This window comes from Novosphingobium sp. LASN5T, assembly GCF_003856955.1.
Lineage (GTDB): Bacteria > Pseudomonadota > Alphaproteobacteria > Sphingomonadales > Sphingomonadaceae > Novosphingobium.
Genome location: NZ_RQSI01000023.1, coordinates 1 through 56,295, shown reverse-complemented (window position 1 = coordinate 56,295; position 56,295 = coordinate 1). Strand labels below are relative to the sequence as shown.

The window sequence follows — 56,295 nt, the reverse complement described above, 5'->3', positions numbered from 1 at the left end:
TACCCGGGTATAGTTGTAATATACCCCCCAGAGTATATATGAATGTCGCGCGAAGTGAAGACCGGCAGGGTTGTTCGCGTCGTGGTCCAGTTCGTCGTGAATTGGATCCGGATTGGCACAGCAGAGGATCATATGAACCCGCGATCTAGCAACGACCCCTCGGAGGGAGATAGTAGGCGTCAGTCACCTGCTATCGACGCTCCGCTGGGTTGCATCATCGCTCGGGTCGGTTCTGCCGACGTAACTGCGCCAGCACTTCGACGCTGAGCACCGTCCGTCCAGGCCACCCGGGTTCGAGCAACTGCTTGAACAGACGGAGGTGGCCATGGCCGCTCATCTCAACATCGACACACGTCGGGCGCCACCGGTGGTCGCCCATGATGATATTCAATTCGCCGGGGTGTTTCCCGGCTTGAAATTGGGCGCTCGCAACTTGGCGAGACCAAAGCTTCTTGCCCATTGGCATCAGGAATCCGATGGCCGGCTGATTGGGGGCTGGCAATTGGAGACATCCGCCACTCTGAAGAATCCTGACGATTGATCATAGCGACACACGGCAATGCCGTGCGCAGCGTAGCGCTGCTGTTGGCAGCAAAGTTCAAACGAAGGGATTAACTAATGAATGCAGTGGTGGCTTTGCTGCCTGCGCGCCCCGCAGGCACTAATACGACTTGCGCGAATACTATCTTCGCCAACGATTTAGAGCAGCTCTACAACGCGCTGAATGATGTGACATTGACGGAGCATGCTCGCACGGCAGAGCTGATGAATGCCGGATTGCGGAAGATCTCGCAGAAGGTTGTCGAGGAGGCTGCCGAGGTCGCTCTCGAGGCGGTGAGGAAGCGGACCCAAAAGACGGTCAGCGAAAGTGCCGATCTTCTCTATCACTTGGTCGTTCTGTGGCACGCACTCAATATTGAACCCAGCGAAGTCTGGGCCGAGATGCGGCGCCGCGTGGAAAGCATGGGCATTGCCGAAAAGCTTCCTAAGCCGCGTCGGGGAACGACTGATCCCGCCCCGGTCAACGACAGCTCGGAAGGAAATCGCGTACCTGCGCCCTGCATCACCGCCAACTCGCGCGCACCAGCACCGTGTCCCGAAGAGCAGCCCGAAAGGACACGGCCATGCGCCTCCTAGTCTGTGGAGGACGTCACTTCGAGGACGCCGAGATGGTGCATCACGAACTAACTGCACTGCATTGGCGAAAGCCAATCAGCGTTGTGGTCCACGGCAGCATTGCAGGCGTCGGCATCATCGCTGAGGCGTGGGCGCGTCGCCATGGGATCGCTGTGGTGCGTTACCCGCCAAATTGGGAGTTTTACGGCAAGAAGGCCGAAGGGCTGCGCAGCGATTTCATGCTGACAGACAGCCGACCCGACTTTGTCGTGGCTTTCCCAGGGGGGCGCCACACCGCCGATCTCGTCCAACGGGCAATCAACGTCGGGCTCGCCGTGCTCGCCATTCCGCCCAACACGGCTGGAGCTTGCCCAGTCGCAAAGCATCCGCCGCAGCGGGGCCAGCCAACAACCGCTTCGCTCTGATCCAGTGAATTCACCCAAAAACGAGCAAAACTCAACGGAGTTTGAAATGTCCGATACCTCTGCGACATCGCTTGAACAAATCGAATTGGCCTCAAGCGCGCCCGCTGTCCTGGATAGCGCGCATATTGGCGACATCCACGGCGCGTTCGGCACCATCCGGCAGCACGACACCGGTGTACGAAAGACTTGGCGGGCTAGGCTGGCGACCTTGATGGCAATCGTCGGCCCGGGACTGATTGTCATGGTCGGCGACAATGATGCCGGCGCTTTTGGAACCTATACGCAGGCAGGTCAGAACTACGGCACCTCTCTGCTGTGGACGTTGATGCTCTTGATCCCGGTGATTTACGTGAATCAGGAGATGGTGTCACGGCTAGGTGCTGTGACGGGCGTTGGCCATGCACGACTGATATTCGAACGTTTCGGAAAGTTCTGGGGTGCCTTCAGCCTTATAGACCTAGTTCTTCTCAACGGACTAACCATTGTAACCGAGTTCATCGGCATCGTATTCGCACTCCAATATTTTGGTTTGCCAAGAGTTCCGGGACTGATTGTCGCGGCGGTGCTCATAGTGGCCGCCGTCAGCACCGGAAGTTTCAAGCGGTTTGAACGCTTCGCGATGGTTTTGGTCTTTGGCAGTCTGTTGCTAATACCTGTGCTCCTCGCCATCCATCCACCAATCGGTGAGATCGCCCATGGACTGCTCGTGCCGCAATGGCCCGCTCACTCCGACATGGCGGCAGTCATGCTGCTTGTCATTGGCATCGTTGGCACGACCGTCGCACCTTGGCAGCTCTTTTTCCAACAAAGCTATGTTGTCGATAAGCGGATCACGCCCGCCTTCAACGGCTACGAGAAAGTCGATCTTTGCCTCGGGATCCTCCTGGTAGTAATCGGCGCCGTTGCCATGATGGCGTTCTGTGCCGCATTGTTTGCCGGACGGCCGGAATTCGGCAATTTCACGGATACAGGTGCGGTGCTTACGGCGCTGGACAAATATGTGGGTCCATATTCGGCGACGATTTTTGCAATCGCTCTTTTGGATGCTTGCCTCATCGGCGCAGCAGCCGTCTCGCTCTCGACGTCTTATGCGATCGCCGACGTCCTCAGGGTGAGGCACTCATTGCATCGCAAAGTCACGGATGCCATCGGATTCTACGTTGCTTACGGGATTCTCATATTCATTGCCGCAGGCCTTGTTGCCTTCGCAAGTGATGCGCTGCTGGGCCTCTTTGTCAGTGCCGTGCAGGCTCTCGCTGGCGTGCTGCTACCAAGTGCCACGGTCTTCCTGCTCCTCCTTTGCAACGACAAGGCGGTTGTCGGCCCCTGGTCCAACGGTCCTAAGCTCAATGTATTCACCGGAGCAATAATCTGGTCCCTTGTGTTGCTCTCGATCATCCTCACCGTGGCGACCGTCTTCCCAGATGTGGCTGACAGCACAATTCTGAAAATACTGATTGGCGGCTCTTTGCTGGGGCTTTGCGGGTTCGTCTTTTCGTTCGCAGCACGCAAGCGTAGTTATGACGTGCCCGCTGCCGCATATGGCAACGATCAAGATCACCGCTTCGCCAAGATGACGATGCTCGAGCGCCGGAACTGGCGCATGCCGCCGCTTAATCGGCTGCCTGCCCTGCATATGACGTTGATGACGAAGGTCTGGATGGGCGTGCTACGCGGCTATCTTCTGATTGCTGTCGCGCTGATCGGCTTCAAGGTCTTCGTCGCCGCGACCGGCGTCGAGGTCAGCATCCCCCAGATCGGCGGAACGCCAACCAGCAACGACGCTGCTACAAGCAATACCGGCTCGAAGTAGCACGCAAGAAGGCGGGTGACGACGTTGACGCACGGGCGCGAGCACCGACATGTCCGCAATAGCCTCGCGGACGTTGCTATACCCCGCGTCGTCGCCTGCCAACCAAAACGAAAAGGAAACAATCTGAATAGACAAAACTCTTTTGTTCTAACTAGCTGATGGGGGCGCCTCATGTCTGAACAATTCAAGACTCTTCCCGAACGCATCCAGGCGCTTTCCGATGCAACTTCTTGTAGTTCTTTTTCGCTGACCTCAGTCGAGCAGACCAAGGGCTTTCAGATTATCGCTTTTGTCGACAGCTGTTTCGGCGATTCTCAATGCGAGATCGATGCTTGCGGATTGATCGCCGCTATGCTGATCGCTTTTGCCAAAGCGCGCAGCGATCCGTTCACGTTTCATTATTTTGCAACGCGTGCTCTCCATGACGGACTAGAACGTTGCATCGCTATCCTTGTCCAACGCGGCGAAAGGCTGCCCGTTGTCGCCTATGCGCTCATCGCAAATTATATCCGCTGGACGGCTCGACGCCGAGAGATGGCTTTAGCCGCGGCGTTTGAGCGTCTGCGCCTTTATCCGACACTTCCAAACATGTTGATCTGGCCGCCGAAGCGCACGCCAGGATAGCGTGCCAGCGCCTGAGATTCATCGAACAAAAAAAAGCCGTGGCAGATTTTCTCAAAGGAGACCCAAAACAATGAGTAATCAACTATCGCATTGGCCTCCGCCACTTCGGATCCGCCTTCTGCTTTTTGTGGTGTCTCGCATCGAACACTTTCTCCTCTTAAGGTGTCCGAAAGGTCGCATCAGGCGATTGGGATTGGCTTGGGTCGACCAGATTCATGCGCGCGTGCGCAAAAAGCTCAGCCGTGCAGAGCTACCCGAAACGCGTTGATGTTTCTTCCGCGTTCGATCGCGCGTCAAATAGCCTTGAATCAGCGCTGAATGGTGAGGAAGCCTACAAATCTCTTTCCGCGCCGATCGGTCCGTCACCGTGATCTATAATCGACGAGGGCTTCATTGCGCCGCGCCGGTGTTAAACTGTCAAGGAGGGCGTTGGCCTTCTCAATTACCTTGCTGCCGATCTCGCGCTGTTGCCCTTGATTGGCTTTTCGGGCGCCCTCGGCGAACACCGATTCCGCGGGGAGTACCGCCGCAGCAAATGCGGCGGCGGCCAAAACCGATCTAAGAAACATAGGCTACTCTACTCGGCTGGGGTTCATGGCTGCAAAGATGCTATCGTACGTACCGTCCCGTTCAGCCTAACGCCGTGCATGATCCCGATTAAGAAGGATCTCACCCCCCGGATGATCTCCGCGATCGAGGATGTCCATCACCTCCACAACAAATGCATTGAGCGGTCATTGTGCGAGGATCAGACGCTTGCGCAGAGCCGGTCAAGCTCCGCGAGCGTATTGGCGTATCGTGCGTCCGACACCGCCGTTCTCCTGTATTTGCACGCTACACTACTACGTCGATGAATCTTTGTTGAATCGCCCCGAAATCTGGCCCCTTTAATCATCCCCGTCTGGGGAAGGACTGTATCGGCCCCGATAGAAACGGGGCACTATGACAGCATCACACCACAATTCGGAAGGCCTCGCGCGCGGCGCAAGGATGCTGCGCACTGCGCTCGGTCCTGCAATCGCGCGCTATCTTGATGACGCCAGCATCGTCGAGGTGATGCTCAATCCCGATGGGCGCCTCTGGATCGACCGACTCTCCGAAGGACTTTCCGATACCGGTGAGCGGCTGTCACCAGCGGACGGCGAACGTATCGTTCGCTTGGTTGCGCACCATGTCGGAGCCGAGGTTCATGCTGGTGCTCCTCGGGTATCCGCAGAGTTGCCTGAAACCGGCGAGCGGTTCGAAGGCCTGCTGCCACCCGTCGTCGCTGCCCCCGCATTCGCGATCCGTAAGCCCGCTGTCGCGGTGTTCACGCTCGACGACTACGTCGCGGCCGGCATCATGTCAGCGACGCAGGCCGAGATACTCCGCCGGAGTGTCTCCTCACGCGCCAACATCCTCGTCGCCGGCGGGACATCCACCGGCAAGACGACGCTGACAAACGCGTTGCTCGCCGAAGTTGCGAAGACCGCCGATCGCGTCGTCCTCATCGAAGACACCCGCGAACTGCAATGCGCCGCGCCGAACCTCGTGGCGATGCGAACAAAAGATGGCGTTGCCTCACTTTCCGATCTCGTTCGCTCTTCGCTGCGTCTGCGGCCCGATCGCATACCCGTTGGCGAAGTGCGCGGCGCCGAAGCGCTCGAACTGCTCAAGGCCTGGGGCACCGGCCATCCTGGCGGGGTCGGCACCATCCACGCCGGCAGCGCGATCGGCGCACTGCGCCGCATGGAGCAGCTCATTCAGGAGGCAGTCGTCACGGTCCCGCGCGCATTGATCGCGGAAACGATCGACCTCGTTGCCGTCCTCTCCGGTCGCGGATCCGCGCGGCGACTCTCCGAACTCTCGCGCGTCGAAGGCCTCGGTCTCGACGGCGACTACCGCATCGCGCCGGCCACCACGGATGGCGACGGCAGCTCGAGCTTGTTCGTCCCAGCACCTGAAGGAGAAAGCCTGTGATCCAACGCCTGCGGCGCGCGCGCCATCATCTCGTCTTGACCGTTTCCATCGCCACTCTGTCGGCGGTGATGGCAGCCCCCGCTCACGCTTCCGGTTCGTCGATGCCGTGGGAACAGCCTCTCCAACAGATCCTGCAGTCGATTGAAGGTCCCGTGGCGAAAATCATGGCGGTGATCATCATCATCGTTACCGGCCTGACGCTGGCCTTCGGCGATACCTCCGGCGGCTTCCGCAGGTTGATCCAGATCGTGTTTGGTCTCTCGATTGCCTTCGCCGCGTCGAGCTTCTTCCTGTCGTTCTTCTCGTTCGGCGGCGGGGCGCTGGTCTGATGACGGGCGCTGTCGATCAGGGCGGCGACGTCCCAGGCTATACCGTCCCCGTTCACCGGGCACTGACCGAGCCGATCCTGCTCGGCGGCGCCCCACGGGCTATCGCCATCATGAACGGGACGCTCGCTGGCGCGGTCGGCCTAGGGCTTCGCCTCTGGCTGGTGGGGATCGCGATCTGGGCGATCGGCCACGTCACCGCGGTGTGGGCTGCCAAGCGCGATCCGCTCTTCGTCGACGTTGTGCGCCGCCATCTGCGCGTCCCCGCACACCTTTCGGTCTGAGGGGAGCGCGGCCATGATGAACCTTGCCGAATATCGCAATCGCAACAGCCGCCTGGCCGACTTCCTCCCCTGGGTCGCGCTGGTGGGCTCCGGCATCGTCCTCAACAAGGACGGCAGCTTTCAGCGCACCGCGCGGTTTCGCGGCCCCGATCTCGACAGCGCCGTACAGGCTGAGCTAGTCGCCATCGCCGGCCGCCTCAACAATGCGTTCCGTCGCCTTGGATCAGGCTGGGCAATCTTCGTCGAGGCGCAGCGGCAAGCTTCGAACCTCTATCCCGACAGCCGCTTTCCCGATCCCGCCTCGGCGCTGGTCGACGCCGAGCGCAAAGCGGATTTCGAGGAAGCTGGCGCACATTTCGAGTCGAGCTATTTCCTGACCTTCACCTATCTGCCGCCGGCCGAGGACGCCGCGCGCGCGGAATCCTGGCTCTATGAAGGCCGGGAAAAGTCGGGCCTCGACCCCAACGAGGTGATGACCGGGTTCGCCGATCGCACCGATCGCATCCTGCGCCTGGTCGAAGCCTTCATGCCCGAATGCCGCTGGCTTGATGACGCGGAGACGCTCACCTATCTCCACGGCTGCGTCTCGACCAAACGGCACCGTGTCCGCGTCCCCGAAACGCCGATCTATCTCGACGCGCTGCTCGCCGACCAGCCGCTCACCGGCGGGCTCGAGCCGCGCCTTGGCGCGTCGCATCTGCGCATCCTCACCGTCACAGGCTTTCCAACGGCGACGACACCTGGCCTGCTCGACGAGCTGAACCGTCTCGCATTTCCGTATCGTTGGTCGACGCGGGCGATCCTGCTCGACAAGACCGACGCGACCAAGCTGCTGACCAAGATCCGCCGGCAATGGTTCGCCAAGCGCAAGTCGATCGCCGCGATCCTCAAGGAGGTAATGACCAACGAGGCGTCCGTCCTCGTGGACACCGACGCCGCGAACAAGGCCGCCGATGCCGACATGGCGCTCCAGGAACTCGGCGCCGACTATGCCGGGATGGCCTACGTCACCGCGACGGTGACGGTGTGGGACGAGGATCCGCGCGCTGCCGACGAGAAGCTGCGCCTCGTCGAGAAGGTCATTCAGGGCCGCGACTTCACTGCCATGGCCGAGACGATCAACGCGGTGGACGCCTGGCTCGGATCATTGCCCGGCCACGTCTATGCGAACGTCCGCCAGCCGCCGATCTCCACGCTCAATCTCGCCCACATGATCCCGCTGTCGGCGGTGTGGGCGGGGCCGGAACGGGACGAGCATTTTGCAGCGCCCCCACTGCTCTTCGGCAAGACCGAAGGCTCCACCCCGTTCCGGCTTTCGCTTCACGTCGGCGACGTCGGCCACACGCTGATCGTTGGCCCGACCGGCGCGGGCAAGTCGGTCCTGCTGGCGCTGATGGCGCTGCAGTTCCGACGCTATGCTCGCGCCCAAGTCTTCGCCTTCGACTTCGGCGGCTCGATCCGCGCGGCGGCGCTCGGCATGGGCGGCGATTGGCATGACCTCGGCGGCGATCTCAGTGACGGCGCGACCGATAACGTCAGCCTTCAACCGCTCGCCCGCGTTCACGACGTGCCCGAGCGCGCCTGGGCGGGCGACTGGATCGTATCGATCCTGACCCGCGAGGGCGTGGCGATCACGCCCGAGGTGAAGGAGCATATCTGGACGGCGCTGACCTCGCTGGCATCGGCGCCCGTCGAGGAGCGCACGATCACCGGCCTGGTCGTGCTGCTCCAGTCGAACGATCTCAAACAGGCGCTCAGGCCCTATTGCGTCGGCGGTCCCTACGGCCGGCTGCTCGACGCTGAACGCGAGTATCTTGGCTCGGCGTTCGTTCAAGCGTTCGAGACTGAGGGGCTGATCGGCACCGGCGCGGCGCCGGCGGTTCTCTCCTATCTCTTCCATCGGATCGAAGATCGGCTCGACGGTTCGCCGACTCTTCTCATTATCGACGAAGGCTGGCTGGCGCTGGACGATGACGGTTTCGCCGGCCAGCTCCGCGAATGGCTGAAGACGCTGCGCAAGAAGAACGCCAGCGTCATCTTCGCCACGCAATCGCTCAGCGACATCGACGGCTCGGCCATCGCGCCTGCCATCATCGAAAGCTGCCAGACCCGGCTTCTGCTGCCGAACGAGCGCGCGATCGAGCCGCAGATCACGGCGATCTATCGGCGCTTCGGCCTCAACGACCGCCAGATCGAGATCATCGCGCGGGCAATGCCCAAGCGCGACTATTACTGCCAGTCGCGGCGCGGCAACCGCCTCTTCGAGCTCGGTCTGTCCGATGTCGCGCTCGCTCTGTGCGCCGCGTCATCGAAGACCGACCAGGCGGCCATTGCCCGCATCGTCGCCGAACACGGCCGCGACGGCTTCCTCGCCGCATGGCTCGATCACCGTGAGGTCGGTTGGGCCGCCGATCTCATCCCCACGCTCACCAACAAGGAGACGTCCCAATGAAACTGCGCAATTCCCGCGCAGCGCGTTTTGCTGCCGCGCTGCTGACCGCTCCCGTCGCGCTCGCGCCCATGCTGGCGACGCCCGCTCACGCCATCATCGTATTCGATCCCTCGAACTATGCGCAGAACGTGCTCACGGCGGCGCGATCGCTTCAGCAGATCACCAACCAGATCACCTCGCTTCAGAACGAAGCGCAAATGCTGATCAACCAGGCACGCAACCTTGCGAGCCTGCCGTTCTCGTCGCTGCAACAGCTTCAGCAGTCCGTCCAGCGCACGCAGCAGCTTCTCAACCAGGCGCAGAATATCGCCTACGACGTCCAGCAGATCGACCGGATGTTCCAGCAGAAGTACGGGAACGTCTCGCTGTCCGCTTCGGATCAGCAACTCGTCACCGATGCCCGCTCGCGCTGGCAGAACACGGTCGGCGGCCTGCAGGACGCAATGCGGGTGCAGGCGGGCGTCGTCGGCAACATCGACACCAATCGCACGCAGATGTCGGCGCTGATCGGCCAGAGCCAGGGCGCGACCGGCGCGCTGCAGGCGACGCAGGCCGGCAACCAACTCCTTGCGCTCCAGGCGCAGCAACTCGCGGATCTCACCGCCGTCGTGGCGGCCAACGGCCGGGCGCAGGCCTTGCAGTCGGCCGAGCAGGCCGCCGCCGCCGAACAGGGCCGCGAGCAGCGCCGGCGTTTCCTGACGCCGGGCTCGGGCTACCAGCCCGGCAATGCCCGCATGTTCCCGAACAGCGGCAACTGAGGCTGGCACGATGGACGGCAAGACCCTCGCTCGCGTCGGCGCCATCGTCTTCGTCGCGGTCGCCATCACGGCGACCGCGATCGAGATGAACCGCAAGGACGTTTCGACGGACGTCCTCGCGACGCAGGGCCGTCCGGTCACAACATCGGATCCTCTCGCCGCCGAATTGCTTCGTTGTTCCGAGATCGGCGAGGCCGGCACGCGCGATCCCAATTGCCTGAAGGCATGGGCAGAGAACCGGCGCCGCTTCCTCGGCCAGCCGGCCCCCGTTTCATCACCATCGCCGGTTGCGCCGACCACGCTGTTTCCAAGCGCGCCCGCGTCGGCCGCTCCCATCCACAAAGACAGTGCGCCAGCGGACGTGACCGGGCCTGCGATGCAGGCCGAGCCCGCTCAGCCAGAGGTTCGCTGACATGGGCGGCACCGGTGTCATCGACCATTTCCTCGAGGTCTTCACTCGCTACATCGACGGAGGATTCGGGCTGCTCGGCGGCGAAGTCGGTTTCATCGCCACCACCTTGATCGTCATCGACGTCACGCTCGCCGCGCTTTTCTGGTCATGGGGCGCCGACGACGACATCATGGCGAGGCTGGTCAAGAAGACGCTCTTCGTCGGTGTCTTCGCCTACCTGATCTCCAACTGGAACAATCTCGCCCGCATCGTCTTCGAGAGCTTCGCGGGCCTCGGCCTGAAGGCTTCGGGAACGGGCTTTGCCGTGAGCGATCTCATGCGCCCCGGCAAGGTGGCGCAGACTGGTCTCGATGCCGGCCGGCCGCTGCTCGACTCCATCTCCAGCCTGATGGGCTACTGGTCGTTCTTCGAGAACTTCATCCAGATCGCCTGCATGTTTTTCGCCTGGGCGCTGGTGCTGCTGGCGTTCTTCATCCTGGCGATCCAGCTCTTCGTCACCCTGATCGAGTTCAAGCTGACCACGCTCGCCGGCTTCGTCCTCATTCCCTTCGGCCTGTTCGGCAAATCGGCGTTCATGGCCGAGCGCGTGCTCGGCAACGTCATCTCCTCCGGCATCAAGGTGCTGGTGCTCGCCGTCATCATCGGCATCGGCTCGACGCTGTTCTCCGAGTTCACCTCGGGCTTCAACGGCGCAACGCCATCGATCGACGATGCCATGGCGATCGTGCTTGCCGCGCTGTCGCTGCTTGGTCTCGGCATCTTCGGTCCCGGCATCGCTAACGGCCTCATCTCCGGTGGCCCGCAGCTCGGCGCCGGCGCGGCCATTGGCACTGGTCTTGCCGCCGGCGGCGTTGTCGCAGCAGGCGCGGCCGCTGCCGGCGCCGTCGTGACAGGCGGCGCTGCACTTGCTGGCGGCGCTGCCGCCGCCGCGCGTGGCGGTGCAGCCCTCGCCGGTGGCGCCTCCACCGCCTACAGCCTCGGCGCGGCCGGCCAGGCCGGCGCATCCGGCGTCGCGTCGGGTCTTGGCAGTGTTGCCAGCACCGGCGCGAAGGCGGCCGTCTCACCGCTGAAGCGCGCAGCCGGTCGTGCCGCCGACAGCCTGAAGCAGAGCTATCAGGCCGGTGGCCAGGCCGCGACGGAGATCGCCACCGGCGCATCCGGTGCTGCGACGACCGCCACCGCGGAGGCCGCATCTCCCGGAGCTGCGTCTTCCACCAGCGACGGGCCGCCGGCCTGGGCGAAACGCATGAAGCGCTCGCAGCAGATGTCCCATGGCGTTCAGGCCGCCGCCCACGCCGTGCGTAGCGGCGACAGCCATGGCGGCGGCTCCTCCGTCAACCTCTCCGAAAGCGACTGACCATGTTCAAGCGACCATCCACCCACTACGGCAAAGCCCCTCAGCCCGAGACTCCCTATCAGCGCGCCGCTCAGGTCTGGGACGATCGCATCGGCTCCGCCCGCGTGCAGGCCCGTAACTGGCGCTACATGGCCTTCGGATCATTGGCCCTCGCGGGCGGCCTTTCGGCCGCGCTGGTCTGGCAGTCCGCCAACGGCTCGATCGTGCCTTGGGTAGTGCAGGTCGACCGGCTCGGCCAGGCGCAGGCGATCGCGCCGGCGACCGCCGACTATCAGCCAAACGATCCGCAAATCGCCTTCTACCTCGCGCGCTTCATCGAGCAGGTCCGCTCGATCCCGTCCGACGCCATCATCGTGCGGCAGAACTGGCTGCGCGCCTACGACTTCACGACACAGGGTGGCGCGCTCGCGCTGAACGATTATGCGCGCGCCAACGACCCCTTCACCAAGGTCGGCAAGCAGCAGATCGCGATCGAAGTGTCGTCGGTGATCCGCGCCTCGCCGTCGAGCTTCCGCATCGCCTGGATCGAGCGACGCTATCAGGACGGCTCACTGGCCTCCACCGAACGCTGGTCCGCGATCCTCACCGTCGTCGTGCAGCCCCCACGCGACGCCGACACGCTGCGGAAGAACCCACTCGGAATCTACATCAACGCCATCAACTGGTCGAAGGAGCTTGGACAATGACGCCCGCACTCCGCAAAGCCGCCCCTTGGAGTGCAGGGCTCCCGGCTTTGCTCATCCACGTAGTTCCGGTTTTCCGCAAATCCGCTTTGCCGGGAATCTTGCTCGCCGGTTCGGCGCTGGCAGGGTGCGCCACTCACACCCCGCCGCCGGAGATTTCCTACGACAATGCGGTGCCGGCTGTGCAGACCTCCGATCCGCCAGCGCCCGTCCGGGTGGTGGAGCTTCCCAAACCGCTCCCGCTGCCTGGTCAGTTGAAGCCCATCGGCAAGGACGGCAAGCCCGAGCCGGAACCGTCCGATCCCGCCGCGCGCGTCAACCAGGCCAATGCCGCAGCGCGCGTCCAGCCCGTCCGCAACGGCTTCATCAACTCGATGCAGGTCTATCCCTTCGTCGATGGCGCGCTCTATCAGGTCTACGCCTCGCCGGGGCAGATCACCGACATCGCGCTTCAGCCCGGCGAGCAGCTCGTCGGCTCCGGTCCTGTCGCCGCTGGCGACACAGTGCGCTGGATCATCGGCGATACCGAGAGCGGCGTTGGCGCGGCCAAGCAGGTCCATATCCTCGTGAAGCCAACGCGGGCCGAGCTGATGACCAATCTCGTCATCAACACCGACCGGCGCACCTATCACATGGAGCTGCGCGCGACGCCATCGACCTATATGGCATCGGTGTCTTGGCAATATCCGCAGGACCAGCTCATCGCGCTGCGCCGCCAGAACAGCCAAGCCGAGGCCGCGCAGCCGGTGTCGGGCGGCATCGATCTCGCCCGTGTCAATTTCCGCTACGAGGTGACCGGCGACCGCGCACCGTGGCGGCCGCTGCGCGCCTTCGATGACGGCAAGCAGGTGTTCATCGAATTCCCCCGCGGCATCGGACAGGGCGAGATGCCGCCCTTGTTCGTGGTCGGACCGGAGGGCGACACCTCCGAGCTGGTGAACTATCGCGTGCGCGGCAACTACATGATCGTCGATCGACTGTTCGCCGCCGCCGAACTGCGGTTCGGCGCGGGCAAGAACCAGAAGCGTGTCCGCATCTCCCGCACCGACGGGAGGCCGGCATCGTGAGCGACGAACGCGATCCCGAAAAGGAGGAAGGCCGGACGCCCGGTTCGGCGCCCCAGCCTCAGCCGACCGACGACGACGCTCGGCCGCTGACCGGCGAGCCGGCCGCGACCATGCGGCTGCGCGCCGAGCCGCCGCGTGTGACCCGCCTGTCCCGCAAGGTGCTGGCCGGTCTGGGTCTTGCGGCAAGCCTCGGTGTCGGTGGGGCGCTGATCTATGCGCTCCAGACTCGTCACAGCGGCCAGGGTCAGGAGCTTTACTCTACGGACAACCGCTCGACACCGGACGGTCTGGCTGGATTGCCGAAGGATTATTCCGGCGTCCCGAAGCTCGGCCCGCCGCTGCCCGGCGACCTCGGTCGCCCGATCCTCAACGCGCAGAACGGTGGCACAGTGCCGCCGATCGGCGCACCGGCATCAGGTCCGACGGGACCGAGCCCCGAGGAACAGCGCCGGGCGCAGGAACTGGAGGCGGCTCGGACCGCACGGCTGTTCGCATCCACCGAGACTCGGCCCGCTACGGCTGGAGCTTCGACACAGCCGACTGCGACCGCCACGCCGTCGGCCGATCTCGCCAGCCTCGGCCTTGCGCCGCAGCCAGCGACACCCTCCGCGCAGGATCGTCAGCTCGCATTCCTCAATCAGACGCCCGACAAGCGCACTGTCTCGCCGGATCGCGTTGCCGCGCCAGCGTCGAAGAACGTCCTGCAGGCCGGCGCCGTCATCGCGGCCGCGCTCATCACCGGCATCCGCTCCGACCTGCCGGGTCAGATCACCGCACAGGTGACGGAGAACATCTATGACAGCCCGACCGGCAAGATCCTGCTTGTGCCACAGGGCACGCGCGTTATCGGCCAGTATGACAGTGGCGTCGGCTTCGGTCAGAGGCGCATACTTCTCGTCTGGAACCGGCTGATCTTCCCCAATGGCCGCTCCATCGTTCTGGAGCGTCAGCCTGGTGCGGACGCCGAGGGCTATGCGGGCCTTGAGGATGGCGTCGACTATCACTGGGGCGAACTGTTCAAGGCCGCTGCACTTTCCACGATTCTGAGCATCGGTGCGGAGGCGGGCTCGTCTGGCCAGGACAGCGATATTGTGCGGGCGCTGCGACAGGGTGCCTCCAATAGCGTCAGTCAAACCGGCCAGCAGATCGTCCAGCGCCAGCTCAACATCGCACCGACCCTCACCATCCGGCCAGGCTTGCCCGTCCGCGTCATCGTCACCCGCGATCTCGTTCTCGAACCCTACGGAGGCTGACATGACCAAGCTGAAATTGGGAGCGATCGTCGACGACAAACCGGTGAAGGTCACGGTGGAGTTACCGGCAAGCCTGCATCGCGACCTAACGGCCTACGCAGAAATTCTCGGCCGCGAAGCGAGGCAACCGCCGGCCGATCCCGTTCGCCTCATCGCTCCGATGCTGGAGCGGTTCATAGCCACGGATCGGGGATTTGCGAAAGCGAGGAAGTCAAAAGAACTGCCGAAACCGTCTGAATGATTGTGGCGGCAGCCGAGCGCGACATTGAACGCGCAAGACTGAGGAGGCGGCGCCAGGCCGGGTTATCATTCCGCGGCGACCACACCGCGCAGAACGGCAGAACCTCGCCGGCAAGCTGCCGATAGGCAGTTCCCGGAAACTGAGCCGCCGTCCCGGCCTCGCTCATGACCGTGACGCCTTGGCCGATCGCCACAAGCGACAGGAGATTGTCCCTCCCGACGTATTGGGTATCGATTTCTGGGTGACGCCCAAGATCGGCGAGGCGTTGAACCAAATAGTCGTGAATTTCCGATCCAGGGGCACCGTCACTTACAATGAATCTCTCGTCCACAAGATCACGCCAGCCAAGCTCCGATTTCTCAGAGAGAGGATGATCGCTGGGAAGTACGGCGAATACTCGCTCGGACCAAAGTTGCTCTGTTTCACAGTCCGACCACTGTGTGGTTCCCGTGATAAAAGCCACATCGAGTTGAAGTCGCCGGATCGAGGCAACGTGATCCGCAGGATCGCCGTCAAAAAATTCGACCCGTACACTTGCATGCTCCTTGCCGTAGGCTCCCAGCAGATCGGACAGGAATCCAGACGCGAGCGACGAAAAGATGCCGACCTTGATATGCCCCCGCTCGGAGCGACCTATGGCGGCCACATCCTTCGCGCCGCAGTCGATCTGTTGAAGTGCTTTGCGTGCTCGACGCACAAACTGCTGTCCTGCCAACGTCAGGCAGACGCCGCCGTTGTGCCTCTGAAATAGGGAAGCGCCGAGTTCGTCTTCGAGATCGCGAACGCGACGGCTGATCGCCGATTCCTGTATTCCCAAGGCCAAGGCCGCCTTTCGGAAGCTGCCATATTCGGCCGCCGCAAGAAAATACCGGATCTGGCGGAATTCAAGCATCGGTCAATTGCGACCGAGATCTATTCGAAATGATTCCTGGCCTCGCGACGGTCCATCGTCCGCTCGTTGCGAGCATCGCTCTGTAAGCACCATCTACCACGACCATCGCGCCCCGACCGCAGCTAAGGCAAGACCTCCCGATTCTCACCCTAGAATAGACGGCTACAGACGCTCATTGGCCGATGATCTTATATAGATTCGATATACCAACGTATCTTCGAAATATACCGTGTTCTGAAAGGGGGGGGGTGGCACGCCCGCGCAGATCGCGCACCAGTTCGCGGTGCAGGGGCTCTCCTCTCAGTCGAGATTCAAACGCTCAAACTGTCCGACATTCTAACAAGGTCAATAATCGTCTTGGCCTGCATCTTCTGCATGAGATGGCTACGGCGAACCTTCACCGTGATCTCGCTAACATTCAGGTCGGCGGCGATTTGTTTATTGAGGAGGCCCTTTACAACGAGCTTGAAAACGTCTCGTTCGCCGGGCGTCAATGTCTCCCAACGCGCATTCAAATCCAGCGAACGCGCTTCGCTCTCGCGCCTTCGCCGGTCTTTTTCGATCGCTTGTTGGATAGCATCCAGCAGGTCTTGGTCGCGAAACGGCTTGGTCAAGAACTCGAAGGCGCCATTCTTGATGGCGTTCACGCCCATCGTGATGTCCCCATGTCCCGTGATGAATATCGTCGGCAGATGAATGCCGTATTCAGGCATTTGCCGATGAAAATCGATCCCGCTTTGTCCGGGCATTCTCACATCGAGCAGCAGGCAGCCGGGCGCGTCCGGCATGGAGCTTTCCAGAAATTCGGCAACCGAGCTATACGAGCGCACCTGTAGCCCAACGGATGCGAGCAAATCTTCGAGCGCGGCGCGAACGGACCGATCGTCATCGATGACATAGACGATGGGCTGCGGCCGCGAATCCGCCGTCGGTTCATTTTTCATCAGGCTGCCTCCATGTGGCGCGGCAGGCGCACCTCAAATACGGTCCCGCCTCCAGGGACTGGAGCCGCGGAAATCTGTCCGCCATTCGCTTCAACGATCGTCTGACTGATGGTAAGGCCAAGACCCATGCCTCCCTCTTTCGTCGTCCAGAAGGCGTCAAAGAGGTGCTCACGAGCTCCCGGCGCCAGACCGGTGCCGGAATCGGCCACCGCGAGAACGATCGCATCCCGTCCATCCTGCGAGGCGGCAATTCGCAGACGACGCTCGGGCAATGCGCGGTCCGACATCGCCTCGGTCGCATTGAGGACGAGATTGCTGATGACCTGCTGGATCTGGACCCGATCGGCAAAAACGCGAGGTAGGCCGTCATGCAGGTCCAGTTGCAAGGCGACGCCGCCACGCTCGATCTCGCCGCGCGACAAGGTCGCGATTTCCATGACAGCTTCCCTGAGGTCGAATGGTTGTCGGCGCGGCGCCTCGCCCTTCGAAAGGGCGCGAATGCGCGCGATGACCTGGCTTGCCCGGTTGGCATCGCTGACGATGCGGTCGAGCGCGAGGCGGGCCTTGTCGAGATTTGGCGGCTCCTGGGCAAGCCATCGGGTGCACGCGCCGCCGCTGGCGACGACGGCAGCCAGGGGCTGGTTGACTTCGTGCGCGATCGACGCCGACAGTTGACCGAGCGTCGTGACCCGCGCAATTCGCAAAAGCCGATCGCGCGCCTCCAGCGCCTCGGCCTTCGCAGCCACCATCCTTAAACTGAGATAGGTTGTAACGCCGATCGCAACGATACTAATCCCGGTATTGACGATGCCGACCTCATACGCACCGGAGTGGGTCAAGAAAAAACTGATCAGGGTCAGCGCGACACAAATGCAAGCGAGGGCCACTACAGCCGTGCCAGACAAGATGCGTGTCGCAACGAGAATGACCGCTGTGTAGAATACGGCCGCTGCGATGGCGTAGTCCGTGACCGTATCGGCGATAAAAATGCCGGCCATCGCAACGCCCATCGCGATCAACGTCAGCGCCGATCCGGGACGTATATCATTGGCGATCTTGAGCATTGTTCACCTTCTCGATCAACTTACCTACTTTCAATATTCTTCCCTGGAGAATCTACTCCGCCGTGTACCTAGATAACTATTGCTTCTCGGTCACTCGCCTGGCTCGAACCGCCACCGAGCAGATGTTACCAGCGGCTCCAGACTGAGACGACCGATAATCTGTTCCAAAAGGCGATCCTGCCGAGTGTCGGCTCGCACTGTCGCGCTCACCTGGACTCGGTTTGTGTCCTCGATATTCGTGCTTTCGAGGTCGCGGATGTGCAGCGCACCGGCGAGATCGCGAAGAAGAAGCGCCCGAACATGCGCCTCAGCCTCTCCATGGCAGATGATGCTGATCGCATATGCGCTGTCCAACGGGCTTGCGGCGAATGACTGGCGCTCAACGAGGCGCACGAGCGGGCGCAGAACTGCGTTGACGGCGATGACGAACGTCGTCGCAATCAATGCATGAAAGAAAAATCCGGCCCCACACAGCGCGCCGATCGCGGCGGAGCACCACAGCGTCGCGGCGGTGTTGAGCCCGCGCACATTCAACCCTTCCTTGAAGATGATGCCGGCGCCCATAAAGCCGATGCCGGAAACAATCTGGGCCGCAACGCGCGTCGGGCTCGCCTCGCCGGGGAACAGCCCGGCAAAGAGGACGAAGATGGCCGCGCCGAGCGCGACGAGGGTATTGGTTCGCAGCCCGGCCAGGCGCTGGCGCCATTGCCGTTCGAAGCCGATCAAGCCGCCAAGAAGGAATGCGCCCCCGAGCGTGAGTGCGGTGTGGCCAAGGCTTTGCCAATCCATCTGAATGTGTTCCCATCTCGTTGCGTCGGTCGCGCCCTCCCGAGGCGCAAGCCCGCGCTATTGCTGGAATTGCCACTCCACTCGCTGTCAGAATTCGGCGTGGGCGCGAAGCGACAGAATCGAGGCTGGTCCGCGGTCGGCGTTGTAGGCGGGGTTTGCAACAAACTGATAGTCGAAGGTGACGGTGCTCCAGCCGTTGACCCGCAAGGCGTAATACGCCTCGACGATCGACTCGTGGCCGTAGCGCAGTCTCCCATCACCGATCAGCAACCCCGTGCCTCCGGCGGCGAGGAAGTTACGATGTGCACTCGAGAGGCCGTTGACCGCAGCACCGACTCCGATCGTGTCCGCAGGCCGTCCCCATGCAGAACCCTTTAGGGAGAAACCACCGGAAATGCTGCGGTCGATGTCCGTGAAGGAGAGGATTTCGGTGCGGCCGTCGTTCCAGCTTGCACGGGCGAAAAGCCCGAGGTCAGCTGTCAAAGCCTGTTCGATATTTCCATAAAAGCCATACTTATTCTGATTGCGGCGCAGGGCCGTCATCGCATCGTTGATATCTGTTTGAGGGCTCGCTTGCGCGAGGTTGATAGCGTCGCGATACGCGCCGGTGTAACCACGGTTGATGAAAGCGCCGATCCGAACCTTACCCGGCTGCCCGAACAGGCTGTGCCGTTCCTCGAACTCGACGGCGCCACCGCCGCCCCCATTGAAGACCAAAACATCACTGTTCGGCTCCCTGGGCACTTGGAAGGCCCCGGCTCGCACAGCCCAATCCTTACGATTCAGCTCGATGACCGCACCGCGCGTCATGCCGGGAAGGTCGGCGGGGAAGTCATAGGCCCCCGACGACCAGATTGCCCAATTCATGAAATCCGCGCGCGGATCCTTGGCATAGGCATTCGCGTCGAAGAAATCGCCAACCGCGAAACGACCAACCGTGACAGTGACGCGATCGATATCGCGTCGCCCCGCCAGTTGCAGGGGGCCGTCTGCGACATCCTCCTGCTCGCCACCAAGACCGAATGTCTGCTGAAGATAGTAGCGCTGTGGCCGAAATTTCGGAAATTCAGCGCCGCCTTTTTGCGCTTCTCCATTTGGAAAGCCTGCGAGTCCGAGCGTCCCGTTCAGCCCGAAGCCTTGGGCTAGCTCGGGATTGAAATAGAACGCACCACCGTCCCAAAGCCTCACGCCAAGAAATGCGTCCGCGGTCCACGTCTCACGAACTTGCCCACCACCGGGCAGGCTGGCGCTGGAAGCGTAGGGGGAACGAATCGCGGGATAGCCTTGGGCGATGAATGTGGTCTGGCCATGAATATTCCAGTCCGGCGACATTTCGACAGTTGCCGGTGGTCTTGGGAGTGTCGAGGCCACATCGCCCAGTCGGTAGTTCAGGCCAAGCGTGAACCTCTGGGTTCGGGGGCGGACGGACACATCGCGCAGTCCGGCACCATCGAGTCGATAGGTCGAGGAAGCCAGATCGAGGTAGTCGTACTGGACGCGTGCCGTCCATGGTCCGCCCAAGGCCATTTCGACACCTGCGCCTGCCGTCCACCCAGCGTGCCAGCGCCCCAGTTTTGACAAAACGCTGCCGTCATCGCCATTGATGTCGACGTTCGTTCGTGTCCAAGCGAGGCCTCCCGTTGCATAGGGGAGGAATGGGCCAAAAGCATAGCCGATCCTGCCACGCACCGTCCCCACGACATCCAGGGATGTGTTGAAGGGAGCCGGTATCCGTCGCGTCTCATCGGGCGGGCTCACAAAAGTGACATCGGCTTCCGCGCCGAGCACCCAACGATCGCTGGCCTGAAAGTTGTAGCCTCCCTGAAAGCCGCCGATCATTCCTGTCACCGTAGGCGGCAGGCCAACGGACTGATTCAAGACGGGGTTCGTTCCCGGGCCAAGGCTGCCAGCCCCGAAACCGGTGTGTCCGCCAAAATAGACGCCCGACCAGTCGGGCCCGCCCGATTCCACCTTATTGTCACGCGAGGCCCCCGGTGCCTTCGTTGGCATCGCCAGGATGGGTTGCGGTCCACTAGTGTTGAGCCGTGCCGCATCCGGATGGCCGGGAGTCGTTTGAAGTTCTTGCGCGTGCGCTTTGGTTACCTGAAGAACCGCTACAAGACCGAGCGCCAGCAAGTAGAAAGCGATCACCATCAGTCGGCAAAAAAGAACCCGACGACGCCTGAAAACCTTCAGTCCGGTGGTGATAGTGAAATTGGGAAGTCCGTGGGTCGTAAAATAAGTCATGGGCTACTCCTGGCGTCGGGTTGCGAGAGCGCCCGGCGCCAATAGCCGCGAGCTGCCCTCCTAGTTTTCTCGTGAATTCAAGCGGCGCGAGTTGTTGGTCGCGCCGCGACTAGATGGGTCGTCCATTTGAAGCTCCTTGCTGATCGAAGTCCGGTTCAGGTCCGGGCCTCGTGCTTTGGTTCCATGCAAGCGATCGTTTTGCGCTTGTGTGGCTCACCAGCGGCAACGCCGCATTCGCGATATCGCCGCTCTGTTCAACCGTGCGCCGCAACGCAGCAGGAATCTGAGCTTGAAACCGTCCAGCAGACGGCGACGAGCAAGGTGAACGGCCGCATGCGTCACGAACATCGCCAAAACCGCCAAAGCCCAACACAAACGTCTGTCCAACCGATTCCGAAGCGACGACCTGGCATCGCCCGGCTCGCGATTGTGGGGCGGACGCGGCGCTTGTCGCCTCGGCGGTGGCGGCCCTTGTCGCGGGCAGTCTCCAGCCTGCGGCGGCGCAAATCTCAGGATCAACGGTGATGTGGACATGATCAGGACCTCTCATGCGCTTGGCCGTCAGAACCATTGTCCGAACCGGCGGATGTAGACGGTCTTCATCAGTTGAGCGACGAGGCAGTAGCAGAGCAGCGTTCCGGCCAGCCACGGGAAGTAGGCGATAGGCAGGGGCTGCAATCCGATGGCTGCTCCCAGCGGAGAGAACGGCAAATAGATCCCCAGTACGCAGATGACGCTCGACATCAGCAAGACCGGCAAAGCCGCTGTGCTGTTGACGAAGGGAATCTTCTGGGTACGCAGCATATGGACCACGAGCGTTTGAGAAAGCAGGCCCTCGATGAACCAGCCCGACTGAAAGAGCGATTGATGCTCCGGGCTATTGGCGGCAAAGACGAACCACATCAGAGCGAACGTCGTGATGTCGAAGATCGAGGACGTCGGCCCGATCCAGATCATGAAACGACCGATATTCTTGGCATCCCACTTCCGCGGTTTGCTGAGAAACTCCTTGTCCATGTGATCCCAAGGCAGCGCCAATTGGGAAATGTCGTACATCAGGTTTTGCACGAGCAAATGGATCGACAGCATCGGCAGGAACGGAATGAATGCGCTCGCCACCAGCACTGAAAACACGTTTCCGAAGTTCGAGCTGGCGGTCATGTTGAGGTATTTCATGATGTTGCCGAAGGTTTCGCGCCCCTTCAGCACACCCTCCTCAAGAACCATCAGGCTCTTCTCGAGCAGGATGATATCGGCCGACTCCTTCGCAATATCGGCGCCGCTATCGACGGAAATGCCGACATCGGCATCGCGCAGCGCCGGGGCGTCATTGATGCCGTCACCGAGAAATCCGACGGTATGACCGTTAGCCTGAAGCGCCTGCAATACACGCGACTTCTGGAGCGGAGTGAGCTTCGCGAAGATCGTCCGCTCCTCGACCAAAACGCGAAGCGCGGTGTCGTCCAATTTTTCTATGTCGCGCCCGAGTACGGCTTGGCCCGGTTCAAGTCCTACTTCACGGCAGATCTTGGCACTCACGACCGCATTGTCGCCCGTAAGAACCTTGACCTTGACGCCATGCTCCGCGAGCGCAGCGATTGCTGGTCCAGCCGTCTCCTTTGGCGGGTCGAGAAAAGTAAGGAACCCCTGAATCGTGAGATCGGCTTCGTCCGCGATGGCATAATGCGTCTTGGCCTCGGACGCCACAAACCCTCGGGTGGCGACGACCAGCACACGGAATCCGTCCTCGTTGTACGCCCGAGCCATCGCAGCCAGATTCTTGCGCTCAACGTCACCAAGGCGGATCAGATCTTTGCCTCTTCTGACGTGCGTAGAGATCGACAGCATCTCCTCAACCGCGCCCTTGCAGATGAGCAAGTGATCTCCGTCCTCGCCCTCGACGACCACTGAGAGTCGGCGGCGCACAAAGTCGAACGGAAGTTCATCGACTTTTCGGTAGCTCGCGGCCGTGTTCGTGATGGCTGGCTCCGCCCCGGCGAATCGCACGACGGCCTGATCCATCAGGTTCTTCACGCCGCTCTGGTGGTAGCTGTTCAACCAGCCCAACCGGAGAACGTCAGCGTTGGGTTGCCCGGTAACGTCGACGTGGTGCTCCAGAATGATCTTGTCCTGAGTCAGCGTGCCGGTCTTGTCCGTGCAGAGAACATCCATCGCGCCGAAGTTCTGAATGGCGTTGAGTCGCTTCACGACGACTTTGCGCCGCGCCATCGCTACGGCGCCCTTCGCGAGGTTCGAGGAAACGATCATCGGCAGCATTTCGGGGGTAAGTCCGACGGCGACGGCAAGGCCGAACAACAGCGCTTCCACCCAGTCGCCTTTGGTCAGGCCGTTGATGACAAAGACGACAGGAACCATGACGAGCATGAAGCGGATGAGCAGCCAGCTCACACTGTTGATGCCGCGATCGAACGCCGTTTGAGCGCGCGATCCGACGATCGCCTTGGCTAACGATCCGAAATAGGTGCGAGCACCCGTGGCAACGACAAGCGCGGTCGCCGTGCCGCTCACGACGTTGGTGCCCATGAAGCAGACGTTGGGCATGTCGAGCGCGTTCATTTCGCTGGACGCTACGCTCGCCGCGGACTTCTCGGCGACAGACCCGAGCGTGTCATACTTCTCAACAGGGATGGCCTCACCGGTGAGCACTGCCTGGCTCACAAACAGATCGCGGGATTCGATCAGCCTCACGTCTGCCGGGATCATATCCCCTGCTGAAAGACGCACGATGTCGCCGGCGACGATCTCTCGCATCGGGATTTCGAATGCTTCGGGATTTGACGTTGCCGATCCTCGACGAAGAACCGTCGCCGTCGTGCGGACCATCGCCTTCAGAGCTTCGGCCGCAGCGCTCGATCGGTACTCCTGAACGAAGCGCATCAAGGCGCTGGCAAGCACCATCACGATGATGATGGTGACTTTTGTCGGATCCGCATCCTCGCCATGTTGAAGCCGAAGCCAGATGTCCGTTACAGCGCTGATCCCAGCCAGGATCAGCAGCACTGCAATGAACGGATTCTTGAAAGCGCCAAAAAACTGAACAACCGCTGGCAGGCGTCGCTCTTGCGCAACCTCATTGGGGCCGTCTTTTGCCAGCCGTTCGATCGCATCTCGGGCAATCAGGCCGTTGCGGTCGCCTTTGACGTTTTCGAAGGTGTCATCCAACCCATTCTGGGCTTCACGGACCGCCTTCATCGACAGCTTGCGTTCGTCTTTTCCGCGCGGCTTGAGAGCCGCCTTGAGGATGGGGGCATTCATTGGATGAATCTCCTGCCGCAAGCGCCGAGACCATGCGCCTCTCGGCACGGTCTTCGGCGCTTGGGGTCTTGGTCGGCTGAGGGGATAATGAAACCGATGCATCTTCACGACGCTCGGCATTCGGACCGCGCTTGAGCAGCGCAGCCGCTCTTCACCAGGGAGGGTCCGCACCTTCGCGCGACCGTGCGATTCTGCGCGAGTACGGATTGCCGCCCCGGCGGGGGTGAAGCCCGTCCAGGCCGGCGGACACCAGAACCATCGCCGTGCTGGCCTTATGCAGCGTGAGGGAATGCATCACACGCCTCACGCCGCAAAGCGACCATGCTGGTAAACTGCAAGAAGGAGTCCGGCGCGCTCGATCAATCGGCGCAACCCGCCGCCCGTGTCTGGTTCGGCGTCAAGCATCCAGATGCATTCGAGCCGACCGGTCTCGCCATTGACACGCCACGCCGCGACCAGTCGAGTCCGGTTCGTGCGGGGAGACTTCGTGAAAGGACGGTCACGCTCGCATCGCGGGTCGGCGAATGCGGGATTGCGTTTCGGCGAGGCGATCCGCGAAACGCGGAGCGAAGCCGGCAGAGTAAAAAATTGGAGAGTCATGTCTCACCTCCGTGACGAGCCGCTCGGCCGTCACAGGCGAGACTGATGATTCAGACTCGCGAGAACGACCTGAGCGGCACGCTTGCTCGACTACTGTCGCTTGGCATTGCTCGTTGATCCTCATGCGTCGGCAGCGGGTTGGAGCCGCTAGATGACATTGGCTGGATATCACCGTCATTCCTTGAGTGACAGTGTCTTGCGGGGTTGATCCGATATACAAAACAATATCCGGGATATACCATCGTATATTGTAAGGTCTTCGGCGATAACTACCTGCGCAATATCAAGCCGCTTAGACTCACCGGACACGGGCGCGTCGACTTCACTAGCGATGTGATCGCTCTGATTTATTTCGATCCGAGGTCTAGTGTGGGTATCGATATGGTTCTTGTCGAGCGCATCGTCGCGCGAAGCCCTCGTCTTCGGCGATTGCTTTATTCGTTGTCCTTAACCTTTCTGAAAGCGGCGTTTCGGTTTCGCCGCACGGGCTTGGATGCCTTTGCCCGACCGACATTGCGTTTATCGCAGTGTCTCTTTCGTACTGCCTCTTCGCGGATACGACGTCGTTATGCAGCCGAGCCGAAAATGACGTCGGACTCGCGCTTTGTGCTCCGTCGCCTTTCTCTCAAACTTTTGATCGTGCTGATCTTTGCCGGTGCTCAAAGCCCGCTGCCCTGGGGATTCGGGAAAGCGCTTACGATGATGCTGTTTATGAGCGCGGCTATCAGCTGTGCCTTGGCCCTCATGAACCACCAACGATTCAGATTGGGAGTCTTGAGCTACTGGGACGAATCTTTGGCCTTTGTCCTGCTCGGCCAAACCGCGCGGATGGTGTTTCTACGTTGAAGTATTGCGAGTGCGCTATGCCGGGGGCTCTCGTCTTCAAAATACTCGCCAATAACCTGCCACGCGATACGGGAATCGCGAAGGTGGCCGTCGAGGCGAGACGCGGGGCAGCGACAACCGCCTGCGGCGTCGTTTGGTATTGGTTATGACGGAGCGTCGCACCACTCGCCGTCGCCGCACGCTGTTGACGGGGAAGATCATTCTCAATCAGCGATCGTCCGTGATAAGTTGCGTCGTCCGAAACTTGTCGGACACAGGCGCCTGCCTCGAAGTTCCTGCTGCCCTGAACATTCCGGATGCCTTCGAGCTGAAAATAGAACCTGGCGGCGCTTGCTCACAGTGTCGAATAGTCTGGCGGAGCGCTACGCGCATCGGCGTGGCGTTCGATTGACACAAAGCTAGAACGCGCCTTCACTTTCAAGGGCGAGTGTAAAGGCGCTGGCCCGAGATACTGGCCGCGCGCACGGCGCTGCAGGCGTGACGGCTGATATGGCCGGACGGCAGGCTACAGAAATAACAAGGACAATGTGTGGGGGAAAGAGCCAATCTCACAAGGAGAATGGCGCGCCGTACTGGATAAAAGTGCGAACGCATATGTGATTGAATCTGCGATTAATTTATTTTGGGGCATCGTGATCCTCTCATCTTTCAGCGTTCGCCGGCTGCCGCCAATAGCCCCACCCAAACGGGTGCGCCGAACCGAACGCGGAGCTGATATCGGACCAAGTACAAGGTATCCGGTATTTTGCTTCTCCCGGGTCTATGAGGAAATGACTAGCTCTTTCCAAATCTGGGCCGCGTACGCAGTGGCTCTCTCCTAGTCCTGAAGTCCGCGGCATGTGTGATTGGGTACCGCTGGAATACATCGCAGAAAATCCCATTCTGCAGCGATGCAAATATCGAGTGCAAAATCGATTAAAAAATAGAGAGCTCCGCGAACTAGACGGCTCGACCGATGAGGGCACCAATGGTCGCAGTTGAGGCCATGGCGACTGCTCCCCAAAACACGACCCGAAGAGTGGGTTTCCATATGCTGGCGCCGCCAGCGCGAGCGCCGATCGCTCCGAGAACGCCAAGTCCGATGAGGCAGGCAATGGAGACGGTCCAGGTGGCGGTCCAGGCCGGCGACAGGAGAGCGACGGCCAGCGGCAAAGTCGCGCCAGATGCGAAGGTGACCGCCGAAGTGAAAGCCGCTTGAACTGGCTTCGCCATCACATGACTGGTCAGTCCGAGTTCATCCCGCGCATGGGCCCCGAAGGCGTCCTTTGCCATCATCTGCTCGGCGACCTGTCGCGCCAGTTCGGGCGTTACACCACGCTGCTCGTAGATCGCGGCGAGTTCGGCCAGCTCCGCTTCAGGTTGCGTGGCAAGTTCGCGGCGCTCACGCGCCATGTCGGCTTCTTCCGTATCGGCCTGGGAACTGACCGACACATATTCGCCTGCAGCCATCGACATTGCTCCGGCGACGAGCCCCGCTACGCCAGCAACCAGAATTTCGTGGGAAGCGGCGGTCGCGGCGGCAACACCGACGATCAGACTCGATGTTGAAATCAGCCCGTCATTGGCGCCTAGCACCGCTGCGCGAAGCCAACCTATTCGTTCGATCAGATGGTTCTCTTTATGAAGGGCTCGCATGGAACATGGTCCTGAATTACATTTCTAAGGCTTTGTAACGCGGCGCTGAGCACATAGGAAAAGGCGCCTTGCCTTCGAGATCGATCTGGAAACTTGGCCGGTCAGGCTGATCAATGATGCTATCTTCCGATGAAACGCCTACCGTTCCATCGCCACATACGCTGTAGTCCAAAGCCGCATTCAACTTCAATCGCCGGAGTGTTGTCCAGGCCTCTCAACGTGACTTCATTTGCCCTGACACTCATCACCAGATGATATCGTCCGTGGTGCGACATGTAGACCTGATGGAGGCATTTTCCGCTGCTACAAAACGTAAGGCGGTCGCCACATCTGAGTTCATGAAGATGAAGAGCGATGAGACGAACGTTCCCAACGTCAATGAAGCGGCTGAAGCCACGCGTTGTTGTCAATTCATCGCCACATACCTTCCTGTATTTTTGAAGGCCTGCCCGCACTTCCGCCGGCAGGTTTTGCACGTAGAAAGGACTGGGTTGATTGTCATGGACAGGAGAACTTGCGAGCGAGAGGGCCGGCGAGACAAAGAAAAGTGACGTCATAGCGGCTAAGATTGCCACGTCACGGAGCCGATTCGATCTTTTCATGCTGAAACCTCCACTTCCAACGGCTGTTTCTCTCGTTCGACGACGGCTGCGGAGCGGCGCTCCATCCATCGGTAGATCGCCGGCAACAGCAGCAGCGTCAGAACGGTGGACGACAGGACGCCGCCGATGACGACAGTGGCGAGCGGTCGTTGCACCTCCGCTCCCGCGCCCTGTGAAATCGCCATCGGTACGAAGCCGATTCCCGCGACCATGGCGGTCGACAATACCGGACGGAGCCGATCCGTGGCGGCTTGCCGGACTGCCTCGATAACAGGCAGCTTCCGCCGCAACGCATTGATATGATCGATCAGAACGAGACCATTCAGCATCGCGATGCCGGAGACCGCGATAAAGCCGATCGCGGCGGTGATCGAGAATGGCATGTCACGTAGCCAGAGTGCCAGCACGCCACCGGTGATCGCAAACGGAATACCGGTATAGACGACGGCGGCATGACGGACGCTCCCCAACGCCGAATAAACGAGCAAGAAGATCATCAGCAGCGCCGCCGGCACGACGATCATCAGACGGGCTCGGGCCGCTTCTAGCTGACGGAACTGGCCTCCGAACTCGATGCGATAGGATTCAGGCAGCGCAAGCTTGCCGTCGAGGCGTGCACGCGCTGCGGTCACATAACCTTCGATGTCGCTGGTGTTGAGATTGACCATCAAGGCGGCGCGGCGCTTACCATTGTCGTGCAGGATCGGTTCGACCGTTCTCATCTCGCGCAGACTTGCAACGCGGTCCAGCGGCACAAGGCCGGACGCGCCGACGCGCAATGGAAGGGAGAGGATCGATTTTGTGTCCGCGCGTAAGGACTCGGGCATACGAACGACGATCGCGTGTCGATGCTCTCCGTCCGCGATGAAGCCGACCTCGTCCCCACCGATCGCTGACGCAATGGCACGGTTGACCTCGGCGGTTCCCAGCCCCAACCGCACCATCGCGTCGTGATTGATCTCGACCACCACACTGTGGGTGCGGCTGGCCGCTTCGAATGCGGCATTGGCGGTGCCGGGCACGCCTTGCAATTCCTCTCGCGCCTGCGCGGCGAGCCGCTCAAGCACGTCGTAGTCGTCTCCGAATATCTTGACCGACAGATCCGCCCGCGTGCCCTCCAACATTTCGTTGAAGCGCATCTCGATAGGCTGCGCGAAAAGGAATGACTGCTCCGGCGCCAGCGCAGTGGCAGCCTTTTCGATCGCCGCAACCAGCTCGCTCTTGTTGCGCGGCATGTCCGGACCTTGCGGCCATTGGTCGAGCGGCTTGTAGAAGATGTAGAGGTCGTTCTCATTCGGCGGCATCGGGTCGGTCGCAACCGCGCTGGTGCCGATGCGGGAGAAGGTTCGGGTCACTTGCGGAAAGCGACGCAAAATTTCACGCTCGGTTTGCTGCTCGATCTCAAGGCTACGGTCGAGCGACATCCCCACGGGCTTGTAGACCATCGCCGTGATGGAGCCCTCATCGAGGCGTGGCGTAAACTGCGAGCCAAGGGTCAGGAATATCCTCAATGCCACGGCCAACAGGACTGCCGATGGAACGAGAAGGGCAGCGGGATGACGGAGGGCGAAGTCCAGGACGGGACGGTAGCCCCGGATCACGAGGCCGGCGAAGCCACCGTTATGCGTGATGTGGTTGTCGGCGGTTATCTCCGGGAGAGAATCTTCCTTTTCACTGACGCTCGGCTGACGCACCTTCTCGCCTCGTAGCAGCCGGGCGCACAGCGCCGGCACTAGCGTAAAGGTAACGATCAGCGCCGCTGCCAGCGCCAGCATCACGGCTTGCGCCATCGGCTGAAACAGCTTCCCCTCGACGCCGCCCAGGCTGAGTACCGGCACATAAACCAGCGCGATGATGGCCATGCCGAAGAACACGGGCCGCGCCACGCCCCCCGCAGCGTTGATGACGATGCGACGGCGTTCATCGGCCGTCAGCTCGCGCCCCTTGAGGCGCTGTGCCTCGCCCATCAGACGCAATGTGTTTTCCACGACGACGATCGCGCCATCTACGACCAGGCCGAAGTCGAGCGCGCCGAGGCTCATCAGATTGCCCGATATACCGAGCGCATGCATGCCCGAGATCATCATGAGAAAGGCCAGCGGGATGACCGACGCGACGATAAATGCCGCGCGCCAGTTGCCGACCACGATCAGCAATACGACGGCGACCAGCAACGCTCCCTCGCCAAGGTTGCGCTCGACCGTCGCGATGGTGCGATCCACCAATTCTGAACGATCGTACTGAACCTGAAGGATCATGCCTTTGGGCAGCGCGGCGCGCAGGTTCGGCAATTGCGCATCGACGCGCCGGGCAACGTCCCGGCTGTTCTGCCCGACCAGCATCATCACTGTGCCGAGCACGGTTTCCTTGCCGTTGGTGGTCGCGGCGCCATCGCGTGGAGCATGGCCGATGGTCACGGTCGCCAGATCCGCTACAGTCAGCGGCCGCACGCCACCTGCGAATTTCACGGGTAATGCGCGGATCATCTCCGCCGTCGTGACACGCGCTTCGGTTCGGACGGTGAAGCGTTGGCCGTTCTTGGTGATGGTCCCGCCGCCGGCATTGGCGACGTTGGCGCCAACAGCCTGGGCAAGCTCGCTCGGCGTGATGCCCGCTGTCGTGAGCTTCTTCAGATCAGGCTCGATGACAAACTGACGTTCGAGGCCGCCGTTGGAATTGACGTCGGCGACCCCCTCGATCGCGCGCAGCATCGGGCGCACGATATATTCCTGAGCCTCGAACAACTCCATCAGTTGTTGCCGCTCGTCCAAATCGGACGGCGGTTGCGCCCATTCGAGTGTGTAGTACCAGATTTCGCCAAGCCCGGTGGTGATCGGAGCGAGGCGCGGCGATGATCCGGCTGGCAGCATGTCGCGCACTGCGGAAAGCCGCTCGTTGACGAATTGGCGTGCGCGAAGCTGGTCCGTGCCGTCCTGATAGATGAGCGTGACCTGTGACAGTCCGGTCTTGGTGAGCGATCGCATTTCCCGCAGGCCCGGCTGACCACCCATGCTGCGCTCGATGGGCAGCGTCACAAGACGCTCGATTTCCTCTGGCGCCAGGGCAGGAACAGTCGTGTTGATCTGCACCTGCACGCCTGTGATGTCGGGAATGACATCGATTTGCAGATTCACGAAAGACCAGATTCCAAGACCAGCGATCAGCAAAGCGATGATCATCACCGTGGCTGGTCGACCGGTTGTCCATTCCAGAATCCGCCGCGTCATCGGGACACGCCGTCGAAGCTGCGGCCGCCATTGAGCGCCCGAAGTTGAAGCATCGCTTCCATAGCCTCACGTCGCGTGTCGAGCAGAGCCGACAGCGCGTCCAGATACTGGCGCTGCATCTCGACGTAAGTTGCGATCGGGATCGCTCCCTGGCGATAACTATCGGCGGCGGCGGTAGCTGCGGCCGCAAATTTCTCGGTGGCCCCGGCTGGCCAGCCCGCAAGGGCTCGACGCTTCGCCTCGTAGTAGGCTGCCTGTTCGTAAACCTGCCTCGCGATCCGTCGGTTGGCGGCGAGCAGGGCCGCATCGCCCTGGGATTGACGGCTCAACTCCTGTGCGAGGCCAGCAGCCTGGCTATTCCAAAGCGGCAACGTCGTCGTCAGCCGTATGCCGAAATTGGTCTCGCGGCTGTCTGACTTCGCGCGATTGAAGTAGGGACCGACTGAGACGTTCGGCACACGCGCTGCTTGTGCGAGGTCAACGCGCAACCCTTGCTGCTGCAATTGCGCGCGCAGCGACTGAATCTCGAAATTGTTGATGCCAGCTTGTTGCGCCATGCGCTCGACCGACGGAAGGCCGGGCAGCGTGATATCGGGCGGAGCAATGCGGAGCCGCGCTTTGAGCGGCGCGCCGCGAAGTTGATTCAGTTCGTAGACGATCGTGCTGGTCTCGGAATCAGCCATCGCGGCATTTCGCTCCGCCGTGATGGCACCCGCATCCAGAATGGCCGTGTCCAGCGTGGTGGCGATGCCCGCCGGATCCCGCTGCTCCACAACGCGTGCAAGCTCGCGCATCCGCGCGGCAACGTCGCGTGCCGCGGCGGCTTTCCGCTCGGCCGCGAACAAGGCATATCCCAAAGAGCGTGCCCGGCTTGCGAGCGTTGCGTCGAATTGCGCAAGACCGAGCCGCGCCAGCGCGATCTGATGCTCGGCGATGGCGCGACGGAGCGCCCCGCGTCCGGCAAAGTCGAGCGGCTGCATAATCGACAAGCCATATGTCGGCCCGGCGCCTTTCGGTGCACCTGTCAGGCCGTCGGCCATCCGGCGTTCGCCTAACTCGAATGCAGCTTCAGGGTCCGGCAGGCGATCAGCCGCGTCGCGCTCAACACCTGCAAGCCCGATCTGCTGGAAATAAAAGCGTCGTTCGGGGTTACTTGCCACGACGGAATTGGCAAGTGCATCAATCGACAGCACGGCGGCCTGCTGAGCGAAGGCTGGGGTCACCAAGATAATTGTTGATATGCGAACGATTATCAGGAGCAATTTTAACATTGGCACGAGTCTCAACACTGACTTCTAGACGCCTGATTGCCACGCTAGTCTGAACACAAGCTGTCAGCGTAAATGCAGGTTGATCCAGTATCGGACTGCAGCAATCAGGAGACATGACCATTCGCATTCTTCTTGTCGAAGACGATCAGGACATTGGCGCCCGCCTGAAGGAAGGGTTGGCCAGCTTTGGCTTTGTCGTTGAGCATGTGGAAGATGGTGAGCACGCCCTTTCCTTCGCGCTGCAAGAAGAATTCGACGCGATCGTTCTCGATCTCGGTTTACCCGGCCTGTCAGGCATCGAGGTCTTACGGAGGTTGCGACGTACCGGGGCCGCCACACCGGTCCTGATCCTGACGGCGCGCAGCAGCTGGACTGAGAAGGTGGAAGGTCTCAATGCAGGGGCTGATGACTATGTGGCGAAGCCGTTTCACGTCGACGAAGTCGCAGCTCGCCTGCGCGCGCTGATGCGGCGCGTCGCGGGCCAAGCCACCTCCGAATTGCGCCACGGAGATATCGTGCTTGACCCCGTTGCCGGCACCGCCAATGTTGCGGGCCAGCCGATCGAATTGACGGCACAGGAATTTCGCCTGCTCCACCTCTTCCTGCATCGCGTCGGCCGCGTCGTGACGCAAGCCGAGTTGCTCGACCATCTCTACGGCCTGAATGAGGAACGCAGCTCGAATACGATCGAGGTCTATGTCGGTCGGCTGCGACGCAAAATCGGCCGCGATACCATCAGGACCCTGCGCGGTCTGGGCTACAGGTTCGGCTGATGGTCAGAAGTCTGCGCGCCCGGCTGCTGGTTGGCGTTATTCTCACGACCGTGACAGGTATCGCTGTCGCTGGCGTTTCGATTTCCGCGCTGTTCCGGGCGCACGTCACGGAGCTTGTCAATGCCGAGCTGATCGGTCATCTCGACGAGCTCGAAGGTCTGTTGGCCCGCACGGCCGACGGACATGTCGCTCTGGCACAAAGGCTCAGTGATCCGCGCTTCGCGCAGCCCGGGACTGGCTATTACTGGCAGGTGAGCGATCGCAACGGCATCGTCCTACAATCAGCCTCCCTCGAACCGCAACGGCGTTTTCCGCCACCCGCGCGGGGGGCGGATCGGCAGCTTACTCGCTCAGTCGAAGCTGGCCCGGCTGGTGAGCCGATGATCGCATATGAGCGACCGTGGCAGACCGCTGAAAACGGTTACGTGCTTCAAATTGGCGCCGACCAGCGGATCGTCGATGATGTACTGAGACATTTTAATCAGGCGCTGGCCCTGTCACTCGGCACACTGGCAATAGCCCTAATTGGGGCCGGCACGTTGCAGGCCTGGTTTGGTCTGCGTCCCATGCGCCGTCTGCGCGACGCGCTGGGCGACATTCGCGCGGGCAAAGCAGAAACCCTGCCTGGTGACTTCCCGTCCGAAGTTCGGCCGCTGGTCGATGATCTCAACGCTCTGATCGACGCCAATACCCAGATGGTTCGCCGCGCCCGCACGCAGGCGGGCAATCTCGCGCATGGCCTGAAGACACCATTGGCCGTGCTGACGGACGAAGCGCGCCGGCTGCTCGCGAGAGGTGATACCGAGGGCGCCGCGGTCCTGACTCAGCAAACAGGGCGGATGCAGCGCCAGATTGATTTCCAGCTTGCCCGAGCCCGTGCCGCAGCCAACGCCGGCCTGCCTGGCGTCATCACGCAGGTCGAACCTGCCTTCGCATCAATAGCCGCGGCGATGCGGCGGCTCTATGCTCATCGTGAGCTGACGATCGTCCATACAGCCGAGACGGAATTGCTTGCCGCCGTCGATCCCAACGACCTTGACGAGATGGTCGCCAACCTGGTCGATAATGCCTGCAAGTGGGCTCGTGGTGTTGTCTCGATCAAGGCTACGCGCGATACCCCGACGGGGCAGCTCCTTATTACGATCGTTGATGACGGGCCAGGCATCCCGGCTGATGCACTAAACCGCGCGTTCGCCCCAGGCGAGCGGCTCGACGAGGCCAAACCGGGAAGCGGGCTCGGACTCGCAATCGTCCGCGATCTCGCCACACTGCACGGCGGCTCTGTCGAACTATCCAATGGCAGAAATGGAGGCCTTCACGCGGAGTTGCGGCTCCCATCAGCCTGACAAGTTCAACGGCGTCTAGGTTGGGCGAGTTTCATCGTGGCCGCGTCGTCCGCGCACCATTCGACCTGAGCGATTCGGCGCGCTCGAAATCAGCATCCGCGCCGCTCTGATCTCCAGCGTTCGCTTTCATCGTTCCGCGTTCGAACAAGAAGGTCGGATTCTTCGGATCAGCCTTGATGACCAGATCATAATCCGCGATGGCACGATCAAAGAGTCCTTTACGCCCGAGTGCCTTCCCGCGATTATAATAGGCACCGAGGTAGTCAGTCCTCAGTTGTACGGCGCGATCGAAATCAGAAATCGCGCGATCAAGCTCTCCCTTGCTCATTAAAGCAACGCCTCGGTTGTTGAGCGCGACATAGTAGTCGGGGGACAAACGAAGTGCTCGATCGTAATCCTCCATGGCACGGTCGATATCTCCACTCGACCGCAGCGCGACACCGCGATTGTTATAAGCCGCCGCCAACTGGGTGATCATCCGCTCGCCTGCCTGGATAACCGCTGTGCATCCCCGGATCGAGCGATCGGGTACGATTTCGGCCGCATGCACGCACGAGTCCCAATCCTCGTCGCTCAAAGCTGATGTGGGCGACGAGTTAATTGCAAAGTACGCAATAAATATCGTTGTGCTCAATAACGTAAGAGCACAACGCTTCCAGCGGGTGGTTCGCGCTAGGATCGATGCAGTTCGTGTTCTCGTATACAGCGGCGTAATGCAAATGAGCAAAGAGTAGCCTCAAGTACGTGCATTATATTATTCCCAGTTTGTTCTCTAACAATCCTGTCTGAATTTTCCCTGACAATCGACGTTTGAGACATCCGATCTGGTCGCTTCCCGAACGAGAGTACACCCGTCGAGTGCTATAGAGATTACCAAGCGAGCGCCGTGCGTGCCATCCGACAGGGACAGATCCAAGACTCCCGGACTAAGCCTCAGTCTGGTAGCATGAAGACATCAGCGGTGTTTGATGTACTAGCAGCGGCAATCGACGGGACGGGATGGATCCGGACTCGGTCACGGGAGGGCAACGAGGAGCCGCTATCCGGAAGAAATCGTCCTGCAAGAATTGAACATCGCGCTCTGCGGCGCTGCCAACTTGAATGACCTCTGAAATATCTGGAGGTCAATACGGCGAATTGCTCTGCAACGGCGCTCCGCAAATATGCAAGATATCAACCTAATATTAAGTTGGCGCGCCCGACACGATTCGAACGTGTGGCCTCCACCTTCGGAGGGTGGCGCTCTATCCAGCTGAGCTACGGGCGCATCGATATTCAGATAGTGTCCGAGATCGACCACGGTCAATCGCGAATTCTAGAATCGACATGGCTCAAACGACGCGGGCTAAAGCCTCGCCGATCATCGCCATTCGTACTCCACAACCTCCTTTCGGTTTGCTTCCGTGGTGCTTCCGCGACCTCGAATGCGATTTTCGTGCTTCCTTCGAGTTTCGCCAATCGCTTGGTTTCACTCGTTTTTTACGACACCCTCGACCATCAGAAAGAGCTTGCATTTGCCTTCGGAGGGCAGCGCTCTATCCAGCTGAGCTACGGGTGCAACGGCGGCGGTGCCTAGCAGCGAGGCGCACGACTGGCCAGCGGTTTTTGCCCTGCGGTTTGCTCTCCGGATTTCCCGTCCCGGGCGGGTTTAGCGATTTGGTAGGGACAGCGGGCGTATCCCGCGCGGCATGGCATGGGATTCCGCCAGCGGCGCAGCGGCGCCCGATGGCGCGCCGGTGATGGGCGCGGCGATCGCGGATTCGCCGCCCGGTGCCGCTTCCCTCACCGACACGTGGCACGCCCTGCACGAAGCCGCCGCGATCGTCGGCGCGCTGGCCGGCCGGTCCGTTGCCGAGGATGCCGGGGCTTCGCCCGCGGCGATCGAAGCCTTTCCCGAGACGATCTTCCACGCCGGCGGCTGGCGGCTGGCGCTGGCCCAGCAGGGTCTGGACGATCTGGCGGCGATCCTGGAGACCGGGGTTTCCGCGCTGCTGGCTGTTTCGGCGCGCGGCCGCTCGCCGGCATGCGCCGCGGCAGCCTTGCACGACGAGTTCCGCGCGGCGCGGGCGGGTCTGCTCGCCCTGGTGGCGCCCAAGCCGGTCCGCCATCCGGTCTGACCGCGCGGCCACTTTACCTGTTCCATTTTTGTTCTTACGATGCCGGGCATGATCGATTCGTCCGTCATCCCGCTCGCCGATCTGCCGGCCAGCCCGCGCGAGGCGCAGGCCGTGGCCCGTGGCATCGCGCGGCTGTTCGCCCGCAACGACATCTGGTGCCTGCCGGAAATGCCGCTGCGCTCGGGCCGGCGCGCCGACCTGATGGGGATCGACGCGAAGGGCCATGTGGTAATCGTGGAGATCAAGGTCAGCCGCGCCGACCTGCTGGGCGACGGCAAGTGGACCGACTATCTCGACCATTGCGACCGGTTCTACTGGGGGCTGGCGCCGCATCTTGACCGCGCTTGCCTGGAAGGACCGGATTTCCTGCCCGGGCGCTGCGGCGTGATCGTGGCCGATGGCTATGACGCGGAGATCCTGCGCCCGGCGCCCTCGCACCCGCTGGCGGCGCCGCGGCGCAAGGCGGAAGTCGAACGGCTGGCCCGCGCGGCGCTGCGCCGGCAGGTGGTGGGGCTGGACCCGCACTGTGCCGGCTGGGGCGAAGGCTAAGCCGCCGCCTTCGCGATCCCGTCAGACTAGACCGCCCATCAAACCAGACCGCCCATCAAACCAGACCGGCGGTCTGCGCCAGCAGCCAGCCGCCGATGGCGATGAACAACAGGGCCGCCACCATCCGCACCACGCCCAGCGGCACGCGGCGGATCAGTTCGCTGCCCAGGAACACCGCGGGCACGTTGGCGATCATCATCCCCAGCGTGGTGCCCGCTGTCACCGCCAGCGCATCGTGGAAGCGCGCGCCCAGTGCGATCGTGGCCACCTGCGTCTTGTCGCCCATCTCGACGAGGAAGAACGCCACCAGCGTCGTCAGGAACGGCCCGAAGCGGCCGGGCTTCTCCTCCTCGTCATCGAGCTTGTCGGGGATCAGCGTCCACAGGCCCATGGCGATGAATCCCGCCGCCACGGCATAGCGGAACCACAGGCCATCGAGCAGCGAGGCCGCCGTGGCGCCGACCAGCGCGGCGAGGAAGTGGTTGGCCAGCGTGGCACAGAGGATGCCCAGCACGATCGGCCAGGGCTTGCGGAAGCGGGTGGCGAGCACGATGGCGAGCAACTGGGTCTTGTCGCCGATTTCCGCGAGCGCGACGATCGCGGTGGAAGTGGTCAGGGCTTCGATCATGAACGGTTCCGGGGCCGGGCAGCGGTTCGACACAACGGCACCGCACCCTCCCGCCCGGCCTGAGTGGAAAGCATGGTGCCATTGGTCTCGCCCGGAAGGCCCCCGCAAGGGCCGCTCCGCCTGCGCCATGGCCTCTCGGCCAAGCATGTTGACGCGCCGTCTCCGGCATGGGACCGCGCGATGTCCTGATGGCAGGACGGGCGCGGTGGCTACTCCCCAAGTAACGGGAGCCGGTTACGCCCCGCGCGCGGCGGACGCAAGCCCCAACGCGCTCACTTCTTCCCGACGGGCTTCACCGCCTTCTCGCGCGAAAGCCGCGTCATCAGCAGCGCCGCGCGCTTGGCCTGCCGCCAGATGCTGGGCACATCGGTGGTTTCGGCGGGCGAATGATCGCCGGTGCTGGCGGGGCCGAGGCCGACCAGCCCGTCGACGTCGGCCGCCACGAACGAGATGTCACCCGCGCCGCGCTTCAGCGGATCGAGCGGGGCCATCGCCGGCAGGCCCAGCGTTTCGTTCACGCCGTTGAGCCGCGCCAGCAGCGCCTGGTTGCCGGGCGTCGGCGCCATCGGCGGATAGCCTTCCTCGAACGTGATGGCCGCCTGCGCGCCCGGCCAGGTGCGCGCCACGATCGCGCGCATCCGCTCCATCGCCCGCCGGTCCTGCTCGGGGCTGAGCGAGCGCAGGTCTCCACGCGCGATGGCCTTGGCCGGCACGATATTGGTCTTGCCCGCCGCCGCAACGTGCGCCGCGTCGGGCGCGAGCGTGGCCTCGGCCCCGCCCGCGATCAGGCCGACGTTCAGCGTCAGGTTCGGTTCGGGCACTTCCTCGCGGATCGCGGCGATGATGCGCGCGGCGGCATAGATCGCGCCATCGCCCATCGCGGGCGAGAACACCGCGCTCGAATGGCCCGACTTGGCGGTGACGGTCAGCGTCCACGAATTGGACGAACGTCGCGCGATCGATCCCATGTCCTTGCCGTCTTCGCGCGACAGCCCCTCGAAATCGAGCGCCGCGTCGGCGCGCCGGCCGGCCGCGACCAGATCGGCACGCGCCACCGTGGTCGGCTCGCCCGCGTCCTCCTCGTCGCCGGTCAGCACCACCTCGATATTGGCGTCCTTGAGCGTGCCCGCCGCCTGCATCGCGCGCAGCGCGGCGATCATCACCGCCATGCCGCCTTTGTCGTCGGCCACGCCAGGGCCGGTGGCTTTGTCGCCCTTCAGCGCGAACGTCTGGAACGGCGAATCCGGTTCGAACACGGTATCGAGATGGCCGATCAGCAGCAGGCGCTTCGTGCCCTTCGCGCCCTGGTGCGTCAGGATCAGGTGCCCGGCGCGCCCGGTCTGCTCCATCGGCACCCAGCGCGCGGCAAAGCCCAGCGCGGTGAATTCGGGCGAGACGATGTCGCGCACCTTGCGCACGCCTTCGAGGTTCCGGCTGCCCGAATTCTGGTTCACCATTCGTTCGAGCAGCGCCAGCGTGCGCGCCTGTTCGGCATCGACGGTGGCGATCATGCGCTGCTCCGCCGGCGTGGCGGGCGCGGCCAGCGCCGGCCCGCTCCCCAGTGCGCCGACAACCAGCGCTGCGCCGATGATGGAACCCGCAAACTGATGATACCGCATCGAAATCCCCGTCCAGTTCAGCGGCGCACGTTGCCGCCCGGTCCGGCGGCGGGCAAGGCCCTTTGCGCAATTTCCTTGCTTTTCGAACCAATCGCGCTTATGTGCGCCGCAGCAAGACCGGCGGCCCCGTGCCGCAAGCCGCGTCAGCGTGAGATTCCGCCTCCATTTGCCGAGGGCATTTGCGAAAGGCGCGATCCGGCCCGGCCCCACGGTCTCTTGCCTCACGGCTTCCCCTTTCACGCATGGGTCGCATGGTACGACCCCTGCCGCGCCCGCGATTCTTCGCGGAGCGCCAACGAAAGCATTGTTTTTTCATGTCCTATTTTAGCGATCTCGGCCTTGCCGAGCCCATTCTGCGCGCGCTCGAAAGCAAAGGCTACAACGATCCCACTCCCATCCAGCGCCAGTCGATTCCGGCGCTGCTCGAAGGCCGCGACCTGCTGGGCATCGCCCAGACCGGTACCGGCAAGACCGCCGCGTTCGCGTTGCCCTCGCTCCACCGCCTTGCCGCCGATCCCAAGCCGCGCAAGCCCGCCTCGTGCCGGATGCTCGTGCTTTCGCCCACCCGCGAACTCGCCGCGCAGATCGCCGACAACATGAAGGGCTACGCCAAGAACCTGAATCTCTCGGTCGATTGCGTGTTCGGTGGCGTGCCCATCGGCAAGCAAGCCCGCCGGCTGGTGCCGGGCATCGACATCCTCGTCGCCACGCCAGGCCGCCTGCTCGACCTGATCGACAACCGCGCGCTCACGCTGGGCCGGGTCGAGATCTTCGTGCTCGACGAGGCCGACCAGATGATGGACCTCGGCTTCATTCACGCGCTGCGCCGCGTTGCCAACCTGCTGCCCAAGCAGCGCCAGAGCCTGTTCTTCTCGGCCACGATGCCCAAGTCGATCGAGGATCTGGGCAAGCAGTTCATCAACAATCCGGTGCGCGTGGAAGTGGCGCCGCAATCGACCACGGCGGAACGCGTCGACCAGTTCGTCACGCTCATCAACCAGGCCGAAAAGCAGGCGCTGCTGACGCTGCGCATCCGCGCCATGCTGGCGGACAAGTCGCTCGACCGTGCGCTGGTGTTCACCCGCACCAAGCACGGCGCAGACCGCGTGGCGCGGCACCTTGCCGGCGCCGGCGTGGAAGCGCGGGCGATTCACGGCAACAAGTCGCAGGCGCAGCGCACCGCCGCGCTCGAAGCCTTCCGCCAGGGTTCGTGCCCGATCCTCGTCGCCACCGACATCGCGGCGCGCGGCATCGACGTTTCGGGGGTGAGCCATGTGTTCAACTTCGAGCTGCCCAACGTGCCCGAACAGTACGTCCACCGCATCGGCCGCACCGCGCGCGCCGGCGCCGATGGCGTGGCGATCAGCTTCTGCGCGCCCGATGAGAAGCCCTATCTGCGCGATATCGAGCGGCTGACCGGCGTTAAGCTGATGCCGCAGGCGCTGCCGGAGAACTTCATGCAGGAAGCCGCCCGGCTGCCCGCGCCCGCGCGCCGGCCGCAGGAAGACGACGCCCCGCGCCACCAGCAGGGCAATCGCCGCGATGGTGGCCAGCGCAGCGGGGGCGGCCAGCGCAGCGGGGGCCAGCGCAACGGGGGGCAGCGCAGCGCGGGGCAGGGCGCCGGAGGTCAGCGCACTGGCGGTGGCCGTGGCGACCAGCAGGCCCATGGTGGCCGCGCGCAGGGTCGCGACGGCAAGCCGCGGGACGTGAGCCAGCGGCAGGAACGCCGCGACGGCCACAACGATCGGGGTCCGGTGCGCAATCCGCTGCATACCGAGCGCGCAGACCGTCCCGAAGGCGAACGCGCAGGGGAGCGCGACGGCCAGCAGCGCCGGTTCCGCCCGCGCGGCCCCGGCAATGTCGGCCAGCACCGCAACCGGGTGCGCCGCGCCGGATAAGCGGCGACACATTGCGGAAATACAATAATGCGACGCCGGCACTGTCCCACAGTGCCGGCGCTTGGCATAGGAGAGGCATGACTCGTCGCACGCCCCCATCCGCTTCCGTGCCTTCCGCGAACGGAATGCCGGTGTGCGAGGGAATGCGCTGGATCGTTCCGGCTTCGTCCGCAAAAGGCGGAGCTTCATGAACAGCATCGGGCTTTCCGCGCTGGCGATGACGCTGATCGTGGGGGTGCGCTATCTCCTCACCAGCGGCCTGTTCGCCGCGCTCACCGGGCGGAAACGCCCGGGCCTCTATCGGGGGCTGACCCCGCAGATCCGCAAGGAAATCGCCTGGAGCCTCGCCTCGTCGGCGATCTACGGCATTCCCGCCGGCATCGTCGCCTGGGGCTGGCAGGCGCACGGCTGGACGCGAATCTACACCGATCCGCGCGCCTGGCCGCTGTGGTGGATGCCGGTCTCGCTGCTGCTCTATCTGTTCCTGCACGATACCTGGTTCTACTGGACCCACCGCTGGATGCACCGCCCGCGCGTGTTCCGCGCGGTGCACGCGATCCACCACGCCAGCCGCCCGCCGACCGCCTGGGCAGCGATGAACTTCCACCCGGCCGAAGCCGCGCTGGTCGGCCTGCTGATCCCTGCGCTGGTCTTCGTGATCCCGATCCACGCGGGCGTGCTGGGCCTGGTGCTGCTCGTCATGACGGTGATGGGCGTCACCAACCACATGGGCTGGGAAATGTTTCCGCGCCGGCTCGTTCATTCCCGGGTCGGCCAATGGCTGATAACCGCAAGCCATCATCAACGGCATCACGAGCAATACCGGTGCAACTACGGACTCTACATCCGCTTCTGGGACAGGCTGTGCGGCACCGACAAAGGGCTGGGCACGCTGTGAAATCCGCCTTGATCCTGCTGCCGGCCGCGGCAGCGCTGGGCGGCGCGGTGGCGCCGGAGCACGCGTCGCTCACCGTGGGCGTCACCGGGCTGCGTTCGGCCAGGGGGCTGGTGCAGGTGTGCATCACCACCGATCCGGCGACATTTCCCGATTGCCAGAAGGACCCCCACGCCCGCCATCTTTCCGTGCCGGCGCGCAACCCCGCGATCACGTTCGCCAATGTCGCGCCCGGCCGCTATGCGGTGGCGCTGTTCCATGACGAAAACGCCAACGGCAGGCTGGACAAGGTGCTGATGGTGCCTAAGGAAGGCTTCGGCTTCTCGCGCGATGCGCCGGTGCGGTTTGGCCCGCCCCGGTTCGCGGCGGCAGCCCTGACCCTTGGCGAAGGCGAGGTGCGGACGGAAATCCGCATGCGCTATATGCTGTGACGGAGAGCTGTCGATGCTGAAAGCGATGCACCGCGGCGGCGCGCTGGCGCCGTTCCGCTATCCCGCTTTCCGATCGATCTGGACCGCCAACCTCTTTTCCAACGTCGGCTCCACCATCCAGTCGGTCGCCGCCGCCTGGCTGATGACCGACCTGACCAGCAGCCACGTGATGGTCGCGCTGGTGCAGGCTTCGGCCACGATCCCGATTATGCTGCTGGGCATGATCGCCGGCGCCATCGCCGACAACTTCGACCGCCGCCGCGTGATGCTGGCGGCGCAGACGGCGATGCTCGCGGTGTCCGCCCTGCTCGCCGCGCTGGGCTATGCCGGCATGGTCGGCCCGTGGTCGCTGCTCGCGCTGACGCTGATGGTGGGCATGGGCACCGCGCTCAACGGCCCGGCGTGGCAGGCCTCGGTGCGGCTCCAGGTGGGCAAGGACGATCTGCCGCAGGCGATCGCGCTCAACGCCATCTCGTTCAATCTCGCGCGCAGCGTCGGCCCGGCCATGGGCGGGTTGCTCATTTCGATCTGGAACGTGAACCTGGCCTTCGCGCTCAACGCGATCAGCTATGTCGGCATGATCGTGGTGCTGTGGACGTGGCGACCGCACCGCGCGCACACCCCGCAGCGCCAGCCGATGTTCGCCTCGATCAAGGTCGGCATCGATTTCTGCGCGCGTTCCGCGCCGATCCGCAAGGTGCTGCTACGCGGCTTCGCCTTCGGCTTCGGCGCGGCCGGCTTTTCCGCGCTGATGCCCACCGTTGCGCGCGATCTGCTGCGCGGCACCGAACTGGACTATGGCCTGATGCTGGGCGCGTTCGGCATGGGATCGATCGTCACCGCGCTGTGGGTGGGCAAGGCGCGGCGGCGCTATGGCGCGGAAGCGGTGGTCTCCGCCGCGACGCTGGCCTTCGCCGCCGCGCTCGCCTCGCTCTCGTTCACCGCCTCGGTGCCGCACGCGATGCTCACCGCCTTTCTCGGCGGGTCCGGCTGGGTGGCCGCGATGACCAGCCTCAACGTCGCCATGCAACTCCGGTCGCCCGAAACGATTCTCGGCCGCTGCCTGTCGATCTACCAGGCGGTAACGTTCGGCGGCATGGCGCTGGGCGCCTGGGCCTGGGGCAGCGTGGCCGATCTGGGCGGGCTGCAGGTGGCGCTGCACGCGGCCGCGGCGTGGCTGCTGGCCTCGCTGGTGCTACGCGTGCTGGCGCCGATGCCCACGCGCGAGGAAGGACGGCTCGACATCGTACAGGAACCCGCCAATGCCAAACCCTGAAACGTCACCCGACGCCCGTCCGCTGCGCTCGCTGCTCTACATGCCGGCCAGCAACCGCCGCGCGATCGACAAGGCACGCGGCCTCGATACCGACGCGGTCGCGCTCGATCTGGAAGACGCTGTCGCGCCGGAGATGAAGGCCGAGGCGCGCGCCGCGCTGCTGGAGGAACTGGCCGCCGGGGGTTTCGGCCACCGCCGCCTGATCGCGCGGATCAACGCGCTGGACACGCCGTGGGGGCACGACGATCTCGCCGCGCTGGCCGCCGCGCCGGTGGAAGCGGTGCTGGTGCCGAAGGTGGACGACGCGGACGACGTGATCGCGCTTTCACGCGCGATGGACGCGGCCGGCTATGCGCCCGGCGTGAAGCTGTGGGTGATGATCGAAACGCCGCGCGCGGTGCTGGCGCTCGAACGCATCGCCGCCTGCGCCGCCACCACCCGGCTGGCCGCCTTCGTGCTGGGGCTCAACGATCTCGCCAAGGATAGCGGCATGGCGCAACTGCCCGGCCGTGCGGTGTTCCTGCCGGTGCTGACGCTGGCCGTGCTCGCGGCGCGCGCGCATGGCCTCGCCATTCTCGACGGCGTGTGCAACGCGATCGACGATTCGGCCCGGCTCGAAGCCGAATGCGTACAGGCGCGCGATGGCGGATTCGATGGCAAGACGCTGATTCACCCCGCGCAACTTGCCACCGCCAACCGCGTGTTCGCCCCCGCCGAAGACGCCATTGCCGAGGCACAGGCCATCGTCACCGCCTTCGCCGATCCGGCCAACGCCGGCCGGGGCGCGCTGCGCGTGAACGGGAAAATGGCGGAATTGCTGCACCGGACGCAGGCCGAACGCCTGCTGGCGAAAGCCGCCGCCATCGCCGCGCGGTGAAGGCCGCCCCGCGCCGGGCGGCGGGATCGTGCGTGGATCGCACCGGCGCAACTTAAACAAACCTTTACCATGTTGCGCCAGAACGGTCACAAACGGATGGCAAGGGCGCCTTTCATGGATGGATTGCGAGAGTTGGGCGGCGACGGTTTCGGCATGAACGCGCCTGACTATATTTCTCTGGACGACGACGCGATCGTCGAAGCGCCGCCGCCGGTCGTCGGACAGGACGAACGGCGCCTGCAGGTGCGCGCCTACAATTTCTGGACCGGCCTGCTCGATGGCGGCCCCTTCCCGCCGGTCGCGCCGCTGCTTGCCGGCCACCTGCCCGATTTCGCCGATCGCTCGGTCCTGCTGCATTTCGACGAAGGCTATGAAGATCCCGCGATCGTCCAGCTGGGCGCGTTGCTGGCCAGCGAATGCGGAGACGGGGCGATGCCGGCACGGCTCAGCGATGTTCCCGGCCGCACCCTGCTTTCGCGCATCACCGACCACTACATGCAGATCATCGCCAACGAGGCTCCGATCGGCTTCGAGGCGGAATTCGTCAATCAGGACAGCCGCAACATCCTCTATCGCGGCATCCTGCTGCCGTTCTCGTCCGACGGCGAAAAGATCGACTACATCTACGGGGTCATCAACTGGAAGGAACTGGCCGACCAGCAGACCACCGACGATCTCCTGCTGCAGATCGGTCAGGCGCTGGCCGCGGTGCCGGCGCAAAGGCCAAGCGGCATGGGCATGCTTGATGCGCTGAATGCGGCGGAACCGGCGGACCGGGCCGGCGTATGGGCCGATGGCCCCCGCGCGCTGGCGTACGGCGCGGACGAGGAGGAACTCGACCTTGCCGCGATCGGTGCGGAAATCCTGCCCTTTCCCGGTTCCATGGACGAGGATGAGGCGGGGAACCTGCCGATGCCCGGTTTCGGCGCCAATGGCATTCCCGGCGACGATGACATCATGGACCTTGCCGGGCTGGAGGAAGTGCTCTCCGATTTCGACGAGGCCGTGCTCGCGCCCTCCACCCCGATCAACGACGATTTCGGCCTGGCCGACTGGCTGGCTTCGGCACGTGAACTCGCCCACGCCGCGCACACCAGCGAGGATCGCACGCGCGGCGCGCTCTATGCCGCGATCGGCCGCGCCTGGGATTTCGCGCTGGCCACGCGCGATGCGCCGGAAGACTATGCCGACATGATCGCCGACGCCGGCCTTTCCATGCAGGCCCGCGCGCCACTGATCCCGCTGGTCAAGCTGGTGTTCGGCGCGGAATACGACAAGACGCGCCTGACCGAATACGCGACGGTGCTGGGCCATGCCGAACGCATCGGGCTGCAGCGCGGCGAACTGGGCGACTTCCTGGCCAGCGCGCCGGGTGGCCTCAAGGGCGTGGTTTCCACCGAACGCCGGCTGCGGCGCGAGGAAAGCGGCAAGGCCCGCGTGCCCGATGCCGCCGAAGTGCTGGCACAGGGCCTGCGCGCGCTGCCGGCCCGGCCGCTGGCCGATCTCCCCGCCGAAGGCCCGGAATTCGCGCTGGTGATGGTGCGCCGCCAGGGCGATGGCACCGTGGCGCTGCTGGGCGACGTGACCGGCGACCAACCTCTGTTCGAACGCGCCGCGCGCAGGCTGGTTGGTTAAGCCGCCTTGACCTGCCAGGCGGCGTGGACAAATTCCGCAACGCCACAGCTGGAGGCAAAAGCCGCCAGTTCGAGGAGGCGAGGCGAAGGAATATCGGCCATATTTCGAGCCGAGCCGACGCTGAAATGGCGGCTTTTGGTCCAGCCCCGAAGGGGTTGCCCTGAAACAGGCCCCGGCCGCGTTGCGCGGCCTTGAAAGAGGCCCGCTCTTCCTGCGGCCTCGCGCATTGCCAGGGCCTGTTTCAGGGCAACTGTGGTGTTGCGGAATTTGTTCACGCCGCCTAGCCCCCCGTTCATGGCGGGTGGAACGCAGGAAAGGACGCGCGTGGCATTTCCCGGATGGGGCTGGCTCGGCTGGAGCCTGGCCATGCTGGCGTTGATCGTGACGGGCGGCGGCACGGCGCTCGCCCTGGCGCTGCGCACCAACGCCGTTGCCGTGCTGGACAATGCCGACTGGCTGCTGCGTGGCGGCGGCGACGTGGTTCTGGCAGCCAGCGAACGCTATGGCCCCGATCCCGCGCAGAAGCTCGAGATGTTCGTGCCACGCGGCGCGCATGGGCCGCTGCCCGTGATCGTATTCATCCACGGGGGCAGCTGGGCCAGCGGCGATCCGCAGAACTACCGCTTTGTCGCCCGCGCGCTCGCACCACAGGGCTACGCCGTGGTCCTCGCCGGCTACCGGCTCTATCCGCGGGTCCGCTATCCCGGCATGCTGGAAGATGGCGCGCTGGCCCTGCGCTGGGTGGCAGACCATGCCGCGGCCCACGGCGGCGATTCCTCGCGCGTGGTGGTGATGGGGCATTCGGCCGGCGCTTACAACGCGCTGATGCTGGCGCTGGACCGGCGCTGGCTGGCGGCGCGCGGCCTGTCCGCCGATGCGCTGCGCGGCGCGGTCGGCGTTTCCGGCCCCTACGCCTTCTATCCGTTCGATACGCCCGCCGCGATTCACAGCTTCGGGAAGGCGCCGGACCCGCAGGATACCCAGCCCGTGGCCCACGCCCGTGGCGACGCGCCGCCGCTGCTGGTGGTGACGGGCGATGCCGATACCGTGGTCAAGCCGCGCAATTCGATCGCCCTTGCCCGCGCAATGGCCACCGCCGGCGTCCCGCTCCACGCCATCCTGCTGAAGGGCGCCAGCCACGAGGACACGATCAAGATGCTGGCCCGCCCGTTCGACCGCGACCGGCGCGTACTGGACGCGATCCTGCCGTTTCTGGCACGCGTGACCGCGCCCGCTTCAGGCGCGGTTCAGGCGGCGGCGCAATAGGCTGGAGGGTGACGATGCGCATGGCTACCCTTCGCACGATAGCGTCGCGCGCCACCTCGCTGGCGGGGCGAATCGCTGCCGGTTTCGCCGCGCTTTCGCTCACGGTGCAACCGGCGGCGGCGCAATCGGTGCTGCGCGATGCCGAAACCGAGGCGCTGTTCCGCGACATCTCCGCGCCACTGATCAAGGCCGCCGGCCTCGAACCGCGCAACGTCGATATCGTGCTGCTCAACGACGGCTCGATCAACGCCTTCGTCGCGGGCGGGCAGGCGGTCTATGTCCACAGCGGGCTGATCGGCGCGGCCGACCACGTCAGCGAAGTGCAGGGCGTGATCGCGCACGAACTGGGCCACATCACCGGCGGCCACATCATCCGCAACGACGAGGGCGCGCGCCCGGCCACGGGCATTACCATCCTCAGCCTGCTGCTGGGCGCCGCCGCCGCCGCCGCCGGCGCGGGCGAGGCGGCGATGGGCGTGTTCATGGCCGGGCAGCAGGCGGCGCTGGGCAAGTACCTCGCCTTCAGCCGCGCGCAGGAATCCTCGGCCGACGCGGCCGGCGCGCAATTCCTCTCGAAAGCCGGCATTTCCGGGCGTGGCTCGATCGATTTCTTCAAGAAGCTGCAGAACCAGGAGTTCCGCTATGGCTTCACCCGCAACGCCGACAGCGAGTTCTATTCCTCGCACCCGATGACGGCGGACCGCCTGACCACGCTGCAGGATACCTACGAACACGATCCGGCGTGGAACAAGCCCGAAGACCCCGCCTTGCAGGCGCGCTTCCTGCGGGTGAAGGCCAAGCTCTATGGCTATCTGGCCGAACCGCAGGCGACGCTGAACGCCTATCCGGAATACCTCAACGACGTGCCGGCCCACTACGCCCGCGCCTATGCCTACCACAAGGAGGCGTTCATGGACAAAGCGCTGGCCGAAACCCAGGCGATCCTGAAGCAGCAGCCGAACGATCCCTATGCGCTGGAACTGGAAGGGCAGATCCTGCTCGAATCCGGGCATCCCGCCGATGCGCTGGAACCGCTGCGCCGCGCCACCGCGCTGACCGGCAACGAACCGCTGATCGCCACGACGTTCGGCCACGCCCTGCTCGCCACCGAGAACAAGGCCAATTTCGACGAGGCGGAGAAGATCCTGCGCACCTCCATCGCGCGCGACCGCGAGAACCCGTTCGCCTGGTACCAGCTTGGCGTGGTCTATGAAGCCAAGGGCGATACCGCCCGCGCCCGACTGGCCAGCGCGGAACAGCAATTGATGTACCTTGAACTGCCCGAGGCCATGCGCAACGCCGAAGCCGCCGAAGCGGCGCTGCCCAAGGGCTCCGCCGACTGGCTGCGCGCGCAGGATATCGCCTATTCGGCGCGGGCGATGATTGAGCGGCAGGGCAAGAAGAAGTAGCGCAAGTTCATGGCTTCCCCGTTATCCCGCATCCGCCCGTTCTGGCTTCTCGCCATCGCCCTGCTGGTGGCCGGCACCGGCCTTGGCTGGTGGTACGAGCGCCACCGCACCGCGAGCGAAGCGGAGGCCGGCAGAGACGCCCAGCTTGAAGACACGCTCGCCAACGCCGGAATCAGCGCAAAGCAGCGCGCCGCCATGGAAGAGCTGGTGCGCGCCTATATCCTCGATCATCCCGAGATCCTGCCCGAGGCGATGGACCGGTTGCAGCAGCGCGAAGCGCAGGCCCGGATCGCGCCGATGCGCGGGGCGCTGGAAACGCCGTTCCCCGGCGCGATCATGGGCAATCCCGCCGGCAAGGTGACACTGGTCGAGTTCACCGATTTCGCCTGCACCTATTGCCGGCGCAGCGTGGGCGATGTCGATGCGCTGATCGCCGCCAACCCCGACCTGAAAGTGGTGGTGCGCGAACTGCCGATCATCGCGCCCGCCAGCGAACCGGCCGCGCGCATGGGGCTGGCCGCCGCCGCGCAGGGCAAGTATGCGGCCTTCCACAAGGCGATGTTCGCGGGCGACGCCCCCGGCGATGCCAGCATCGCCGCCGCCGCCGGTGCCGCCGGGGTCGATGTGGCCAAGGCCCGCGGCTTCGCGCGCGATGCCGGGGTCGATCAGGAAATCCAGCGCAACCTGGGCCTGGCGCGGCAACTCGGCATCAACGGCACCCCGGCGTGGGTAATCGGCAACGAGCTGCTGTCGGGCGCGGTGGGCAAGGAACGGCTGCAACAGGCGATCGACGCCGCGCGCAAGGGCTGAGACCGCGCCCGTTCCCCTTCCGCCGTCAGTCGGGCTTCTTGTACATGCTCGCCAGCGGCTTCGCCATCACCCGGCGCAGCATCGGCTCGAAGAACGACAGCGGCAGCGTATCGTAGTCCGGATCGAACGCGGCCTGATCGTACTTTTCGCAGAATTCGGCGCAGGCATCGAACCACGGATGATCGCGGAACCGTTCGCGCAGGTTCCGGTCCAGCCCCAGGTAGTGGAAGTAATAGTAGCCTTGGAACGCGCCGTGATTCTGGCAGATCCAGTGTTCCTCTTCCGTCACGAACGGCTTGAGGATCGCGGCGGCGACTTCCGGGTGGTTGTAGGTGCCCAGCGTATCGCCGATGTCGTGCAGCAGCGCCATGACGACATAGCGTTCCCCGCGCCCATCGCGGTGAGCGCGCGTGGCGGTCTGCAGGCTGTGCTGGAGGCGATCGATCGGAAACCCGCCGAAATCGCCGTCGAGCAGCCGGAGGTGAGTCAGCACGCGGTCGGCCAGGTGATCGGCAAAGGCGTAGTAATCGCGCCCGATGATGTCCCAGTCCTCCTGGGTGCCTTCGCGCATGGCGCGGAAGCGGGCGCGTTCGGCGGTATCGGTGGTAGCGGTCATAGGCTTCTTCTCCCGCCCCGCAGCTTACGCATCCGGCGGCTTTGCGCAACCGTGCGCTTGGCGCTAGAGTACCGGCATGGCCGTGCTGCCGTTTCAACCGACGCCGTTCTTCGGCAACAAGAACCGCGCCTTCTGGCGCCTGCAATTCCTTGGCTGGGGCGGCGCCATGCTGCTGCGCGCGATGTCGATCATCGCCAACGCGCAGCCATGGTCCAATCTCGTCATCCTGCTGATCGTGACGATCACGGGCTTTTCGATCTCGCTGATCCTGTCGGTGATCTACCGCGCGCTGATCAACCGGCGCCCGATCATCACCTGGGGCGTGACGGCCGTGGTGCTGGCCATCGCCGTGGGCATCTATGCCTTCATCGATTCGTGGGTGCTGAGCCTCTACCGCCCGAACAGCGAGGCCGGCTTCGCCCAGCGCTTCGTGGGCGTGTTCTACCTCGATCTCACGCTGCTGGGGGCGTGGTCGGCGCTCTATTACGCGATCAACTTCTTCCTGCAGGTGGAGGAACAGAACGATCAGCTGCTGCGGCTGGAAAACCAGGCGACATCGGCGCAGCTCGCCATGCTGCGCTATCAGCTCAACCCGCATTTCCTGTTCAACACGCTGAATTCGATCTCCACGCTGGTCCTGCTCAAGCAGACCGAGCCGGCCAACGCGATGCTGAGCCGGCTGTCCTCGTTCCTGCGCTATACCCTGGTCAACGAGCCGACCGGCCGCGTCACCGTGGCGCAGGAGGCGGAGACGCTGAAGCTCTACCTCGATATCGAACGGATGCGGTTCGAGGAACGGCTGCGCACCGAGTTCCGTATCGAGGACGAGGCGCGCAATGCGCTGCTGCCTTCGCTGCTGCTGCAACCGCTGGTGGAAAACGCGATCAAGTATGCCGTCTCCCCGCTGGAGGAAGGCGCGCAGATCACCATCGCGGCGCAACTCGTCGGCCCCACGCTTCGCGTCACCGTGTCGGACACCGGGCCGGGCTTGCAACCGGGCACCGACCCCACGAAATTGTTCGGCGTGACAAGCGATAGCGGCGACACGACATCGGTATGGAACGGCGGCCACGTTTCCACGGGGGTTGGCCTTGCCAACATCCGTGACCGGCTTGCCCAGGCCTATGGCGAAAACCAGCGGTTCGATATCGCCAACGGCCCCGAAGGCGGCCTGACGGTGGTGATCGAGCTGCCCTACGAGGCGAAGGAAACGCCTGCGCGGCCGGCACGCCCGATCGCCGGCTCAGGCACGGGTTTGGCCGCCAGCCTGGCTTCCGCCGGGTGAACATCTCCTCCCTGCCGTACCGCCCCTGTCGCGGCTCCCCCAAGACAAGCAAGGGTTACGCATGACCATCCGCACGATCCTCGTCGATGACGAAAAGCTGGCGATCCAGGGGCTGCAACTGCGCCTGGAGGCCTTTCCCGACGTGGAAGTGATCGACACCTGCTCCAACGGGCGCGAGGCGATCCGCAAGATCAAGACCGAGAAGCCGGACCTGGTGTTCTGCGACATCCAGATGCCCGGCTTCGACGGGTTCAGCGTCGTGCAGGGCGTGATGGAGATCGATCCGCCGCTGTTCGTGTTCGTCACCGCCTATTCCGAGCACGCGATCCGGGCGTTCGAGGCCAACGCGGTCGATTACCTGCTGAAGCCGGTGGAGGAAGACCGCCTGGCCGACGCGCTGGACCGCGCGCGCACCCGCCTGGCCGAAAAGCGCGGGCTGGAAGAGGCCGAGAAGCTCAAGAACGTGCTTGCCGAAGTCGCGCCCGATGCGATGCCGGACATGCCCGAGGAAACCGAGCCGACGGCGGGCCGGTTCGAGAAGCTGATCAACATCAAGGATCGCGGCCAGATCTTCCGCGTCGATGTCGATACGATCGAACGGATCGAGGCGGCGGGCGACTACATGTGCATCTACACCGGCGACAATTCGCTGATCCTGCGCGAAACGATGAAGGATCTCGAACGCCGGCTGGACCCGCGCGTGTTCCAGCGCGTCCACCGCTCCAAGATCGTCAATCTCGATCAGGTCCGGCAGGTCCGCCCGCACACCAACGGCGAATGCTTCCTCGTGCTCGAAAGCGGCGCGGAAGTGAAGGTCAGCCGGTCCTACCGCAACGTGGTGGCGCGCTTCGTGCATTGACCCATACCCGCGCTCGACACGGTCGCACGCAGTGGTAAGGGACAGGGCATGACAGACTTCGCCCTCCCCGGTTTCGACCTTTTCGCCTTCGTTTCCGCAACGCTGGACGAGGATTTCGGCGTCGGCCTGCCCGGTGGCGGGCATGACGTAACCAGCGAAAGCGTTATCCCGGCCACGGCGCGCTTTGCAGGCGTGATGGAAAGCCGCGACGCCATCACCGTCTGCGGCCTGCCGATCGCCGCCGCGTTCTTCCGCGCGCTCGATCCGGCGATGGCGGTGGAGATCCTCATCGAGGAAGGCGCGCGCGTCGCGCCCGGCAGCGCGCTGATGCGGCTGGAAGGCAACGCCCGGGCGATGCTGACGGCGGAGCGCAGCGCGCTCAACACCGTGCAGCACTTGTCCGGCGTCGCCACGCTGACGCGGACGTATGTGGACGCGATGGGCGATACCCGCGCGGTGCTGCTCGATACGCGCAAGACCATCCCCGGCCTGCGGCACCTCGAAAAATACGCGGTGCGCTGCGGCGGGGGGAGCAACCACCGCATGGGCCTGTGGGACGCGGCGATGATCAAGGACAACCACGTCCTCGTCGCCGGCGGCGTGGGCGAAGCGGTGCGCCGCGCGCTGGCCGCCGGGGTGAAGGACGTGATCTGCGAAGTCGACCGCATCGACCAGATCGCCCCCGCGCTCGATGCCGGCGCCACCCGCCTGCTGTTCGACAACATGGGGCCGGACCTGCTGCGCGAAGCCGTGGCGCTGGTGAACGGGCGCGTGCCCACCGAAGCCTCGGGCGGCGTCCGGCTCGATACCATCGCCGCCATCGCCGCATCGGGCGTGGACTACGTGTCGGTCGGCCGCCTGACGCAGAGCGCGCCGGCAGCCGACATCGGCCTCGATTTCACGCAGCTGGACTGACCCGATGATCCCGCTGCGCCGTCCCGCCCTGCTGGTCTCGCTGCTGGTGGCCTGCGCCGGCACGCCCGCATTCGCGCAGGCCGGCCAGTGCAGCGTGCCGGCGCAGGTGGACATACCCACGATCCCCGCGCCCGACGCGCCCGCCAATGCCGTGCCCGTCACCGGTTATTCGCTGGCGCTGACCTGGTCGCCCGAATTCTGCCGCACCCGCCAGTCCGATTCGCGCCACGCGATGCAGTGCGGGCGTGGGAACGGGTCGGCCGGGGGATCACTCGGGCGATTCGGCTTCGTGGTGCATGGCCTGTGGCCCGAAAGCGATGGCGCCACGCCGCCGCAATGGTGCAGCGCGCGCCCAGCGCCGCTTACCGCGCAGACCGTCCGCCGCAACCTGTGCATGACGCCCTCGCCCGCTCTGCTGGCGCACGAATGGGCCAAGCACGGCACCTGCGCCTGGCCAGACCCCGACGCCTATTACGCCAGCGCCCAGCGGCTCTACGGCGCGGTGCGCATCCCCGACATGGCCGCGCTTTCGCGCCGGGGCGACCTCAACGCGGGATATCTGCGCCGCGCGCTGGCCGCCCGCTCTCCGGGCCTGTTTGCGCAGGCGATCCGGGTGGAGGCGAATCGGGCAGGGTGGCTTCAGGAAGTGCGCATCTGCTATTCGCGCGTGCTGCGCCCCGTCCGCTGCCGCGATGCCGGCCTGCCCGACCGCGCTCCCCTGAAAATCTGGCGCGGCGGCAGCTAGCGCCGCTCTCGGAAGAACGCCCGCAGCAGGTCGGCCGCTTCGCTTTCCCCCATGCCCGAATAGACCTCCGGCCGGTGCAGGCAGCTGGGCTGGTCGAACACGCGCGCGCCATGTTCCACCGCGCCGCCCTTGGGATCGGGCGCGGCGTAATAGACCCGGTCGATTCGCGCGTGGACGATGGCGCCCGCGCACATCGCACAGGGCTCCAGCGTGACCCACAGGTCACAGCCATCGAGCCGTTCGCGATCCAGCACGCGCGCCGCTTCGCGAATCGCCAGCACTTCGGCATGGGCGGTGGGATCGCACAGCGTCCGCGGGGCGTTGTGCGCGGCGACGATCACCGCGCCATCACGCACGACCACCGCGCCGATCGGCACCTCGCCCGCATCACGCGCGCGCAGGGCGGCGTCCAGCGCCTCGCGCATCGGTGGGGGGAGCGGCCAGCGGGTCATCCGGGCGGCGCTAACCCGCCCCGGCACGCCGCGCAAATCGAATCGCCGTGCGAATCCTTGACTTCGCGCCGCAAATGGATAATTGCCGCGCCTTCCCGATAGACATATCGACTTTTGAAGCGAGTTTTATCCATGTCGCGTATCTGCGAACTGACCGGCAAGGGCCGCCAGATCGGCCACAATGTCAGCCACGCCAACAACAAGACCAAGCGCGTGTTCCTGCCCAACCTGCAGAACGTGACGCTGATGAGCGAGAAGCTGGACCGCAGCTTCAAGTTCCGCGTCTCGACGCACGGTCTGCGTTCGGTGGAGCACAACGGCGGCCTCGACAACTGGCTGCTGAAGCAGGCCGACGCCAAGCTGAGCCCGCGCGCCCTCAAGGTGAAGCGCGAGCTGGTCAAGGCTGTCGCCGCCTGATCACGGCGGCCCGCAAGGGCAATCCGCCGATGCTTCCGTCTCGGGCCGGGCTTTTGCCCGGCTCTTGTCGTGTCCGGCTTACCTCACAAATCCGATAAGCGCTGGCCGGGCCGCAGGCGCAGCTTGAGCAGCAGCGTCCGCTGCGCCCAGACCATCAGGTTGCTGTCGGCGATCAGCCAGACCACCACCGCGCCATCGGCATCCCGCGTCACGGTCATTCCTTCGTAGTTCTCGCGCAGGCGCGGATCGGTGATTCGCGCCAGTTCGCGCGTCGGCAGCACGCCGCCGGGACGAATCGCGGCGGGATCGGCGATCGAGATCGTCGTGCGGAAGCCCGCCAGCGTGAGCTTGCGCCCCAGCACCAGCAGCCGGCCATCGGGCAACAGTGCCAGTTCGGTCGGCCGGAAGCCCTCGGGCATCTCCACCTCGAACAGAGCAGGCATTTCATCCGGCCGGGGCATGCCCGGATAGAGCAGCGCCGGATGCAGCCGCCGGCTGAACCAGCGCGCATAAAGCTCCCCGAACACCACCACGCGCCCGTCGGCAAGCCGCGCCATCGCTTCCGGACCCTGATTCCCGTTCCACCGGTCCAGCACCGGCGCGGGAATCGTCTCGCGCCACGAAAGCGTGCGGCTGAAGTGATAGTAGTAGGGCGACCCTTCGTAGCCGACGAACAGGTCCTGCCGCACCGGATCGATGAACAGCGATTCGGCATCGACATCGATATAGCCGCGCCGCGAGCTGCCCTCGATCGGCCGGTACATTTCCGCCCGCCACGGGCCGGGCCGGTCGGGCGGCGTAAAATAGAGCGCGTCGTTGCGGTCGCCAAAGGCGATCAGCGTGCCATCCGCGAACTGGCCCAGCGCGGAATAGTTGCCGAACAGCGCGTTGTCGCTGGCAAGCTGCCAGGCACCGGCCAGCGCGAACGGCCCCAGCTCCCGAGCGATCCGCCCGCGGTCCTGCGCCCGCAGCGATGGCATGAGATCGGTGATCGCGATCCTTGGATCGTTGTTCGGGACCGGCGCCGGGCCGCGAAGCCATGTCAGCGGCAACAGCGTGCAGGCCAGCAGGAGAGAGACAATCAGGGAGGGCTTGAGGAAGCGCATCGCAGCGGCGATTGCCACACCGGCCGGCGCCGCGAAAGGGACGGCGGGCCACGCCGCCGAACCATGCACAGCTTATCATGGTTAGAGCGGTTTCCACACGAACTGACTCGTCAGGGATTCCCTTCGCGGCGCCGTTGTGATTCAGACTTCCTGCTGGTGTCAGGAGGCCAGCATGGATGGCACGAACGCTTTCACAGGATCTTCGGGA

Annotated in this window: 55 protein-coding genes and 1 tRNA gene; 37 read left to right on the top strand and 19 right to left on the bottom strand. The window is 63.8% G+C overall.

Annotation, left to right across the window (positions count from 1 at the left end):
• Nucleotides 1-325: 325 nt before the first annotated feature.
• From EH199_RS15370 to EH199_RS15350, 5 genes are all read left to right on the top strand, one after another.
• Entirely contained in the window at nt 326-541 is a 216-nt protein-coding gene (locus EH199_RS15370; protein WP_124810155.1) for a hypothetical protein, read from the top strand.
• Between the two features lie 77 nt (nt 542-618).
• Entirely contained in the window at nt 619-1,137 is a 519-nt protein-coding gene (gene hisE, locus EH199_RS15365; RefSeq protein WP_006022593.1) for a phosphoribosyl-ATP diphosphatase, read from the top strand.
• Between the two features lie 32 nt (nt 1,138-1,169).
• Nucleotides 1,170-1,541 carry an SLOG family protein gene (locus EH199_RS15360; protein ID WP_242443339.1) on the top strand — a complete coding sequence of 124 codons (372 nt, stop codon included), beginning with the start codon at nt 1,170-1,172 and terminating at the stop codon, nt 1,539-1,541.
• Nucleotides 1,542-1,587: 46 nt separating this feature from the next.
• Complete coding sequence (locus EH199_RS15355; RefSeq protein WP_006022591.1) at nt 1,588-3,354, top strand: NRAMP family divalent metal transporter; 1,767 nt, start codon at nt 1,588-1,590, stop codon at nt 3,352-3,354.
• A 171-nt stretch (nt 3,355-3,525) separates the two neighbouring features.
• Nucleotides 3,526-3,978, top strand: coding sequence for a hypothetical protein (locus EH199_RS15350; RefSeq protein WP_006022590.1), 453 nt, complete (start codon nt 3,526-3,528; stop codon nt 3,976-3,978).
• A 362-nt stretch (nt 3,979-4,340) separates the two neighbouring features.
• Here EH199_RS15350 and EH199_RS15345 read toward each other — a convergent pair whose 3' ends face one another.
• Nucleotides 4,341-4,529, bottom strand: coding sequence for a hypothetical protein (locus EH199_RS15345; protein ID WP_124810154.1), 189 nt, complete (start codon nt 4,527-4,529; stop codon nt 4,341-4,343).
• 391 nt (nt 4,530-4,920) lie between these two features.
• On the opposite strand from EH199_RS15345, the gene trbB reads away from it, so the two are divergent.
• The 11 genes from trbB (at nt 4,921) to EH199_RS15290 (ending at nt 14,770) form a co-directional block, all read left to right on the top strand.
• Nucleotides 4,921-5,937, top strand: a complete 1,017-nt coding sequence (gene trbB / locus EH199_RS15340) for a P-type conjugative transfer ATPase TrbB (protein ID WP_024343194.1) — start codon at nt 4,921-4,923, stop codon at nt 5,935-5,937.
• Nucleotides 5,937-6,266, top strand: coding sequence for a TrbC/VirB2 family protein (locus EH199_RS15335; protein ID WP_370449692.1), 330 nt, complete (start codon nt 5,937-5,939; stop codon nt 6,264-6,266). Before trbB ends, EH199_RS15335 begins: the two co-directional genes overlap by 1 nt.
• A complete protein-coding gene (locus EH199_RS15330; protein WP_006022585.1) occupies nt 6,266-6,547 on the top strand; it encodes a VirB3 family type IV secretion system protein in 282 nt (93 codons plus the stop codon). Before EH199_RS15335 ends, EH199_RS15330 begins: the two co-directional genes overlap by 1 nt.
• 13 nt (nt 6,548-6,560) lie before the next feature.
• Entirely contained in the window at nt 6,561-8,999 is a 2,439-nt protein-coding gene (gene trbE, locus EH199_RS15325) for a conjugal transfer protein TrbE (RefSeq protein ID WP_006022584.1), read from the top strand.
• On the top strand, nt 8,996-9,757 hold the full coding sequence (gene trbJ, locus EH199_RS15320; RefSeq protein WP_006022583.1) for a P-type conjugative transfer protein TrbJ: 762 nt from the start codon (nt 8,996-8,998) through the stop codon (nt 9,755-9,757). The genes trbE and trbJ overlap by 4 nt, the downstream gene beginning before the upstream one ends.
• Nucleotides 9,758-9,767: 10 nt before the next feature.
• On the top strand, nt 9,768-10,169 hold the full coding sequence (gene trbK-alt, locus EH199_RS15315; protein ID WP_006022582.1) for a putative entry exclusion protein TrbK-alt: 402 nt from the start codon (nt 9,768-9,770) through the stop codon (nt 10,167-10,169).
• A 1-nt stretch (nt 10,170) separates the two neighbouring features.
• On the top strand, nt 10,171-11,526 hold the full coding sequence (gene trbL / locus EH199_RS15310; protein ID WP_006022581.1) for a P-type conjugative transfer protein TrbL: 1,356 nt from the start codon (nt 10,171-10,173) through the stop codon (nt 11,524-11,526).
• 2 nt (nt 11,527-11,528) lie between these two features.
• Complete coding sequence (gene trbF, locus EH199_RS15305) at nt 11,529-12,212, top strand: conjugal transfer protein TrbF (RefSeq protein ID WP_006022580.1); 684 nt, start codon at nt 11,529-11,531, stop codon at nt 12,210-12,212.
• Nucleotides 12,209-13,276: a P-type conjugative transfer protein TrbG gene (trbG, locus tag EH199_RS15300; RefSeq protein ID WP_006022579.1), complete on the top strand. Its 1,068-nt coding sequence runs from the start codon at nt 12,209-12,211 to the stop codon at nt 13,274-13,276. The genes trbF and trbG overlap by 4 nt, the downstream gene beginning before the upstream one ends.
• A gap of 110 nt (nt 13,277-13,386) precedes the next feature.
• A complete protein-coding gene (locus EH199_RS15295; protein ID WP_080655011.1) occupies nt 13,387-14,529 on the top strand; it encodes a TrbI/VirB10 family protein in 1,143 nt (380 codons plus the stop codon).
• Nucleotide 14,530: 1 nt separating this feature from the next.
• Nucleotides 14,531-14,770 (top strand): DUF2274 domain-containing protein, encoded by a 240-nt coding sequence (locus tag EH199_RS15290; protein WP_006022577.1) that lies wholly within the window; start codon nt 14,531-14,533, stop codon nt 14,768-14,770.
• On the opposite strand, the gene EH199_RS15285 is transcribed toward EH199_RS15290, so the two are convergent.
• The 7 genes from EH199_RS15285 to EH199_RS15255 form a co-directional block, all read right to left on the bottom strand.
• A complete protein-coding gene (locus tag EH199_RS15285; protein WP_024343196.1) occupies nt 14,703-15,662 on the bottom strand; it encodes a LysR family transcriptional regulator in 960 nt (319 codons plus the stop codon). The two genes, EH199_RS15290 and EH199_RS15285, sit on opposite strands and share 68 nt — an antisense overlap.
• A 311-nt stretch (nt 15,663-15,973) precedes the next feature.
• On the bottom strand, nt 15,974-16,606 hold the full coding sequence (locus EH199_RS15280; protein WP_006022575.1) for a response regulator transcription factor: 633 nt from the start codon (nt 16,604-16,606) through the stop codon (nt 15,974-15,976).
• Complete coding sequence (locus tag EH199_RS15275) at nt 16,606-17,670, bottom strand: sensor histidine kinase (RefSeq protein WP_006022574.1); 1,065 nt, start codon at nt 17,668-17,670, stop codon at nt 16,606-16,608. The genes EH199_RS15280 and EH199_RS15275 overlap by 1 nt, the downstream gene beginning before the upstream one ends.
• A gap of 90 nt (nt 17,671-17,760) precedes the next feature.
• Nucleotides 17,761-18,459 carry an MgtC/SapB family protein gene (locus EH199_RS15270; RefSeq protein WP_006022573.1) on the bottom strand — a complete coding sequence of 233 codons (699 nt, stop codon included), beginning with the start codon at nt 18,457-18,459 and terminating at the stop codon, nt 17,761-17,763.
• A gap of 87 nt (nt 18,460-18,546) precedes the next feature.
• The gene (locus EH199_RS15265; RefSeq protein WP_006022572.1) at nt 18,547-20,706 is read right to left on the bottom strand and encodes a carbohydrate porin; all 2,160 of its coding nucleotides are present in this window, start codon (nt 20,704-20,706) and stop codon (nt 18,547-18,549) included.
• A 561-nt stretch (nt 20,707-21,267) separates the two neighbouring features.
• On the bottom strand, nt 21,268-23,982 hold the full coding sequence (gene mgtA, locus EH199_RS15260; RefSeq protein WP_006022571.1) for a magnesium-translocating P-type ATPase: 2,715 nt from the start codon (nt 23,980-23,982) through the stop codon (nt 21,268-21,270).
• A 303-nt stretch (nt 23,983-24,285) separates the two neighbouring features.
• Nucleotides 24,286-24,582: a hypothetical protein gene (locus EH199_RS15255; protein ID WP_006022569.1), complete on the bottom strand. Its 297-nt coding sequence runs from the start codon at nt 24,580-24,582 to the stop codon at nt 24,286-24,288.
• A 369-nt stretch (nt 24,583-24,951) separates the two neighbouring features.
• On the opposite strand from EH199_RS15255, the gene EH199_RS15250 reads away from it, so the two are divergent.
• Together EH199_RS15250 and EH199_RS25080 are read left to right on the top strand one after the other, a co-directional pair.
• Complete coding sequence (locus EH199_RS15250; protein WP_124810153.1) at nt 24,952-25,428, top strand: hypothetical protein; 477 nt, start codon at nt 24,952-24,954, stop codon at nt 25,426-25,428.
• Between the two features lie 145 nt (nt 25,429-25,573).
• A complete protein-coding gene (locus EH199_RS25080) occupies nt 25,574-25,819 on the top strand; it encodes a PilZ domain-containing protein (RefSeq protein ID WP_080655009.1) in 246 nt (81 codons plus the stop codon).
• A 548-nt stretch (nt 25,820-26,367) separates the two neighbouring features.
• Here EH199_RS25080 and EH199_RS15240 read toward each other — a convergent pair.
• Nucleotides 26,368-27,063, bottom strand: a complete 696-nt coding sequence (locus EH199_RS15240; protein WP_006022566.1) for a VIT family protein — start codon at nt 27,061-27,063, stop codon at nt 26,368-26,370.
• Between the two features lie 284 nt (nt 27,064-27,347).
• Here EH199_RS15240 and EH199_RS15235 point away from each other — a divergent pair, with 284 nt between their 5' ends.
• A complete protein-coding gene (locus tag EH199_RS15235) occupies nt 27,348-27,614 on the top strand; it encodes a hypothetical protein (RefSeq protein WP_124810152.1) in 267 nt (88 codons plus the stop codon).
• Nucleotides 27,615-27,661: 47 nt separating this feature from the next.
• On the opposite strand, the gene EH199_RS15230 is transcribed toward EH199_RS15235, so the two are convergent.
• Nucleotides 27,662-30,892 (bottom strand): efflux RND transporter permease subunit, encoded by a 3,231-nt coding sequence (locus EH199_RS15230; RefSeq protein WP_006022564.1) that lies wholly within the window; start codon nt 30,890-30,892, stop codon nt 27,662-27,664.
• Nucleotides 30,889-32,115 (bottom strand): TolC family protein, encoded by a 1,227-nt coding sequence (locus EH199_RS15225; RefSeq protein ID WP_223806706.1) that lies wholly within the window; start codon nt 32,113-32,115, stop codon nt 30,889-30,891. The genes EH199_RS15230 and EH199_RS15225 overlap by 4 nt, the downstream gene beginning before the upstream one ends.
• A gap of 167 nt (nt 32,116-32,282) precedes the next feature.
• Here EH199_RS15225 and EH199_RS15220 point away from each other — a divergent pair, with 167 nt between their 5' ends.
• Together EH199_RS15220 and EH199_RS15215 are read left to right on the top strand one after the other, a co-directional pair.
• Nucleotides 32,283-32,936, top strand: a complete 654-nt coding sequence (locus EH199_RS15220; protein ID WP_024343199.1) for a response regulator transcription factor — start codon at nt 32,283-32,285, stop codon at nt 32,934-32,936.
• Nucleotides 32,936-34,282: a HAMP domain-containing sensor histidine kinase gene (locus tag EH199_RS15215; protein WP_006022561.1), complete on the top strand. Its 1,347-nt coding sequence runs from the start codon at nt 32,936-32,938 to the stop codon at nt 34,280-34,282. The genes EH199_RS15220 and EH199_RS15215 overlap by 1 nt, the downstream gene beginning before the upstream one ends.
• 31 nt (nt 34,283-34,313) lie before the next feature.
• On the opposite strand, the gene EH199_RS15210 is transcribed toward EH199_RS15215, so the two are convergent.
• Together EH199_RS15210 and EH199_RS15205 are read right to left on the bottom strand one after the other, a co-directional pair.
• Entirely contained in the window at nt 34,314-34,832 is a 519-nt protein-coding gene (locus tag EH199_RS15210; protein ID WP_223806705.1) for a tetratricopeptide repeat protein, read from the bottom strand.
• A gap of 640 nt (nt 34,833-35,472) precedes the next feature.
• Nucleotides 35,473-35,549: transfer RNA gene (locus tag EH199_RS15205), tRNA-Arg, on the bottom strand.
• Between the two features lie 421 nt (nt 35,550-35,970).
• On the opposite strand from EH199_RS15205, the gene EH199_RS15200 reads away from it, so the two are divergent.
• Together EH199_RS15200 and EH199_RS15195 are read left to right on the top strand one after the other, a co-directional pair.
• Nucleotides 35,971-36,399 carry a hypothetical protein gene (locus EH199_RS15200; protein ID WP_124810151.1) on the top strand — a complete coding sequence of 143 codons (429 nt, stop codon included), beginning with the start codon at nt 35,971-35,973 and terminating at the stop codon, nt 36,397-36,399.
• Between the two features lie 48 nt (nt 36,400-36,447).
• Nucleotides 36,448-36,948: an MmcB family DNA repair protein gene (locus tag EH199_RS15195; protein WP_124810150.1), complete on the top strand. Its 501-nt coding sequence runs from the start codon at nt 36,448-36,450 to the stop codon at nt 36,946-36,948.
• A 55-nt stretch (nt 36,949-37,003) separates the two neighbouring features.
• On the opposite strand, the gene EH199_RS15190 is transcribed toward EH199_RS15195, so the two are convergent.
• Complete coding sequence (locus EH199_RS15190) at nt 37,004-37,573, bottom strand: TMEM165/GDT1 family protein (RefSeq protein ID WP_124810158.1); 570 nt, start codon at nt 37,571-37,573, stop codon at nt 37,004-37,006.
• Between the two features lie 275 nt (nt 37,574-37,848).
• A complete protein-coding gene (locus EH199_RS15185) occupies nt 37,849-39,195 on the bottom strand; it encodes a M20/M25/M40 family metallo-hydrolase (protein ID WP_124810149.1) in 1,347 nt (448 codons plus the stop codon).
• A gap of 314 nt (nt 39,196-39,509) precedes the next feature.
• Here EH199_RS15185 and EH199_RS15180 point away from each other — a divergent pair, with 314 nt between their 5' ends.
• The 6 genes from EH199_RS15180 (at nt 39,510) to EH199_RS15155 (ending at nt 46,207) form a co-directional block, all read left to right on the top strand.
• Nucleotides 39,510-41,093, top strand: a complete 1,584-nt coding sequence (locus tag EH199_RS15180) for a DEAD/DEAH box helicase (RefSeq protein WP_124810148.1) — start codon at nt 39,510-39,512, stop codon at nt 41,091-41,093.
• A gap of 187 nt (nt 41,094-41,280) precedes the next feature.
• Nucleotides 41,281-41,991 carry a sterol desaturase family protein gene (locus EH199_RS15175; RefSeq protein ID WP_124810147.1) on the top strand — a complete coding sequence of 237 codons (711 nt, stop codon included), beginning with the start codon at nt 41,281-41,283 and terminating at the stop codon, nt 41,989-41,991.
• Nucleotides 41,988-42,419, top strand: coding sequence for a DUF2141 domain-containing protein (locus tag EH199_RS15170; RefSeq protein WP_190287287.1), 432 nt, complete (start codon nt 41,988-41,990; stop codon nt 42,417-42,419). Before EH199_RS15175 ends, EH199_RS15170 begins: the two co-directional genes overlap by 4 nt.
• A 13-nt stretch (nt 42,420-42,432) precedes the next feature.
• Entirely contained in the window at nt 42,433-43,695 is a 1,263-nt protein-coding gene (locus tag EH199_RS15165; protein WP_124810146.1) for an MFS transporter, read from the top strand.
• The gene (locus tag EH199_RS15160) at nt 43,682-44,572 is read left to right on the top strand and encodes a CoA ester lyase (RefSeq protein ID WP_124810145.1); all 891 of its coding nucleotides are present in this window, start codon (nt 43,682-43,684) and stop codon (nt 44,570-44,572) included. The genes EH199_RS15165 and EH199_RS15160 overlap by 14 nt, the downstream gene beginning before the upstream one ends.
• A gap of 114 nt (nt 44,573-44,686) precedes the next feature.
• Nucleotides 44,687-46,207, top strand: coding sequence for a hypothetical protein (locus tag EH199_RS15155; protein ID WP_124810144.1), 1,521 nt, complete (start codon nt 44,687-44,689; stop codon nt 46,205-46,207).
• Here the strand turns inward: EH199_RS15155 and EH199_RS15150 are convergent.
• Entirely contained in the window at nt 46,204-46,482 is a 279-nt protein-coding gene (locus EH199_RS15150; protein ID WP_124810143.1) for a hypothetical protein, read from the bottom strand. The two genes, EH199_RS15155 and EH199_RS15150, sit on opposite strands and share 4 nt — an antisense overlap.
• Nucleotides 46,483-46,531: 49 nt before the next feature.
• On the opposite strand from EH199_RS15150, the gene EH199_RS15145 reads away from it, so the two are divergent.
• The 3 genes from EH199_RS15145 to EH199_RS15135 are packed head-to-tail and all read left to right on the top strand — an operon-like array spanning nt 46,532 to nt 49,692.
• The gene (locus EH199_RS15145; protein WP_223806704.1) at nt 46,532-47,473 is read left to right on the top strand and encodes an alpha/beta hydrolase; all 942 of its coding nucleotides are present in this window, start codon (nt 46,532-46,534) and stop codon (nt 47,471-47,473) included.
• Between the two features lie 20 nt (nt 47,474-47,493).
• A complete protein-coding gene (locus tag EH199_RS15140) occupies nt 47,494-48,882 on the top strand; it encodes a M48 family metalloprotease (RefSeq protein WP_124810142.1) in 1,389 nt (462 codons plus the stop codon).
• Between the two features lie 9 nt (nt 48,883-48,891).
• Nucleotides 48,892-49,692, top strand: coding sequence for a DsbA family protein (locus tag EH199_RS15135; protein ID WP_124810141.1), 801 nt, complete (start codon nt 48,892-48,894; stop codon nt 49,690-49,692).
• A gap of 25 nt (nt 49,693-49,717) precedes the next feature.
• Here the strand turns inward: EH199_RS15135 and EH199_RS15130 are convergent, their stop codons facing one another.
• Nucleotides 49,718-50,308, bottom strand: coding sequence for an HD domain-containing protein (locus tag EH199_RS15130; protein WP_124810140.1), 591 nt, complete (start codon nt 50,306-50,308; stop codon nt 49,718-49,720).
• 76 nt (nt 50,309-50,384) lie between these two features.
• Between EH199_RS15130 and EH199_RS15125 the strand changes: the two genes are divergently transcribed.
• From EH199_RS15125 to EH199_RS15110, 4 genes are all read left to right on the top strand, one after another.
• On the top strand, nt 50,385-51,593 hold the full coding sequence (locus tag EH199_RS15125; RefSeq protein WP_124810139.1) for a sensor histidine kinase: 1,209 nt from the start codon (nt 50,385-50,387) through the stop codon (nt 51,591-51,593).
• A 61-nt stretch (nt 51,594-51,654) separates the two neighbouring features.
• A complete protein-coding gene (locus EH199_RS15120; RefSeq protein ID WP_124810138.1) occupies nt 51,655-52,452 on the top strand; it encodes a LytTR family DNA-binding domain-containing protein in 798 nt (265 codons plus the stop codon).
• Between the two features lie 48 nt (nt 52,453-52,500).
• Nucleotides 52,501-53,367, top strand: a complete 867-nt coding sequence (nadC, locus tag EH199_RS15115; protein ID WP_124810137.1) for a carboxylating nicotinate-nucleotide diphosphorylase — start codon at nt 52,501-52,503, stop codon at nt 53,365-53,367.
• Nucleotides 53,368-53,371: 4 nt separating this feature from the next.
• Nucleotides 53,372-54,112: a ribonuclease T gene (locus EH199_RS15110; RefSeq protein WP_124810136.1), complete on the top strand. Its 741-nt coding sequence runs from the start codon at nt 53,372-53,374 to the stop codon at nt 54,110-54,112.
• Here EH199_RS15110 and EH199_RS15105 read toward each other — a convergent pair.
• Complete coding sequence (locus EH199_RS15105) at nt 54,109-54,564, bottom strand: nucleoside deaminase (RefSeq protein ID WP_124810135.1); 456 nt, start codon at nt 54,562-54,564, stop codon at nt 54,109-54,111. The genes EH199_RS15110 and EH199_RS15105 overlap by 4 nt on opposite strands.
• Nucleotides 54,565-54,696: 132 nt before the next feature.
• Between EH199_RS15105 and rpmB the strand changes: the two genes are divergently transcribed.
• Nucleotides 54,697-54,981 (top strand): 50S ribosomal protein L28, encoded by a 285-nt coding sequence (gene rpmB / locus EH199_RS15100; RefSeq protein ID WP_124810134.1) that lies wholly within the window; start codon nt 54,697-54,699, stop codon nt 54,979-54,981.
• An 83-nt stretch (nt 54,982-55,064) separates the two neighbouring features.
• Here the strand turns inward: rpmB and EH199_RS15095 are convergent, their stop codons facing one another.
• Nucleotides 55,065-56,105, bottom strand: a complete 1,041-nt coding sequence (locus tag EH199_RS15095) for an esterase-like activity of phytase family protein (RefSeq protein ID WP_124810133.1) — start codon at nt 56,103-56,105, stop codon at nt 55,065-55,067.
• Between the last annotated feature and the right edge of the window lie 190 nt (nt 56,106-56,295).

Excerpts from the sequence above, each read along its gene's own strand:
- EH199_RS15370 (WP_124810155.1), top strand. The coding sequence starts at position 326 with ATGGCCGCTCATCTCAACATCGACACACGTCGGGCGCCACCGGTGGTC.
- hisE (WP_006022593.1), top strand. The coding sequence starts at position 619 with ATGAATGCAGTGGTGGCTTTGCTGCCTGCGCGCCCCGCAGGCACTAAT.
- EH199_RS15360 (WP_242443339.1), top strand. The coding sequence starts at position 1,170 with ATGGTGCATCACGAACTAACTGCACTGCATTGGCGAAAGCCAATCAGC.
- EH199_RS15355 (WP_006022591.1), top strand. The coding sequence starts at position 1,588 with ATGTCCGATACCTCTGCGACATCGCTTGAACAAATCGAATTGGCCTCA.
- EH199_RS15350 (WP_006022590.1), top strand. The coding sequence starts at position 3,526 with ATGTCTGAACAATTCAAGACTCTTCCCGAACGCATCCAGGCGCTTTCC.
- trbB (WP_024343194.1), top strand. The coding sequence starts at position 4,921 with ATGACAGCATCACACCACAATTCGGAAGGCCTCGCGCGCGGCGCAAGG.
- EH199_RS15330 (WP_006022585.1), top strand. The coding sequence starts at position 6,266 with ATGACGGGCGCTGTCGATCAGGGCGGCGACGTCCCAGGCTATACCGTC.
- trbE (WP_006022584.1), top strand. The coding sequence starts at position 6,561 with ATGATGAACCTTGCCGAATATCGCAATCGCAACAGCCGCCTGGCCGAC.
- trbJ (WP_006022583.1), top strand. The coding sequence starts at position 8,996 with ATGAAACTGCGCAATTCCCGCGCAGCGCGTTTTGCTGCCGCGCTGCTG.
- trbK-alt (WP_006022582.1), top strand. The coding sequence starts at position 9,768 with ATGGACGGCAAGACCCTCGCTCGCGTCGGCGCCATCGTCTTCGTCGCG.
- trbL (WP_006022581.1), top strand. The coding sequence starts at position 10,171 with ATGGGCGGCACCGGTGTCATCGACCATTTCCTCGAGGTCTTCACTCGC.
- trbF (WP_006022580.1), top strand. The coding sequence starts at position 11,529 with ATGTTCAAGCGACCATCCACCCACTACGGCAAAGCCCCTCAGCCCGAG.
- trbG (WP_006022579.1), top strand. The coding sequence starts at position 12,209 with ATGACGCCCGCACTCCGCAAAGCCGCCCCTTGGAGTGCAGGGCTCCCG.
- EH199_RS15295 (WP_080655011.1), top strand. The coding sequence starts at position 13,387 with ATGCGGCTGCGCGCCGAGCCGCCGCGTGTGACCCGCCTGTCCCGCAAG.
- EH199_RS15290 (WP_006022577.1), top strand. The coding sequence starts at position 14,531 with ATGACCAAGCTGAAATTGGGAGCGATCGTCGACGACAAACCGGTGAAG.
- EH199_RS15285 (WP_024343196.1), bottom strand. The coding sequence starts at position 15,662 with ATGCTTGAATTCCGCCAGATCCGGTATTTTCTTGCGGCGGCCGAATAT.
- EH199_RS15280 (WP_006022575.1), bottom strand. The coding sequence starts at position 16,606 with ATGAAAAATGAACCGACGGCGGATTCGCGGCCGCAGCCCATCGTCTAT.
- EH199_RS15275 (WP_006022574.1), bottom strand. The coding sequence starts at position 17,670 with ATGCTCAAGATCGCCAATGATATACGTCCCGGATCGGCGCTGACGTTG.
- EH199_RS15270 (WP_006022573.1), bottom strand. The coding sequence starts at position 18,459 with ATGGATTGGCAAAGCCTTGGCCACACCGCACTCACGCTCGGGGGCGCA.
- EH199_RS15265 (WP_006022572.1), bottom strand. The coding sequence starts at position 20,706 with ATGACTTATTTTACGACCCACGGACTTCCCAATTTCACTATCACCACC.
- mgtA (WP_006022571.1), bottom strand. The coding sequence starts at position 23,982 with ATGAATGCCCCCATCCTCAAGGCGGCTCTCAAGCCGCGCGGAAAAGAC.
- EH199_RS15255 (WP_006022569.1), bottom strand. The coding sequence starts at position 24,582 with ATGACTCTCCAATTTTTTACTCTGCCGGCTTCGCTCCGCGTTTCGCGG.
- EH199_RS25080 (WP_080655009.1), top strand. The coding sequence starts at position 25,574 with ATGACGGAGCGTCGCACCACTCGCCGTCGCCGCACGCTGTTGACGGGG.
- EH199_RS15240 (WP_006022566.1), bottom strand. The coding sequence starts at position 27,063 with ATGCGAGCCCTTCATAAAGAGAACCATCTGATCGAACGAATAGGTTGG.
- EH199_RS15235 (WP_124810152.1), top strand. The coding sequence starts at position 27,348 with ATGGAGGCATTTTCCGCTGCTACAAAACGTAAGGCGGTCGCCACATCT.
- EH199_RS15230 (WP_006022564.1), bottom strand. The coding sequence starts at position 30,892 with ATGACGCGGCGGATTCTGGAATGGACAACCGGTCGACCAGCCACGGTG.
- EH199_RS15215 (WP_006022561.1), top strand. The coding sequence starts at position 32,936 with ATGGTCAGAAGTCTGCGCGCCCGGCTGCTGGTTGGCGTTATTCTCACG.
- EH199_RS15200 (WP_124810151.1), top strand. The coding sequence starts at position 35,971 with ATGGCATGGGATTCCGCCAGCGGCGCAGCGGCGCCCGATGGCGCGCCG.
- EH199_RS15195 (WP_124810150.1), top strand. The coding sequence starts at position 36,448 with ATGATCGATTCGTCCGTCATCCCGCTCGCCGATCTGCCGGCCAGCCCG.
- EH199_RS15185 (WP_124810149.1), bottom strand. The coding sequence starts at position 39,195 with ATGCGGTATCATCAGTTTGCGGGTTCCATCATCGGCGCAGCGCTGGTT.
- EH199_RS15180 (WP_124810148.1), top strand. The coding sequence starts at position 39,510 with ATGTCCTATTTTAGCGATCTCGGCCTTGCCGAGCCCATTCTGCGCGCG.
- EH199_RS15175 (WP_124810147.1), top strand. The coding sequence starts at position 41,281 with ATGAACAGCATCGGGCTTTCCGCGCTGGCGATGACGCTGATCGTGGGG.
- EH199_RS15165 (WP_124810146.1), top strand. The coding sequence starts at position 42,433 with ATGCTGAAAGCGATGCACCGCGGCGGCGCGCTGGCGCCGTTCCGCTAT.
- EH199_RS15160 (WP_124810145.1), top strand. The coding sequence starts at position 43,682 with ATGCCAAACCCTGAAACGTCACCCGACGCCCGTCCGCTGCGCTCGCTG.
- EH199_RS15155 (WP_124810144.1), top strand. The coding sequence starts at position 44,687 with ATGGATGGATTGCGAGAGTTGGGCGGCGACGGTTTCGGCATGAACGCG.
- EH199_RS15140 (WP_124810142.1), top strand. The coding sequence starts at position 47,494 with ATGGCTACCCTTCGCACGATAGCGTCGCGCGCCACCTCGCTGGCGGGG.
- EH199_RS15135 (WP_124810141.1), top strand. The coding sequence starts at position 48,892 with ATGGCTTCCCCGTTATCCCGCATCCGCCCGTTCTGGCTTCTCGCCATC.
- EH199_RS15130 (WP_124810140.1), bottom strand. The coding sequence starts at position 50,308 with ATGACCGCTACCACCGATACCGCCGAACGCGCCCGCTTCCGCGCCATG.
- EH199_RS15125 (WP_124810139.1), top strand. The coding sequence starts at position 50,385 with ATGGCCGTGCTGCCGTTTCAACCGACGCCGTTCTTCGGCAACAAGAAC.
- EH199_RS15120 (WP_124810138.1), top strand. The coding sequence starts at position 51,655 with ATGACCATCCGCACGATCCTCGTCGATGACGAAAAGCTGGCGATCCAG.
- nadC (WP_124810137.1), top strand. The coding sequence starts at position 52,501 with ATGACAGACTTCGCCCTCCCCGGTTTCGACCTTTTCGCCTTCGTTTCC.
- EH199_RS15110 (WP_124810136.1), top strand. The coding sequence starts at position 53,372 with ATGATCCCGCTGCGCCGTCCCGCCCTGCTGGTCTCGCTGCTGGTGGCC.
- EH199_RS15105 (WP_124810135.1), bottom strand. The coding sequence starts at position 54,564 with ATGACCCGCTGGCCGCTCCCCCCACCGATGCGCGAGGCGCTGGACGCC.
- rpmB (WP_124810134.1), top strand. The coding sequence starts at position 54,697 with ATGTCGCGTATCTGCGAACTGACCGGCAAGGGCCGCCAGATCGGCCAC.